The organism is Desulfosporosinus sp. Tol-M2, assembly GCF_059735615.1.
On sequence record NZ_JCAIJG010000103.1, the window covers coordinates 1 to 41,556 of the forward strand.

Consider the following 41,556-nt stretch of genomic DNA (forward strand, 5'->3'; position numbering starts at 1 on the left):
ACTGCATTAAAACTAGCAAAGCAGTTTAATTCTGAAGTGGAACTTTTCCATGTTACATCTCATATTCAAGAAAACACCGGGGATGATTTTGAATGTTTTAATATGGTAATTTTAACGATTCGACCTATACGCTATTCCAAGCAAAGGCTGATTCTGGTATGCCTAAATAACGAACGATCTTCGCTTGGCTGTCGTTGAGTGGTTCAAGTAACCTTCTTACCGTTTTCCCATTATCAATATAGTACTGATACAAGATATTATAAAATATCCGCAGGATCATCAACTGTGTCGGCTGTTTTTTGATCTTTTTTCCAGTGCCAACGACCGTTTCATTTTCTTCCTTTAAACCTTTCCTTACCACTTGTTCCATCACTGAGAGTATCATAATGGTTAATAGAATGAGATAGGCCAGTGCTTCAACCCTTTGCGGCTTGTCAAGGTAAAGTGAATTGACAAAATGCGGATTTTTCAATTGCTGAAATCGTTTTTCCACATTGCTTTGGGTCTTGTATTCCAGAAGCATGGCCTCCGCAGAAAGTTCAAGATCATTACTCGCTAAAATAAACGTACTTTCCTTACGGATATGCTCTTTGATTAAGGTACCGTCTTGTTGACAGGCAATATAAAGCTGGTAATCAGTGGTCATCAGATTTTTTGATGGATCCAGAGACGGACGACCCCGCCGCTTTTTTTCCACAGATTTCGTTGTTACGTTGATGCTGTGAAAGTTAGCCTTTAATAGCTTTTTATCTTGTATGAGCGCTATTTCCCGCTCTGCATCTTCTACACATGCAAAGATTCGTTTTTGATAGTTCCTGATCTCGCGATCGAGACGATCTTTTTCGGTCTGAACCTTTTTCTCAGTGCTCTTGACCTTGGCTGGCTCAAGAGCAGTGGAGTAGACAACCGCATATTTTAAGGCGTGTCCTTGATAGACTCCTGTGCTTTCCTCGACAACGTACCCCACATCCTTGTTGTGAGCATTCCGGTAAACAACCTTCTTGCCGTTTTCACCGAACCCTTTTTCAATAAGTGCCTTTGCTTCTTTGACATTATCCGGCATCCGGGTAATAAACTTCATTTTCGCTGCTTTCATCTTTTGGATGTTATCTTTACTAAACAAGGCACTGTCGGCAATATAATAAAAATCGCTCTTGTCGACATGAAGCCTGTCCAAAAGTTCCGCTGCGTCGGCGATATTCTCCTGGTTAAAAGTCTTGTCGTCGGCATTTCCTGATAACACTTTAGCATCTACAATGGTTCCGTCTCCTGTCCCTATAGCCAGCTTAATTTGCTTTTTATCGGGTCGACGGTCTTTGCTGTGGCCAAAATCAATGGTTATCACTCCGGTCTTACCTTCTACGGTTTCATAGTCTCCCCACATCACAAACGATGTGGTGTCATAGTTGATGTTCTTGATTCGTATTCCATAGCTCAGCAAAGCGTTGGCACAGATCTCCGAAAAGATCTTACGGCACCCTGCCTCATAGAAGACATCCAGAAAATATGCAAAGCGGTCGTCTTTAATTTGTTCCTCTTTCACTGGAAAGTGAAAAATACCTTCCAAATCCTTGGTGCAATAGTAATCATTCAATTGATACAGGGGCTTGTACCCTTCTTCTGCCATTGGTGCCATTAAAATCATGGCTTCAATACCAGGAGGAATATCCATGGGGCGACCTGTTGCCTTTTCCATATGTTTATTAATAATTTGTGGCAAGCCTATCTTTTCACACAATCCAACAAAAAGTTGAAAACGGCCATCCGTATAGGTTCGCACACTCTTCAAATCAATTTTCTCTAGTTGCATGATACATCTCTCCTCACTTTGGCAAGCGGTTTTAAAAATATCATACTACACTGTTTGAAGTTTGTCCAGTGCTACCATATTGTGGACGGTGTGAAGCGTGAAAAGTCTTGCTTTTTAGGCATCTGAGCTATCTCCCTGTCCTGATTTAACTCTTAATTTCCCTCGAAAATCCTTAACCAAAGGGTAAACGAAAATCTTTTTCGGGCTGGAGAGATATTGCGTATTACGGTCCATCCTACCCCGGCCTACCGTTTCGCCGATGAACATCCAGTTCGCTGCCTTGTAACAGGTACCCCTGTATTTCGCTGAATCCACAAAGGTTTCGAGTAAAACCGGTTTATACCCATAGCGTTCCTGCCAGTCGTAGCCAATCTGTTTAACTGCCATAGACAAGACTTTACTGGCAAGATTCTTAATTTTAATCCAAGGAAAAATTAGAAAGCGGGTGTTATTTACTACTAAGTGCAGCCTTTGACTTCGATCGCCCTGGCTCCAGCCAATCCAGTTATCCCGTTCGGCCAATGCCCAAGCAGAGGCGGCAAATAACAGACAACCCACACGGTGGTATTCTGAACCGGTCTGTGACACGATAAAATACCTTTGATGGGCACCAAATGGACGCTTATATCCTAGCACGTGATAACGCATAACATACTCGTTCCAGAGGCGGACGTCCTCTATCTTACGTACAGCTTCTAGGTGAATGGGCTCAAACTGAGAAAGCGTGCCTACAAATGAGTCCCTAGCATCAGTGCGTACACTTGGGATAACTGTGTTCTTACCTGGGAGGGTTTTCCGCAAGTCTGGCAATCTCAGCGCACCTTGTGCTTCTAATTTAATCAAGAGTTGTCGGCAAGCATCAATCTTATACCGACCGTTAGGAGCAATCCAATTTAAATTCTCGCAAATTGTTAAGCCCAATTCCCGCTGACTAAGAAGGGGAAACATACGCACCGTTTCCTGAATATTTTGCAGTTCTAGAACTGTAAATTCCCTACCGCACAATAGCACTGGATCTTCGTCAAATATATTCAACATAGCGGGTCCTCCTGAATCTTACATTTTGCCCACACTATTGTCTCATACCAGGGTAGGTTTGTCCAGTACGACAAAAAAATTACCATTAGTCGCTAAGATCTTGCCGCATCTATTAGTTTATTAGGGTGCCCCATAAATCCTGAATTGGGATTTTCTGTTTTCTTGAATATGAGTTATAAGCTAAAAATTAGCTGTATTTTTCAAGGTGAAGTGTCAAAAAAAATATTATGGGAGAAATCTATATGAAGATAAAGATTATTACTGATTCTAATTTTGATCTACCAAAAGAATATCTTAGGAAAAATGAATTAGTTATTGTGCCTTTTACATTTCATATTAAAGGTAAAAGCTATACTGATGACTTAGGTGAGTCAATGGGCTATAAGGAATTTTATAATGAAATACGTATGGGGGAAATGCCTACAACCTCTCAAATTACACCTTTTACCTTTGAAGAAATTTTTAGAAAATATATAGTAGAAGGATACTCAATTATTTATATTGGTTTTTCTTCCGCCTTGAGCCACACATATATTAACGCTCTAATTGCAAGAAGCATCATTATGAATGAAAATCCAAATGCGGATATTGTGGTGATTGACTCCAGAAGTGCTACGATAGGGCAAGGATTAATTGTTTATTATGCATGCGAAATGCTCAAACAAGGAAAATCAAAGGAAGAGATAATTACTTGGGTTGAGAGCAATAAACTTAAAGTCAATCATTGGTTTACGGTAGATAACTTGAATCACCTAAAAAGGGGAGGGAGAATTTCGAGTACGACTGCCGTTCTTGGAACAATAATAGAAGTTAAACCAATTCTTTTTGTCGATAATCAAGGGGGACTTACCTTTGCAAAAAAGGTTAGGGGCAGAAAAAAATCTCTTAATGTCCTAGCGGAAGAACTGCAAAAAAGAATTATTAATTCTGAGGAGCAAATTATTTTTATCTGTCATGGAGATTGTTTCGAAGATGCAGAGTTTCTTAAAAAGATAATCATTGATAAAGTAAATGCAAAAGACGTTATAATTAATTATACGGGACCCGTAGTAGGATCGCATACCGGTCCGGGTATGCTGGCTGTCATGTTCCTGGGTCAAAACAGGACTGCTTAAGAACTAGTCGTTGTACTGATTCTTAAACAGATAGTCAGTATCAGTCAGCCCCATGCAAACCAGGCTCCGTTTTCCTTTTTATTATTTTTTAAGAGGCAGTTTGGGTGGTCTTTTTGCTTGGCCCGATAAGGGTTGAAACAATTTGTTCTACATTTGTAAAGCCATACCCATCCTGTGGGCGCCACATAGTTACCATATTTTGTTGTACTGGAAGAAGCTACACAGCGTAAGTATTTAACCTCGGCGATAATAGGGCCTTTTGCTCCTTCCGCAAGGATGATCCGCTTCCAGGGGATGGTTTCATCTTTGGCATAGCTCTCTATGTGTATGAAATTGATTTGCCTTGGATTTTGATAACATTGTTAAGTGGAGCAGGTGAGCCAAATGATTCAACCACAGCAAACACTGATCGTAAGTCCATATCTTGAACTTTATAACTTGGTTATTCCCAAGGATAACATGCTGCGATAAATTAACGAATTATTTGACTTTTCCTGTGTGTATGAGGAGCTAAAAGCGAACTACTGTTTGGATAACGGAAGAAATGCGATTGATCCGATTCGGATGTTCAAGTACTTGCTGCTCAAAGCAATATGTGAGTTATCCGATGTTGATATCGTTGAGCGGTCTAAATACGATATGTCTTTCAAGTATTTTCTTGGTATTGCACCGGAAGACCCGGTAATAGACGCCAGTTCGTTAACCAAGTTCCGAAAGCTACGGTTGAAGGACCTGAATCTGCTCGACATGCTGGTCAATAAGACCGTGGAAATTGCAATCGAAAAGGGCATTATCCAAAGTAAAGCGATCATTGTCGATGCGACACATACAAAAGCTCGTTACAATCAGAAGTTCCCCCGAGAAATCTTGCAGGACCGATCCCGAAAACTGAGAAAAGTCGTCTACAAGGTCGATGGGTCCCAGAAAACCTTGTTTCCGGCGAAAAATACAAGCGATATACGCTTTAATAGGACATACCCTATACCACATTCTGTTTCGGTTCCATCGTTTTACGGGCTTATCCGGCAGACGGCGGCTGATCGTCCTCATAGGAATTTCACCTCCCCCCATACTGACAGGCCGCCCCCATTGCCTGCGACGGTTTGTGAACGCTCGGACTGTGGCTGGACGGAAGTATCATTATCCCTCCGTATGTTTCACCTTAAATGCAACCGGCATTTATCATTGCACGGGTATTGATCGCTCGCACCTTACTTTCATCCAATCCATGACAGCAGGGATACATCGGCTGTAATCCGGACTGACGCCGGACAGGTGGTCTTGGCGTACCTGCAATCTGGCTTCCCTTTTCAGGGCATACGGGGAACGTGCCGGAAAGACACCTATTCACTTATCAAAGACCATAAGGGGGAAGCTTTCTTGCCCTCTCGCCCTATACATTAAAATGAGAAAGACGAAATACAGGGTTTTGGAAAAATAATTTTTTAATATTGTCTTCCTTTTAATAACAAAAGCTGTTGTTTTTCCTTCGTATCCAGCAAAAAGCGACAATGAAAAGGCGTAGGCTGCAAGGTTTTCCTTGCAGCCTACGCCTTTTCGACATAGCACTCTATATGCAATTATTCAGTTATCTTGCATAAAAGCTAATTGTAGTCCTGCAAGGACACAGAATTTACCTCCAATAAATTAGTTACTTTATAATTCAACAGTGAGGTTTTTACTCCAGCACGTCCGAGAAACACGTCAAAGCTTAATCCACTTGGCTAAGAAGGTGGATTCATCACAATTTTTTCGACCTCATGCGTACGTTGACGTAGCATCAGATCCATGACCGCTTCTTTGGTGTCTTTTTTATTAAAGAGGACATTGTATGTTTCCTCGCAGATAGGCATAGCGACCTGATAAACATCCTTCATGCGATAAGCTGCCTGGGTAGCCCTCACACCTTCCACAACCATACCCATCCGCTCCAGGACTACATCCAGGGGAACCCCTTGCCCAATCTGGATACCGGCACGATGATTACGGCTGTGCATGCTGGTGCAAGTTACGATTAAGTCACCCACACCCGTCAGTCCTGCAAAGGTCAGCGGGTTCGCTCCGGCCGCCACACCTAAACGGGTGATTTCCGCCAAACCCCTAGTGATCAGTGCCGCTTTTGAATTATCACCATAGCCCAGACCTTCCGTGATTCCAACAGCCAAGGCGATGATATTTTTCAAAGCTGCACCCAATTCGATTCCCACCAGGTCAGGGTTTGTATAGACCCGAAAAAGCGGAGACATAAAGAGATCTTGTACTTTTTCAGCTACTTGGCGAGTTTTAGCGCCCACCACTACAGCTGTGGGGACGCCACGTCCGACTTCTTCGGCATGACTGGGTCCGGATAAGACAGAAATATGAGTGTTTTTACCGCTGAGCTCTTCTTCAATCACCTGAGACAAGCGCAGTAAGGTCTCCGTTTCTATCCCCTTGGCTACGTTGATAACGATACAGCCAGGCTCTAAAAAACCGGCAATTTTATGTGTTACTTCCCGTACGATATGAGAGGGCACAGCCAGTACAACATTTTTTGCTCCGGCAAGGGCTTTCTCCAGATCGTTGGACACTTCTACTTCCTGCGGCAAAATAACGCCGGGAAGGAAACGGGGATTCTGCCTACTTTCTGCTACCTCATTGATCCCATCCTCTACTCTTCCCCAGAGAGTTACTTTTTTTTTGTTGGATGCCAATGAATATGATAAAGCCGTACCCCAACTACCGGCCCCTACAATCGTTGTTTTTGTCACCAGAATCACTCCTCGCCTTACCTAAAATTTTCACCTTTTCTTGATACAGTAGCTGTATATCAATAAACGCCCTATGTTCAGCTTTACTTTTGCTATAGTGCTGAATATTGGGCTGTTTTTCATTCTTGAACTTTTTGGCAGAAGTAATGTTTTATTTTTAATAATATGTTCAATTCCCGAATACAAGGTCATGCCTACAGCAAGCCAAAGCAAATAATCTCCGATAGGTAAATCGGTGAAAATTGAAAAAGGCCAATTGCGCAGCAAAATAACCGATAGAGCCAACATTTGCAATACTGTTTTTATTTTTCCCGATCTTTCTGCAGCAATGATTATACCGTCTCTAGCCGCAATAGATCTTAAGCTGGTAATTACAAATTCTCTCGCCAGAATTACTATGGCAAGCCCTCCCGCAATACTGCCTAGTTGCACTAAACAAATCAAAGCTGATGTAACCAGAAGCTTATCAGCCAGAGGATCGATTATCTTCCCTCTTTGGGCATATAGCCCCTTAAACGCGAATTTCTAATTCCTGCTATCAGAGCCTAACAAAATGCTTTTAAGCTTTTGCCATGCATCATCATAGTTGATGAATCGCAAGCTTGGGAACGCCCTAATAATTCTTATACTCTGAAACCGACTTAGACTGATTAAAGATTTAATACGTTCGTTATAAAATTCACTTTTTTCAAATTTGTTCATAATAGACTCTTTAAGTTCTCCAGCCTGTTGTGCGTACTGTTTCAAAAATTGGTTTATTGCCAACTGCATCTTTTTCAGTCTGCTGTTCAGAACCAGAAGATGACGCACAGTTATATACAAATCCAGCATGAGAAAAATAAAAATAACGATTGATAAAACAATCTGCCACCAAGAAGGCAGTTGGCCAATCAGGCCTCCGGCAAACGGATGAATATACTTGATAAGCAGCACCGCGAGAACACCAAAAACTACGGCCCCTATAAGACAGACACGTCCTTGGATATTGAACCAGTAATTAGAATAATCCCACCATTTTGCATCAAACAGTTTTTCCAGCAAAACTGCGGTGATATATTCAACCGTACAGGCTATAAGCGTTCCGGCAAAAAACAGAATAATAAGATTGTCTGTTCTCATATCCAACATAAATATGGAAGCTAATGCTCCAAAACCATATACCGGACATAAAGGGCCATTCAAAAATCCACGGTTTACAAGGCTTCGTTCACTTATTGAGCAAATTGCGGATTCATAGACCCATCCCAAAAAGCTATATGCAATAAACCATAAAAAGTATTTTGCTAAAATAAACAATTGATTCATCCTCTTTTTCAGGCTATTTTTCACTGCCAAAGAAGCTCAAAACCACCACGTCAGGTCCGGTATGCGCCCCAATAATTGGTCCTATATAGCTTGCAGCTATATTTTTTAGGGCAAATCTTTGCTCAACTATAGATGCAAGGGTACCTGCATCATCAATGCAGTCTCCATGGCCGATGAAAATCGTCTGCTTCTCCGGGCTAACACAGAATTTTTCCATATGGTCGGCAAACTCTACAAGGGATTTGCGGCGGCCTCGCACTTTCTCTTTCAGGATGAGATGGCCCTCCTTATTAACATGAAGAGAGCGAAGCATCTGATAAAACCTGGAATATCCGAGTTCTCTGTCGTCAGGATAATGACGGTAGCTTTTACCGTCTATTTCAAAACACATAGGTAAAACAGAAATTCCATGGGTCTCAATCAATTCTGTCGGAAGGTCCGATGCGGCATCAGTGAAAATAATAAAATCATTTATCATAGTAAACCCCCTGCACCACGGCAGCCGCTTTTATGGCAAGCGTACGCCAGAATGAGTTTTTGAGACTGGAGGAAAGCGCCGGTTTCTTTCAACCGACGGCCTTTTGAGCCTCATCACCGCATTGCGCGCAACAGGCGCAGTTGTGTGATTCACCCCACAGCCTTTCCGCAGTAACAGCCCATTTCTCAGCGGCATTCACACACTTACCGCTCAAGCTATGCACGTCCTCCGGTTTGACGAAATCAGTCGAGGTCGCACCGGATGCTTCCACCATCGCCGTCAGTCTGCCCGGATTGTCCAGGAGAGGGCAGGGCCGCAGGTGGTTGTCGTTAAAGGGCTGGTTCCTGTGGTACTGTGTGAACAGCGGAGACTGCAGCGCCTTAAGAAGCGTTTTTTCATGAATATTGGAGTCCGAATAATGGATGAACGCGCATGGCTCGATATCCCCATTGGCATTAATATGCAGATACCTGCGTCCGCCAGCGATGCAGCCCTGCACATATTCTCCATCGTTCCAGAAATCCATGGTGAACAGCGGCTTTGTTTGGCGGAAATGACGGATCTGGCGATACATGAACTCGCGCTGCTCGGCGGTTGCCATCAGATCGGTCGCCGCATCCGCCCCCACCGGCATATAGGTGAAAAACCACGCAAATTTCACCCCTTTGTCGATCAAGAAATCAAAAAATTCTTCGCTGCCGATCGCCTCGGTGTTATACCGCGTATAGCAGAGGGAAGCGCCGAAGAGGAGTTTTTTTCGTTTGAGGACCTCCATAGCACGGATAACCGCATGATAAGTGCCCCTGCCGCGGCGGAAATCCGTCGCGTCTTCAAAACCCTCAATGCTAATGGCGGGTATGAAATTCCTGACGCGCAGCATTTCGTCAGCAAACGTCTCATCAATCAGCGTGCCGTTCGTGAACGCAAGAAATTGGCAATCACCGTGCTTTTCACAAAGACGTATAATATCCGTTTTGCGGACAAGAGGCTCTCCGCCGGAATAGTTGAAGAAATATACACCCAGTTCTTTACCCTGCTGAATGATGCCATCCAGTGTTTCATAGCTCATGGACATCTTATTGCCATACTCCGCCGCCCAGCAGCCTGTGCATTTGAGGTTGCAGGCCGAGGTGGGGTCCATCAGGATGGCCCATGGTATATTACAGCCGTACTTTTCCCGGTTTCTCTCCTGTATGGACCCTCCGATGAAGGTTTCATTCAATATGAAGTTATTGAAAAACGCCTTACGCACCCCAGGATCAATGTCTGTCCACATACTGGAAATCAGCTTATACCCGTTGTTGTCCTTATCTTCGATGATCTTGCGGACCGCCTTACGCTGCCCTTCCATTGCGTTATTTATAGCAAGGCGGTCTACCCAATCCATGAGTTTGGGCATATTTTTTTCAGGATTTGAATTTAAGTACGCATATGCCAGCTTCATCCCTGTAGAACCGATAATTTTGTTCATGATGCCACACGCCTCCAATCAAATTTATCTATGGGAAAGTGTAGCATAGAGCATATTTTGAGTAATTAGACAAAAAAAGCATGTGTAAAGATTCTTTACACATGCAGATGTCTGTCAATAGAGCGCCTCCCCGCTTTGGGGTATATTAAATAATGTACTTGGTTATGGAAGGGAGTTGTCGGTGTTGGAGTTGCAGCATAGGCTGATAAGGCGGACAATCAATATAGCGGTCAGCAAAGCTATGGAAGATATGAAAAGCAACACAAACCGCAGCATAAGGAATTTGATTGATTTGGGCCTGCTTTTTTCAACAAGCGAAAATCAGAAATGGTTTTTTAATGCCGCCAAAAAGGTCATTGCCAATCCAAATAATCCTTATAATTCGCTGCTTAAAAGAATGATTTCCGATGTTAACAACGATACGATAAAAAAAGTCGGTCTGAATTTGGGATACAGCAGCCTGGTATATGGGGCCAACAAGCTGAAAAAAAAGCAGGATTATTTAGGGGTTCCTATTCCCTGGCTTCTGATTTTTGATATCTACAAATCCAATGCAGATTTTTTTCATCAGATGGAGCATTTCATAGGGGAAGGGCGGGAACTGGGCATTCACAGCTATATCGCTTGTCCGCACGAAAAGAACGATATACCAACCATATGTGAAATCGCCAAACGGTTTGATGAATGCCTGTTCATATTGAAAGTATCTCCCGGCTTAATTTCGGAGCAAACTGCCAAGTCTCTCGGCAAAATCCATAATATGATGATTTCCGTACAGATAATGGGTACGGATTTTAGCTGTGGAAGTGATAAAACTGCATTCCGGCTATTAAAACAGAACCACTGCTTATATGGCTTCCATGTAAATTATAACGAGGATACTATGAAGCAATTGACTACTCTGGAATATATCCGCTCCGCGATCGGCCTCGGCAATCTCTTCTGCGTATATATCGCCGAAAACGGCGTTTCGGATACGTGCAGGGACGCCGTATATACCTTTGCGTGCAATATAAGAGGGGAAAACGGCCAGCCTTTGATTACGCTGGAATGGTTCCGGGATATGCGGGTTATCAGTGAAAAAATTCTCTCCGGCGACGGCTACCTGCGATTAACCTGGCGGAAAGGGTCTATTGTGAATATATCAAGGCAAAAGATGAGCTTACAAAATCGCTTCTTGGAATACTTCAGAGCACACGGCCCTGTACAAGCTTCTGATCATGTTTTATGACAATAAAAGTATGACCATAGAAAAGAAAAAAAGTTTCATTATTAATTTCATCTACTTTGCCTTGATTATCGCTATTGTATTTATTGTAATAAAATATGTACTTGGCTTATTGATGCCATTTATTATTGGTTTTATAGTGGCTTTGCTTTTGAAGCCGGTAATAAATTTTACATCAGAAAAATTGCATGTTCACAAAAAGGCTGTTGCGGTTATCCTGATTATGCTATTCTATAGTGTGTCGGGCTTTTTTGTATCCTGGATCGGTTTAAGGTTTCTTGCCGAGCTAAAAGATGGTATCATCAAGCTCCCAGAAATATATGCGATGGATATTGAGCCTGCAATTAATGAAATCTTTGATAATGCAGAAAGAATAACAGCCCAACTTGATCCTATGATGGTCCAGGCAATTCAAAATATGGCAGATTCTTTATCTCAATCTGTGGGATCGTTCATTTCCAGTATCTCCTCAAAGACGATTGGGTTCATAGCATCCTCGGCATCTTTTGTACCAGGGCTGTTCCTATCTATCATATTTGCGGTCATTTCATCCCTGTTTTTTGCTATGGATTACAATAAAATTACAGGGTATATTGCTAAGTTGTTTCCGTCTCAAAAACAAAACCTTTTGGCTGAGATAAAAGCTTTTGCCACCGGCATCGGTTTAAAGTATGTCAAAGCTTATGCAATTTTGATGGCCGTAACATTTATTGAGCTTGCAGTGGGGCTCTCTATCTTGAAGGTGGACGGGGCAATTACCATTTCCGCTTTGATTGCCGTCATCGACATACTGCCCGTGCTTGGTACGGGTAGCGTTGTCGTTCCATGGTTCATTATTGAACTTATAAAAGGTAATATACCGCTTGCCATTGGGCTTGCGGTATTATACCTCATCATAATTATAGTCCGTAATATATTGGAACCCAAGTTGGTAGGAAAACAAATAGGGCTGCATCCTCTTGTCATGTTAATATGCATATATATCGGATTAAAGGTCTTCGGATTAATCGGAATACTTGCTCTGCCTGTTACCGTAGTCATAATAAAACATCTTTATGATAATGATTTTTTCAAACAATAGCGGATAAAAAAAGAGTGGGTTTTGAATAATGCCCAGAGTAAAAAACGAACACAGATAGCATTCAATTTTGTGAGGTTATAATCATGTATAACGAAATATTTAATATTGGTTTCATATCAATACACGGCTACGGGCTAATGATAGGGATCGGCATCTTATGCGCTTTGATAACAGCGGGTAAACGGGCAAAAAAAAGAGGGTTTGATGGAGATTTCGTGTATAGTTTAGGAGTTGTAACCCTTATATTCGGATTTATTGGAGCAAAACTGCTTTATTGTTTAGTAGAAATAAATGCCTTTTTCAATGAACCTATGCGGATTGTATCCGGGAGCGGTTTCGTAGTATATGGAGGCATAATTGGCGGCATATTAGCGGCTATGATGTATTGTAGATCAAAAAGAGTTAATTTCTTTCAATACTTTGATTTAACAGCGCCATCCGTAGCACTGGCACAAGGATTTGGTCGAATTGGTTGTTTTCTTGCCGGATGCTGCTATGGACGTGAAACAGATTCCCTCATTGGTATAGTTTTTCACAATTCATCTTTTGCACCTAATGGAGTTAAACTTATACCAACCCAATTGTTTTCAAGTGCAGGAGACTTCTTGATCGCGATAGTATTGTTATTTTATGCTCAAAAAGACCGGAGAACGGGGAAGGTAGGGTCTTTATACCTCATTCTTTATAGTGTGGGAAGATTCATAATAGAATTCTTTAGAAACGATTACAGGGGCAGCGTCGGAATTCTGTCAACATCTCAGTTGATATCTGTAATAATTTTGGCAATTGGCATAGTGATGTTTTCTTGGAAAGAACTACCTTGGGCTAACAAAGAGTGAATGTTCAGCGCATTTTTCAGCTTTACGGGTTTCAGGCTTATTAACTATTCTCCGAGCCCATTTCTCGTATATTTTTACCAGCCAAAGCAAACAGCGCCCTTATGGTTTGAAAAACAAACTTCCTTGTCTCATCGTCAATACCTCTGATTGCGCCAAGCACAGCAACAGCCTTTTGGGGCCAATCTCCGGTCAGATCATAAAATGTTTTGGCATTTGTTGCTTGGATAATCTGAAAAAGAGTATTGACAAACAACTCCCGTTTTTGGTCGTCAAAGGAGTTAATCCATTGGTTTAGCGTCCCGTTCATAAAAAGCGCGCTTTTTTTAACCGATTGAACATATTGAAAATCACTGCCGTCAATTAGCCATGAAAAAGAATCATGCTGCATAAACCAGATGCGATTGCTTTTCACCACAGAATAGTGTTCCTGATTCTGCAATAGCATTCCGATTATGGATGACTGAGGCAAGGTTTTATTGATTCGGTCTTCTATAGTTAAATACTCGTGGCATTGAAAAACTTCATCCCTGAATCCGGGTCCATCGTGGCTAAAGACATGCGTGATCCTCTTTTGAACGGGCTGGCGGCATTTTATCGAGGAATAGACCGCAATATTTCCTCCTTTTGAGTGTCCGCCAATTTTTAATTGGCATGAAATTCTATCGGCAACGGCATTCAGGTAGGCGACGCCTTCTTCCTGCGAGGGAATAGGGTTGATGAATGCCATGTTAAAATCCTCTTTCCATCCAATAACGGTTGAATCGGTTCCGCGATAAGCGATATAGGCTGAACAGTCATCCAGCAAAAACGTAATGGCTGAGAAATGCTTCTCAGTCTTGTTGTCTATTTTATTGACATAAAAAACCATTTTCAAGTCACGAAACATTGAACTGTTTGCCAGCGCAAAGAATAGATGCCGGTTGTTTTTACTGTTCCATGTATCACGAAACAGCATATCCAGGTTTTCCTTGCTTGCTATTTCTTTTATGCTTACCGGCGTCGCGGTATCAAATAAACCGGGTACGAACTTATCAAAACGCAGATACGCCAATTGGGATAAAACCAGGCTGTCAGCCGCGTTAAATTTTCTATTTTTAAAAGTATCACTTTCTTCTATTGCGTAATCAATAATATTTTTCATACTACCTGCTCCAATTTCAGTTTGGGAATGCTTTACAGGCAGTGCAGCTTTCACATTGCTAAAATCTGATTACTGACAAATAAAAAATAATGGGCTGCCATATAATCATTCCGGTTTGGTCGGATTTTCCGTGGCGATCCCTTCACTTTGGCTTTCCAGTTCACAAAGAATGCTTCCGTCAAATAAGCTGCGCATTTTCATTACATACTCTGCCGGATCATCTTTCATGCCATTGTCGGCCCACCGCACAATCAGACCGACAAAAGCAGTGGAAATAAATTCGACAATAAATCCCCATTTTTCTTCTTCAAATTCTGTGTTTTTGATGCTCTCTATTACAGATATCGAAATATCGCGGATGTAATCATGCAGATATTCCTGAAAAGAATTTTGCCCGGTTGTGTTAAGAGCGTTGATATAGAACGTCTTATTTTGCCGCATATAATTGCACAAATCTGTCAGGCCATCCATCCAATGCTCCACTTTGTTATAGGAGCTCATAAAACAGGCGGTCTCCGTATAATAAATCCAATTCATAAGATCATACTTATCTTTGAAATGATAATAAAATGCTTGCCTTGTTAGTCCGCAGTTATCCACAATATCGCTGACGCAAATCTTATTAAAAGCTTTCGTTGCCATTAACCCTTTCAATGAATTGGCAAGGGCTAGTTTCGTTATATTCGAATCAGACATTTAAGCCGAGCCCCCCCCAAAGTAATCCGAGAATTCATCTTATGCTGTATCCGTCTGACGTAATTCACTATTGCCGTTTTCGGTTTGCTTTTTGATCCTTTCTAAGGAAGGCGCATTAACAGCACAATAGGCTTTGCAACCTGCGCACATTTTTTCTTTCTCCAAAATTGAAGGTTTCCATAAATGCACAATATTTATCTATCGCGGCCACAATGTATGCTTCCTTATATTTGGGCGGTGTTACTGTCAAAGGCCACATGTGTTTTCGGATTATATCCTGTTCCACTTTGTTTAAATGGAAATATTTATTCGCATTCTGCAAAGCGACGTGAGAATGCGTCAGGCCATGCAGCCCCTTATACGGTTTTTCAAGATGCCAGTCGTACAGAAAGAAATCGTGTAGCAACCCTCCTCTGGCCGCCGAACGATAATCAAGCCCCATCCGCCTGCAAACAAGATAGCTGCTGTACGACACATAAAGGCTATGCTTTAAACAATTGATGTCGCTGTGTTGGATATAATTTCCCATCGACCGGACCATTTCATGGTTGATCAGCCCGCTTATACAGTCCATGTATTCCGCATCAGCGAAGGAATCCGGTTCCAGTCTTAATTTTGAAATGATCCAGCCGTTCATTTAATATTGCTCCTTTTATGCGTTATTTTCAGTTTCTTGACCTGATCATGGAGATCACCAGTACCAAAACAATAATAGCCGCCGATGCCAAACCTACTTTTAAGACGGTAATATTGAAAAAATACATTTCGCTGCTTCTATCCGCACTAAGGCCGGAGCTTATCAGGACTCCGGCGATGATAATGCTTACGGCAAGCAAAATCAGACTGAAGGATATCCTGTTGAAAATTCGTTCCAATCGCCTTTGAAGTTTATCTATCTCTTTCATCTCAAATTGAACGGCAAAGTCCGCATCTGCCGCTTTATGCAGAAGGCTTTGCATTGCGGCCGGGAATTCGCTCAACAGATTCCAGTAATCTAATAAGCTCTTTTTTATTCCGCTTCCCATTCGCTCGACTGAAAGCGACTGATAACGCAGCTCTTTAGCGATAGGTTCCGCGATAACAAGGGCGTTAAGATCCGGGGCTAATTTTTCCAACAGTCCTTGAAGAGTTGTCAATGTTTTGGAAAGCAAAGCAAATTCACGGGGTGTTTTTACATGGTTCAAAAACGCAATATGAAAGATTTCCTGGAGCAGCTGATCAATTTTCATCTCGTTCATAGGCATCGTTAGGTACTTTTCGATCAGCGCATCGATGTCTTTTTCAAAGCTTTTCACATTGCTTCGAGAAGTTGCGGCCTCCATAGCAAAAATGGAGTTGACCACCATTCGACTGTCTTTGAAGGCAACCCCGATAAAAAAATTTGAAATCGCTCTTTTCCGGGATTCGTTGAGGCAACCTACCATCCCCAAATCAAGAAATATGATGGCGCCGTCCGGCATGACCTGAATATTGCCCGGATGCGGGTCCGCATGAAAAAAACCGTCTCTGAGTATTTGATTGCATATGGAGGCGGCAAGCCTCCCGGCGATCTTTCTCCGATTAATGCCCGCCAGATCCAAGGCGGCAGAATCGCTGATCTTGATGCCTTCAAAATACTCCATGGTGAGAACCCGCTTTGTCGTATATATCCACTTCACTTTCGGGACTGTTACGCCTTCGTCCCGGCTGAGATTAAGCCTGAAGGCATCCGCGTTTTCCCCTTCTTTGGTAAAATCCAGTTCATTTTTAAGCGTGTTTTCAAAATCCGCCACCATACCGCTAAAATCATAAATCTCCCCGTATTTTGTGTGATGGTCGAGAAAGTGTGCCATGTCTTTCAAAATGTTTAAGTCCAGATCTATGAGTCTTTCTATTTCCGGCCTCTGAACCTTTACGGCCACCTGCTTTCCCGAAATCAGTCTGGCGCGATGGACTTGGGATATGGATGCCGCGGCTACAGGCACCTCGTCAAATTCTTTAAAGATATTTCCCAGCGCGTCATTAAATTCCGTTTCAATGAGCGTCTTTACCTCAGAAAAAGGAAACGGCTGCACCGAGTCTTGCAGCTTTTTAAGCTCTTCAATAATATCAGCCGGTAAAATATCCCGTCGTATGCTTAAAATTTGTCCCAGTTTAACAAACGTCGGACCCAGTTCTTCCAAGGCCATCTTCAGCCTTCTTCCTGCTGAAGCTCCGGCCGTGTCAGGTGCAGTTCCGACGTCTGAAATTCTATTTTTGGACCTTAAAGGATAAGGAAGCCTAAGTCGCTTTACAAGCAATCCAAAACCATGTTTTGTAAAAACAGCAATGATTTCTTTATATCTTCTGGCACGAATGCGCCTGTAATTCATCATATCAACTCTATCCCGCGATTCCGCAATATTTAAGCAGAGGGGAAAGGAGGCACTTCTATCGTTTCATCACATAGCAAAAGCATATTTAGATTGATTTGCCCTTTTTCCTGAGCCTGCTACTTTTCCGGCATTCTGAACATTTATCCCCTTTACTTGGCGCCCTCGCTTTTGAAAAATCCTTGTTCCCGGAGTACTTGCAGCAGTTGTTCTCTGACAATTTCTCTGATTTCATCTTTTGTAACAAGGTCTTCTTTTCTCGCCACATTTACATGATCCAGAGCCTTGGTGACCTCACCCTGAATCAGCTTTTTCAGTTCTTCTCTCTGTTCCTCGCCTCTTTGCATAAGCTCGCTCGCAAACTGCCGGGCGTCTTTTTTGGCCACCTCGCCTCTGCCGACCAGTTCCTCAACCACTTCCTCCACTTTTTCCCGTGAATACAATAAAAGCCCTAATCCTAAGTTGATTGTCTTTTCAAATGCGTTTGACATAATACACACTCCCTCTTAATTTAATAGGCTCTCTGCCAAATTTAAGGATTCAAAGGCGCTGTCCCGGTCGGAACCGAGTATTATTTGAATAGATGTTCCGATCAAAGCGCCAAGAACTAATTTAGCTACCGTTTGAGGAGAATATCCAGGATATCTTTCATTGATTTTTGTGTAGGTCAATAGGTTTCTTTCAATAATCTTCGTCAGTTCAGTAAATAAGCTGTCCAGTTGTTCTCTAAAAGACGGAATCCATAGAGCCTGCGCTATAAAATCAACAAAAAGTTTCAAAAGCTTTGGTTTATCCCTGATCAGTTCCTTAAAGAACCGCACGAGGGACGCGAGCTTCTCTTGCTCACCCGTGACAGATTCCAAATTTCCTTCTATTTCATGTAAATATTGGAGTGTCATCATATTGATAACTTCAATGAACAATTTTTCTTTATTCTTATAGTAGTATGTTACTTGGCTTAACGCGACTCCGGCTTCCCCGGCAATATTTCGCATGGATACATTGGCATAGCCTCTTGTGGAAAGACATTCAAAGGCCGTTATAAGGATTTTCTCAGATGGGTTTGTTTTATCGGTCTTTTGCTGCATGTGGCACCTCCAAGATATTGGTCGTACGTACGTCCTAATTCTATCATAATTATTTTAACAATGTCAAGTAACCCAGCATTGATAAATAGCTGTACAGGGAGGAAACGTACCTCTTTGACATAACGCTGACGAAAATGATTGATAAAGTTTCTTTAAAAAAAGACCGCTCGGCTATACCGTTTAGGTATTGCCGAGCGGTCTTTTTGGTATCGCACTATATTTAGAGTTCCGCCCTTAGCGGGTATTTTGAAATCTATTTCGCTTTTCTGCTATGGGTATTGCGCCTAATGCAACCGGTTCATAATTTGCTGGATCTTTGCAGTAGTCAGGCATGCTTCCTCTGTCTGCCATAGAAGAATAGTTTCCACCACCCACAATAATGTGATCCAAAACTTTGATCTCTAAAGGATGGAAAATATCCACAATTCTATGGGTCAACGCTTTATCTTCCGGGGAAAAATTCCGGGAGCCTCCGGGATGGTTGTGGGCCAGAATGACCGCATTGCAATCACAGGCCAAGGCGTACTTTAATATTTCTCTTGGATAAACGGCTGTCTGACCAACAGTTCCTTCTGACATGGTTTTTATTTCGATTACGTTATTGCTCCTATCTAAAAAAGCGACCATAAATCGTTCTCTATCCTTCATTCCGCTTAAGAGGGCGTAAAAATATTGGCCTGCAGCGGTTGATGAATTGAAGGTAATTTTTTCATTGTTCTCATAGATTTTTAAAAGGTTGTAGGAGGCAATGAACTCGTTGAGCAGTCCGATCTTTTCGAGCTGCTTTTCATTTGGGTCCATAATGCGGGGATGCTCCAAGATGTTAAAGGGGTTGTTTTGTTTTACATACTGCTGAACCTTTTTGTAGGGCAGACCTGTTAAAGTTGTCAGCCCTTTTAGAAATTTCTCGGTATGCCGTGTGTCTGGCCTCATATTATATCCGCCCCCTTTTGTCGTCCAATATCTCAATCAGGACTTGTATACTTTGCAGCTTCCCGGAAGTCTCAGGGGCTAAGTCCGCCGATTCAAGATGCTGAAAAAAGTTTTTGATTCCCGTGCGTTGAAAGCATTTCAGAATTCTTTCTTTGGTATCCCCGTCCAAGCCAAGCAATTCAGCCAGTACATCCGCGCACTTTCTATATTCCGACTCCCTTAACGCTTCTAAATTCATTCTTTTTCCACCTTTCAAATTTAGCACTAATAAAAAGCATGATGGCATGACAACCAATCAATCGGCTATCACGCCTCCAACCGTGGGCTTGGACATCAGCCCGACGAGTCTTTCTCGCCTTGAAGGACAGTACCGTCTGGTCCAGGATTATGAGATCGTTGCCATTGCGAAAGCCTTGGATATTTCTGTTGAAGAATTGTTAGGGAAAAAGCGGAATAATTGAAAGCGCAGGATATGCCAAAATAATCCGTTTGCATCCTTCCATTTCCTTTCTTGACGCGCGATAATAAGCGTGAGAAAGGAGGGTTTCTTTATGCTGTACGCGTCCATCTTCATATTTTTGCTGATGCTCCTGCTGAATGCCATGTTCAAGATCGCGTCGATTTTCCGGTCTTATTTGTATATTTGCGCTGCGTGATATAATGGAAATATACGGACGATGTGGAAAGGAGTGACCATTATGGCAGCCGCGGCCCTTATTTCTCTTTGCCTTACGGTGGGACTGCTCATTCTTTCTTTCATCTTCAAAGCGGCAGGAAAGCTCCGGCTGACGATTCCCGTCCTTTGCTTCCTGCTTTTCAGCACCGTGCTGAACAAGTGGGCGGTGGAGCATGAGACGTTAGCGTACATCATCCTTTTCTCATTGCTCGGCCTGACCGTGTTAAGCTGGATTGTGTCGCTGATAAAGGCGATACGGCGCAAACGGGACGAGAAATTCTTTGAAGATGATGTCGCGTGGCAGATTCGCCGGGCCAGAGAGATGGGCGTACCCCTTGACAAAGTTCAGTTTAACGAGCAGGGGGATTTGCTTGACCCAAGAACAGGGGACCCTGTTGTTTACGGGGACGGCGTTCCGTTCAAGGATATATGAGAAATTGTGAGGATACCGGATTTTCATTGTCCGGTATCCTTTTTATAATCCCCATGACTTCACACACCGCATCATTCATCATTATCATCGCGCCCCGGTATCCCGCTGCGGAGCTTTCGGCTGCAAGTCCGTCGGCCTCCTGCCGTCAATGGGCTTGACAAAATCGATATAGTTCACGGCATAGATGGCATTGTCGTTTAGCTGCCGCTGCCACGCGCCCTCTCGCGGCGACCAATGAAAGCCCTTGCGCTTCAAAACGGAACATCTTTCTTTGTCCGGCCTCTCGTCGAAAAAAAGCTGCAGGCGATTGATGTCATTGTTTACTACCGCCTCGCCGCCCGCAAACTTCCATCCCACAAAACCGACCTCCTGATGTCGTTCAAGCTCATTGATGCGCTGCTTTATCCGCTTTATCTCAGAATTGTTGTTGGTCAGCTCATAGCTTGCAAACGGTTGCTTATCCCACGAATAAGACGAGCTTTCGATTTTCGCGTCTATTTTAGCAGCCATCTCGTCCGATACACCGGGGCAGCCCTTGCAAGTGCCGAGCTTGCGGTAATAGGCGTTGACCTCTTTCATATGCGCCTGCCGTTTCTCGCAGGCTTCCAGCTTCTCATTCAGCTTTTCCAGAGCATTGGGATCGCTGCTTGAAATCGCTTTACTACTCATTTTGTTTTCCTCCCACATAAAATTATAGTCCCATCATTTCCCGCACCACCCGGTCAGCCATCTTCACCGCGCCGACCAGGATCAGCATGTTGAAAATCAACTCTCCGATATAGCTCCACACCATCGTCACGGCGCTGGCGCTGGCGTCCACCACCGGCGGAGCGGCCGCAAAGACGGAAAAGATGACGCAGGCCAGGACGATGATGACCCCCTCCAGGCAGACGGCGGCATAGCTTTTGAGGAAGGCTTTGCCGATGCTCTGGCTGGGCTCCCCGGCAAAGGAGGCCAGCGGTACGGGGGCGATGGCGGTATATAGGAACAATTTGAAAAAACGACCGTACACCGCCAGGATCATGATAAAGGACAGCACCGTGATGAACAGGCTGCCGATGATCGTCACCGCCCACAGGGGAATGCTCGCCAAGAAGCTGCACTCCTCGACGGCCTGCACGATGGCCTGCGGCAAAACGGCTTGGCTTGTGGTGCCGAAGCCCGCTCTGCCCATAATAGTGGAGACGATCCCCTGGGCAATGTCAAAGAGCGCCATCATCAGCTCCAACCCGTAGGTCACTACGCCTTTGGCCAAAGCAAAGCGGATGAACAGCTTCAAGGCGTGTTCCGGCTTTTTTACCTCGGCAAAGCTGCCGCAGGTTTTGACCACGCCGATCACAAAAAACAATACCAGCAGGGCCAGGCCGATGGCTTGCAACGCGCCGTGGATATCGGCAATGACGTACCAGATGCCGCCGCCTCGAAATTCCGTGGGGGACTGGGTGACAAGCTGCCAGATTTCCGCCAGCTTTTCGTTCCAGGTTCCCAGGGCGTTGTTCAGGTTCTCAATCACCCAGTTGCCGCTTTCCAAATAAACTCACCTCATTTCCAAGGCAGAGCCCGCGCCTGAAACGCGGGCTCTGCTTTCGTGTCGTTACCGGCATGGTTCGTCTCTGACAGGCTTTTTGTCTTTGATGACGCCATACTTGTCATCCACATAGAAATGATTGACAAAGGGGTTGTAGATGGCATGGCACCTGACGCCGTTATATTCGGCAAGATAATCGTTGTCGCCCAAACGTCCCAGGATGGTGGCTCCCCGCAGTTCGCCGTCCAGGGAATGAATGTGCATGTTTTCAGTGATCGGGAATTTGTTGAACATGAGCATCAACCTCCTGTGATGAGATTAAGGATTTCCTTGGCAAAGGTGATGATGACGCCGCCCGCCAGGGTCAGAAAGCCGTTGGCGCGCTGGCTCGGATCGTGGGATTTCAGCGACAGGCCGATCTGCACGATGCCGAAACCCAGCAGGATCATCCCGATGGCGCGGATCAGCCCGAAGATAAATTCGGACAGGTTGTTGATCACCTGAAGCGGGTCGCCGGCCGCGTAAACAGGGGTGGCAAACAGGGCCAGCAACGCCAGCGCGCAGCAAACGGTAAAAACCCTTTTGGCTTTTCCAAACATTTTCATCAATATCATTCCTCCTGTTTTTATGATGGGGACAGGCTTTCGAGTTCTTCCTCGGAAAGCAGCTCGTAATCGCCGTCTTCCTTTAAGGCCACGGTCTGCCAGTCCAAGGCGTGTTCCGTGGTGCCGTGCCGGTAGGGGTGGCCGCCACCGTCAACCGTCAGCTTTAAATTCGGGTGCTTGAGAATATCGTACTTGTCGTCCATAACGGCGTGTTCGCCCCGGATAAACAGCAGGGCGTAGCGGTTGTCCAGCATGCGCACCTCGTCGGGGGTGAGAAGCTCCCGGCCCGACAACTGATAATTGGTGGAATAGCTGCCGTTTCTGCCTGCGCTCTTTCCGTAGGTGTTCAGGTCGATGGTTTCCTTGCCTAAAAGCTCGGACACATACTTGTGGGTGGATTGCTCGTTGCCGCCCAGATAAAGAAATTCGTCGCAGTTGCCGATGATGGACTCCCAGGTGTCTTTGAATAGGGCTTTGAGCTGGGCCAGGTTTTGCTGATTTTTATCAAGGTGGGTGGAAACCACCACTTCAAAGCGGTCGCCCCAAAGCTCTTTTGCCAGCTTCACGCCGATGGCGTGGGCGGTTTCCGGGGTGGCCTCCCCCGGCGCGAAGGCTTGGTAGCCGTGAAAGGCCAGGATGCCGTCCTGTTTCTGATATTGCCGCTTAGTGCGGCCCATCTGCCGGCAGGCGGTGGCCGAGTCGCAGTTGAGGCCGGTCACAAAGAACTGTTTTTCGGTTTTGACATCCTGCTGGGTATAATCCAGCACCTGGCGCAAGCCTTGAAAGTCGGGACTGGCAAAATCGGGGTTTTCGGTTTTTTCGGGGTTGGCGGCGTAGTCAATCACCCGGTCAAGGCGGTCGGTGACGTCCCAAATCGCTGTGGTTGCCATCGGTCATCTCTCCGGCTCCCCGTGCTTTTTCACCAAAGGGTAATCCGCAAGAGCCTCCCGCTTGTCACAACTATTCACTACGACAAGCTCAAGCACGTCGTTCACGCATCGCACTTCATTTTGGTATCGGTCGGTTACAACCTCCAGGGGGTTTTGAAACAGCAGGAGGTAATCCAGTTCCTCCGGTTCATAGTGATGATCCACTGTCAAATACCAGTGAGCCTGGGTATAGGCGGCGATTTCCTCCGCCTTTTCAAAGATTTTTTGGCCGTCCAGTTTAAGCATCTTTGCCCTGTAGTCCATAAAGTTTCGGTTGATGCGGTTTATTAGTTGTGTTTCCTTATCCATCGGTTCTCCTTTCCGGCGCTGTAACCGCCTCCATAATATCCTGCACCGCCTTTCTGAGCCGGTTGGCTTCGTATTGAAACACCGTTTTGTCAATATGCCCGGTGGCATTGGCCTTGGCCGCAATCTGGTTCAGGTTGCCGCCGATGGCGTGCAGCTCCCGCGTCATGGAAAAATAGTCGGGAGGGGGCAGTTCCTTGGGCACATAGCCGTTGATGAGGGAACGGAGATAGCCTTCCTGTGACAATCCTGCTTTTTTAGCGCTGGTGTGAAGCCGTGTATTTTCTTCTTTATTCAACCAGACTTGAACACGGATACCTCGTTTTCTCATCGCTCCGGCTCCTTTCTCGCAGGATGGGTATCCTTGCACTTGATGAGCGCGCGAAATTCCTCCCGCCACTTTGGTTGAAGTTTGCTCATTCATAACACCTCTTTTCTTGATTAATAAGAGTGCAATATGGAGGGGGGTATTAGGGGCGAAGCCCCTAACAAGCGAATTTGGGAGACCAAATTCAGTGCTTGCTGCAACACAAGACAGCGGTCTTGTGTTGGGTGGGGGTTACGATTGTTTTCAAATATCACCAGCCGAAAAGAAAGAGCAGGAGGTCATTGCTCATACTCGCGGTGCTTTTAGCTCCTGCTCCTTGCTTCGATTTTTTTCCCGTGCGGCAAACTCCACACCGGCAAAGTATTCCTCATCGAGGATGTATTCTTCATTGTTATATGCTTCCTGCGGTATCGCTTCCGCTTGTTGCGCGTTTTCTGCTTCAATCTCGACGGTTATGCAAAGGGTTTCTTTGATTTCCACTTGATAGGTTTTCATAAGAGCAAAACCTCTTAATTTTGGGCAAAAGAAAAAGGCACTGATTTCAGCGCCTTTTTCTCAAGAAATATTCTATATGGGTATGCACTCACTTGACTATTGTATATACAATAAATTGTGTGGGTATAGTGTACATATTAAGAATAATGTGCCATAACCTTATTCATGCTTCAAATCTTTTTATAATTCTTAATATCAAAAATGTTAACCATTGCGAGGGTTTCTTCTTCTGACCAAAATCCCACCCCTTCCATGCTTTCCATTCTGATTCAGGTGTAAAACTACCATCCTCATTTGCCTTTGATTTTATAATATCTATCAGTTCTTTCAATCTTGTATCATTCTTTAACCACTCAAATTGGGTGAGTGTATCTGCAACATGAACTATATCGTACCAAATTAAAGGTGCTTTAAGTTTTCTAAAGTCTGTACCCATATAAAACATATAAGGATGAGTTTCTTTGCTCCTTGCCCATAAATTAAGCAAACATTCAGCACCAATATGGGCTTCATGGCTTTCTTTAAAATCATTGATTTGAGATAAAACTTTAAGCATTAAGAGAGTAGCATATGGACATGGGTCATCTTTTCTTCCAGGGCCTCTAAACTTACCTAATTCCGGTGAAACAGAACACGGCCAACCATTTTCTCTTATTAAATCTCTCAAAAAGTTCAAGCCTTGATTAACTGTAGAGTCTCCTCCCAGACCAAGCCTGATTAATGAGTATAAAACAAGAGGTGCATCGCATAATGACCATGCCCATGAGTTCTGTCCAGTTCCTCCAAAGTGTTCAGGAATGTTTAATTGTACTTGAACTACACCCTCTCTTGTCTTATGTTTCATAATCTTATCAACTATTTCTCTTATTTCTGGTTTTTCTATTGTTAAGCCAACTTCAGCAATAAATGCTAACTTATGAAGTAATAGTCCAGCATTTTTATGGTTTGTTACAACTTCTTCTGACCATTGAGTTAATTCTGAAAGGAGTAGTCTAATTTGAGGATGTGAAATCATTTTATCATTTGCATGTATCACTTCTTTATCATACTTTGATTGGTTCAGTAAATCCAATCGGGTACAATACTCAATCCATGGCTCGCTTTGTAAAAGACAGTTAATTATTTCATTCATCATAAAAACCCCTCTATTATATCCATAAATTATTTAGTATATTCAATCAGCGTTTATCCTCGTGTTTTCCATATTGCCATCGGATGATTACGGATACGTTCTAAAATCTGTATGTCCTCAAAAAGTAGCTCGGGATGATACTCATCGTTTTTAAATGCCCTCAAGAACTCTGCTTCGTTATCACTGATTATGGAAAACATGGACAGGTAGTCGCTAACCCGTTGCTTTGCCGCTGTAAGATCAAACCGCTCCTTTTTTCGGATTACTGGATATAAATCTGTCCGTATCTTATACTCCGTCAACTCACCAATCTTTCCCAGATTAATGGTTTCAGAAACAGCCTCGCCGCCGACAGCATAGTAGAATATGGCGCATTTTTTAAGCAGAGAGAGTTCTGTTTCATCAAACAATCCAAAATAGATCATGTTGTTAATGTCATACAAATCACGGGCTGCCGCTCTTGTGAGCAAAGCAACAATCTTGCTTGCAAAGATCTCAATGGAAGCCAAAGAGTTCACCTTAAAAGAATCCAGTATACCAAGTGTTTCAATTGACCTTTGCTCCAAAGGTAGAATATGGGAACGCAGGGAGTAATTGATTTCCACCTTGATATTATCTTTCATGCCCGCAGTATTTGCATAGGAAAACACATAAGAATCCAGACTATGGTAGGATTTTGATTTAGGGCTTACTTCATATCCGCTCATCGCCATATATTTAAGGACGCTGTCCGAGATTTTTTTGCGTTCCTCAAACATTTCTTCCCGCGAATCATTATGTGTATAATCAAGGTCGATGTCTACAGATAACCTCGGCAGGTTGAAAATAGTCATATTGATTGCCGTTCCGCCTTTTAGCGCAAGGCTCTCACGCAGGAGCGGGTCGCTGTTTATATATTTCAGTATTTCCGACAACCGGAATACTTTTTCTAATGTATCGCGGATAAACCCTAATTCCCGCGCCTGTTTTCCAAGCTTACGCTTATCATAATCAAACAAATTCATTGCCTCCTTCCGATATAAGGGCTAAAAGCTGCTCCGGCCCAAACAGCCTCCACTTTTTGTTATATATGGATTTTTCTTTTTCCAAACCGTGATACAGGTATCTCACACTTTTTGAGATTTCGGCTTCGCAGGCTTTAAAAAACGTATCCGTTATTTTCAGGGAATCCTTGAAATGCTCTAGGATATATCCTGTTTTCTGAAACAAGATTTGTTTGCCGTAGCTTTTCAGATAGCAAAGCAGCTTTGTTTCATCTGCATATGGCATCATTTCAAGGCTTCGGAGCAGTTCTTCCAATCCTCCAATTTTCTCAAAATCGTTGATGCTGTCTATGACGGTGCGTTCTAAATCGGTTACACGGGTGCCGTCCGGTTTTTTTACAATACCATCGTTGATACGGGACATTTGGTAACGATAGGTCAAACCGTTAAATTCAAATGTGTTAAACTTTGTATCAGAGGATACATACACATCATAAAACACTTGATTAGTGCATCCGTAATATTCTAAAGCAGTATGGTGAGAGATATATGCGCTTTCCGTCAAATTGCTGGCTATCACATACCGATTGACAACCGGCTCGCTGTCCGCAAGATTTATAGCAACATACAGGTTTCTTTTCACGCTTTGAATATAGCCTTTTTTCAGGTAGTTCTGTATCAGATCGCTTGCACTGTTTCTGTTGCCGACCATCTCAGTAACATCATTCCATGTAAAACAACCTTTTTCCAATAGTTGTTCATAGTATTTCATATTTTTACCACCTCCGTTGTTTTAATTTTAGTATGATGTCGCTGAAAAATCAACCATGCAGAGGATGAAATAAAATATTTTTTATTTTATTCTTGCTATCGTTTTTATTTCAGTGATAACATGCCGTAAATAAAACTTGCAGCTTATTCACGTTCCCGCTGCTGCCGTATTCTTAATACAATTCTTAGATAGTCGTTCACATCCTTTCCACGCTTTGGCGGCTCGTCGGAAACGGTAAGTGAGGAGGAAAGAAGGGTCTTGATAGTCTTTGCTGCCAGCCGTCCAGCCGTGTCATTGTCCAGGTGTAAAGCGATTTCCTTTATTTGTGGGAAGTCTTTTAAGTATTGCATGAGTGCGGCAGGCGGGGTGCTTTCCTCAATAATCTTTTTCGGCATATAGATTCCCGCAAGGGACAGGCAATTTTCCTGCCGCCAGTCCTTCCCGGAAAGCAGTTCCAACGTACCATAGGATAATAAATCAACAGCGCTTTCAAAAAGGTGCAGTTTGCGGCATTCGTTCCTGGCCGGGATAGAGAAGGAGAAGTGCTTGTCGCTTCCGTTCACTTCCCCCATAAACCGTTCGCCAAAAGTTCCACGGAGAGTAGCGTATTTGGGAACGCCATGCCGGTCAAAACCGATAAAGACGGCGTTGTGATAATCACGGCTTTCATATAGCTGTTTGGTCCGGATACAGTAGTCTATAATCTCCCGGTGAATGCCACGCCCCATGAGGTAGGTAATCACGTGGTCGTTGTTTTCATTTTTCTCAGGCAGGAGCAGTTTTTTAGACTCAACAGGTTTCTGCACCTTTGGCGAAACAGGCGGCATGACCGCTGCCTGTCCGTCTATCTGAAGTACCGCTTCCGGGAGCGTCATGCCCCGTACCTTGATGAGATAGTCCAGGGCAGAACGCCCGCCGATGTTGCGCGACCACCAGCACCATTTCCCGTTGCTGATTTTCAGGCTGTCATGGGTACGGGTGGTATAGACGTTGCCGGAAAAGCGCACCAGCTCCTGCGGCTCGTAATATTGCAGGTAAGTCAGCAGATCCATTCGCTTTGCGCGCTCGATCTGCTCCGGTGTTACATAAGGCATGTTTTTTCACCTCATCTTTCATAGCCCACGGCTTTCTTTTCCGGTACATCTATGTCCTCATCCGGCTCGCCGTCGATCACCTCGTTTTCATGTTTATCCATGTTGAGCAAAATATTCAGCTCTGCCAGCCGCGAAGATTTGGTTTGAAGCTCCTGCTCCTTCTCAAAGGGAATGTCGATTTGCTCTTTAGCCGTTTCCATCTGCTGGCGGAGCGTTTTTAACTGTTCTTGGCAATATTCCAGCTTCTTCGGTATTTCGGCAAGAGTGTTATTGAGTCTTGTGATATTGCCGTGGATGTCTGTACCCAAAGTGACCGTATGGCTGAGAGCACCCCGCAGGGTGATTTGATACTGCTTATTAAATCCATCAAAGGAAAACAGCATCGGAAATCCCATGTAGCTGCCCAACTCCTGCGGCTCCGGCGTGGTCATCAGCTTGCAGGCTTCAAGGATGGCCGCGCCCGCCTGTGCCTTTTCGGTGTACGAAACTCCCTTGACCGTCATGCCCGCAAATTTGTTTTCCTCTGTGGTGCCATCGATAGTTTTCAATGTGCTATGCTGCTCATACAGGGAAAGGTCTTTTTCATAACCCTCAATCCGTTCCTCGGTAAATTTAATCTGCTGCGGATAGTGCTTTAATAACCGGTCTTCCAAAGCGTAACGCTGGCTTAAATGATTCGCCTTCAAAAGCTTCAACTTAGACACCTGAATATCCAGATCCATCTTCTCTTTTATATAGGGATTGCCAGTAGCCAGCGCTTTCACCTCAGCATAGGAAAGCGCTGTTTCGTCAATGTCTTCGGCGCTTCTTACAGGGGATTTGCTGGTCATAATCTGACTGATAAACCGCTGCTTGTTCTCAAGTATCTGGTAGAGGTAGGCATCGAAGGTGTTTTCCGTCACATACCGGAAGATATGCACCTCGTCGTTTTTATTGCCTTGCCGCACAATACGTCCGGAGCGCTGCTCCAGATCTCGTGGCCGCCACGGGCAATCCAGGTCATGAAGCGCAATCAATCGGTCCTGAACATTGGTTCCGGCCCCCATCTTAAAGGTGGAGCCTAACAGGGCACGTACCTGTCCTTTGCGGACTTTGGCAAACAGCTCCTTTTTCTTGGTCTCCGTGTTGGCATCGTGAATAAAGGCAACCTCGTCGGCGGGGACTCCACGTGCGATGAGTTTTTGGCGCACATCCTCGTACACATTGAAATTTCCGTCACCTTTAGGTGTGGACAGGTCACAGAACACAAGCTGCGTCAATTTCTTATCGCTGTTTTCCTGCCAGAAGCAGAAGATATTGTCCACGCAAGCGTTTACCTTGCTTTCTTCGTGGTCGGGCAGCATGGGATTGGCCAGTCGCTGGTCAAGGGCCAGCTTGCGGCCATCGTTGGTGATTTTAAGCATATTGTCCTCATAGGGTTCTACCAGCTTGGCGCGTACCCGTTCGGCGCGCTCGGCAAGCTCGACCACCATATCCTGCTGGAATACGCTGGGCTTCACCGCCACATTGTGGTAGTTAGCTTTCGGTACAGGAAGATTCAGCATATCCGCAGTTTTGATATCCGCGATTTCCTTGAACATATTCATGAGCTCCGGGAGGTTATAGAACCGTGCAAACCTCGTTTTGGCCCGGTAGCCAGTTCCTTCCGGCGCAAGCTCTATGGCCGTAACGGTTTCCCCGAATGTACTTGCCCAGCAATCAAAATGTTGGAGTCCGTTTTTACGCAGGGCTTCGTATTGCAGATACCGCTGCATGGTATACATCTCGGTGATGGAGTTACTGATCGGCGTCCCAGTGGCAAAGATAATGCCGCGTCCGTCCGTCAGTTCGTCCAGGTAGCGACATTTGGCAAACAGATCGGAGGACTTCTGCGCCTCGGTCTGGGACAGGCCCGCCACGTTCCTCATTTTGGTGTAGAGAAACAAATTTTTATAAAAATCTGCCTCATCAACAAAGAGTCGGTCAACGCCCAATTCCTCAAACGTTACCACATCGTCTTTTCGGCTGGTATCGTTGAGCTTATCCAGCTTTAATTTCAGAGTCTTTTTGGTTTTTTCAAGCTGTTTGATGGCGTAACGCTCGCCTTTTTCCTCTTTCAGTTCCTGAATCCCGCTGGTAATCTCCGCAATCTGCTCCTGCAGCTGCTGTTTTTGGCGCTCCGCAGAGATGGGGATTTTCTCAAATTGGCTGTGGCCTATAATCACCGCGTCATAGTCGCCAGTGGCGATTCTCGCACAAAACTTCTTGAGGTTTTTAGTTTCAAAGTCCTTTTTCGTCGCCACAAGGATGTTAGCAGACGGGTAGAGCTGCAAAAACTCTCCGGCCCATTGTTCGGTCAGGTGGTTCGGCACTACAAACATGCTCTTGTTGCAAAGCCCCAGATGCTTGCTTTCCATTGCTGCAGCCGTCATTTCGTAGGTCTTGCCCGCACCCACGCAGTGAGCCAGTAAGGTGTTGCCACCGTATAGGATGTGCGCCACCGCATCTACTTGATGTTTGCGCAGGGTGATTTCCGGATTCATTCCTGTAAACCGGATATGACTGCCATCGTATTCGCGGGGACGGATGGAGTTGAAGCGGTCGTTGTAGAGCCTTGTCAGACGTTCCCGGCGTTTAGGGTCTTTCCATATCCAGCTTTGGAATGCCTCCTTGATAGCCTCCTGTTTTTGCTGGGCGATGGCGGTTTCCTTTTTGTTCAATACACGCTTCTCAACACCGTCCTCATATACGGCATCAAAGACGCGCACATCCCGCAGATTGAGGGTTTCTTCGACTATCTTGTAGGCATTAATACGGCTGGTGCCATAGGTCATAACGGCCTTAATGTTTCCGCTGCGGTCGTCGTTTTTGCCCTTGACGTTCCAGTTGGCGGTATAGGTGGAATAAAAAACATCGATGTAGCGCCTGTACATATACGGAGTTTCCAGAAGCTCAAAGATGAAGTCCTTAACCACATCCGGGGGAAGCCAGGTCGCACCGAGGCGTACATCAATTTCAGAGGCGTTCAGGTCCTTTGGCTGCACTGCTTCCAGTGCCGTAACATTCACACCGTAGGTGTCGGGGTGCATTTCGGCAAATTGCCGGGCGGTTTTCAGCTTTTCCCGAACGTTGCCGGAGAGATAAGCATCCGCCGTTTCAAACATCGGCTTTCCTGTATTGTCCAGCTTTTCAGGATTGAGGAACACGACGCCTTCCAGGTCTTTTACAAGCTGTTTCTCGGAAAGCCCTGTCAGGCTCTGCATTAGACCTAAGTCCACACAAGCTTTTTCTGCGATGGAGATCGCCAGTGCTTCAGTGGCGGTATCCACATGGGTAACGTTCGTGCGTTGCCGGATGGTGCGTTTGGTGAACATATCCGCCTTGCGCTCCAGCTCGCCGTTCTCGTCGAGAATCTCCAGAGAACAGAGCAGGCAGCAGGAACTGTCGTCGGAAAAAGCCATGTTGTTGCCGCGGCTGTTCAAAAGTCCGTATTTTGCGACAAAAGTGTCATATAGACAGTTCAGCTTGTACTGCTGTTCCCGGATCACCTCATCGCTGTAATCCTCGGTCTGGTATTCAATGAGTTCGCGGACTGAGTCCCGGATGGCAATCATGCCCTTGATCCGGCCCTCCGCCGTAACGGAAGTTTCCACGCGGTTCATCCGGCTGTTTTCCCGGTAGTAGATCCCGCCGTCCACAACGGTGTAACTGAAATTGCGGACATTTGGATCTGCCGGGATGGAGGCGTCCGCGTCATCGGATAGTTCGTCCAACTCATATTCCGTGATTTCGGCGTGGATGTTTTCCAGCGCCTCGCGCAAAAGCTCTGCGAGGTCGGCACCTTCATAGGGTATACAGGTGGTTTCACTTTTGTTGCCGTACATCCGGTCGTCGTAGGCTATTGTGCCCAGCACCATTTCGGTATTGTCGGCAAAATAGCGATTGACGGGGATGCCGTCCTTGGAGGTGGAGAGATGCACCCAATCCGGTTCAATGTCGATTACCCTGTCACGCTTTTGCAGGAACAGGATGTCGGTGGTGACTTCCGTGCCGGCATTGGCAAAAAACGCATTGTTGGGAAGCCGGACGACCCCCAGAAGCTCGGCCCGCTGCGCAATGTACTTGCGGACTTCGGGATTCTGCTTATCCATCGTGCCCTTAGAGGGGATAAAGGCAACAATGCCTCCGGGACGCACCTTATCCAGTGTTTTGGCGAAAAAGTAGTCATGAATATAAAACTTGTATTTGTCGTACTTTTTGTCTGACACGCCATAGCTGCCAAAGGGCACATTGCCGATAGCCAGGTCGAAAAAGCTGTCGGGCAGGTTGATTTCCTCAAAGCCCTGCACTGCGATGCTGGCGTTTTGATATAGCTGTTTGGCGATCCGGCCTGTGATGCCGTCCAGTTCCACACCATACAGCTTGGAGTTTTTCATGCTCTCCGGCACAAGGCCGAAAAAGTTGCCGATGCCGCAGGCGGGTTCCAGAATATTGCCGGTCTGGAAGCCCATGTTGGCAAGGCAGGCATACATGGCCTTAATGACGGTGGGGGAAGTATAATGAGCATTTAAGGTGGAGGCCCTCGCGGATGTATATTCCTCATCAGTGAGCAGCTCCTTAAGCACGGCGTATTCCTTCGCCCACTGGCTATTCTGTTCATCAAATACCTGCGGCAGGCCGCCCCATCCCACATACCGGGAAAGGATTTCCTGTTCCTCTGGAGTGGCAAAGCGGTTTTGTTCTTCCAGTTGGTTCAAGAGCCGTATGGCGGCGACATTCCAGCCGTATTTGGTCTTTGCACCTCCATGCCCTAATTCATCGTCGGTGATACGGAAATTGACACGGGGCTGCGTAGGGGCTGCTGGCTGGAGGTCAATGATGACTTTAGATACTTCGCCATCCTGTGTTTTTCGCCATACGGGTTCTTTGGCCTGTTCCAAAACGCCGCGCACAAACTCGATGCTTTCGCTGCGGAAAATGGGAAAGCCCGTGTTGCGCTGGAAGGTGATGTCCCGCAGACTGACCGTACCGGCTTCCTCGTCGATGCTATCGATGGCATAGCGCCGGTCCTCAATGGAAAGCTCCACGCCCACGGCAATTTCTTTTTCGGCTGGTTTCTTTTCCGCTTCCCCGGCTTGGCCGTCCGGAAGCTTTCTATCCTCGTGAGCGGTATAAAAGTCTACGATTTCCTGCTTGGTTGCCTTTAAGTGCGGGGTAGAGCGCAGGAGTTCATTGATAAGCGGTGTAGAATGAAAAAACGGAAGACTCTTGTCCTCCGTTTCTCTGCCATACCATGTTAATTGTAAATCAGCCCCGCCAGCACCGATTCCTCCGCTGAGTGCCGTAGGTTGTTCATGTGTCCTGTCCAGCCCATCGGGTCGGTCGCCTTGTCCGGCGCGGGACTGCTCTGTAAGAGCTTCGCTGTGATCTGTTCGATGCGCTCCTTCGCTGTCCGGTCGATCTCCGACAGGTGGCTGTTCAGTTTGCCCGACAGCATCAAGCTTGCGTACATTCCTTTCCGGTAGTTTTTCAGATATGTTTTGCGCAACATCCCATATTTGCCGATGTGCGTTTCTTCCTTCGGCAGCATCAGGTCGGGTATCAGATAATCGCCCTTCTGCGTGTAGGTCAGTTCCATATTCACCATCTCTTTCAGAATTACTGTTTTGCTTTACGTTTTCATTGTGATGTACATCCTGATTTTTTGCAAAGGTACGGTTTTGTTTTTTCTCCGCTTTTTGCAGTTCCTTGACCGTTGCCCCGATTTCCTTTAAAACCATTTCGGAAAGATCACTTGTGGCAGCACCCAAGCGCGAAATGGTATCCAGCGTATTGAAATTCACAATGCCTTGAAAATCCTCAAAGCTCAGGTATTCATCGGCAGGATAGCCGCAGCGGACTAATGCTATGTAAGCCACGGAAATCTTGAGAATCTCCTTGAAGATTACTTCCACATTCAGGTCGTCCAGTTCTTCCAAAAAGCTATTTTCCTTAAAGTACATCAGATCAGAGAGATAGTCGGGGAAATTATCATCCACGGCATTGCGGGCGGCAGAGATTAAGGCGGTCGCAATATCTTGTTTTTCTTCAAGCTCACCAAAGGTGCTTTCCAACGTTTCCTTCACGGACTCCGCATATCTATCCTGCATCGCCCAAAGCGCAATGGGGCGGTTATAGCGGCTATTGGTGTCCGACACATCGAACACATGTCGCAAAGTTAAATGGCTTCCGCTGTCGTCGATGAGGGCGATGCCCTTCGCGCCTCGGTTTACCCATCTGCCAAACTTCTGATTCCATAGCTCAATGGGAGCACAGGCAGTCGCGTCGGGACGCTACGCATAAATCAAAAGCTGATCCTGAAACGGATATTTGTAATTCCATGCTGCTGTTTTCAGAAAGGAAGTCCAGTTGACAGGATTTCTTGTGGCGCTGTGAGCCGTCGTTTCCGAAAGCTCTGTAATCAGTTGCAGCTTCGTTGCCAACGTTTATCCCTCCTTATCGTTCCAGCTCATGGCTCTTCTTTTTTGGGGCAGTCTGTATGTATTTGCCCTCAGTTTTTTCATTCAGCCGTTCCTTTTCATTTTTATAGCAGTAGATGTAAAAGTTATAGTCACCCCGCTGCGGGAAACAGCGGATAAAATAGCGGTATCGGTCGGTATTCACACAAAAGCCGTACGTGTCGGGATGCCATGCGCCCGGTATTTTGGCCTCCCGGTGTCCATAGCAGTAGTTCACCATGGTTCCCAAGTCCTTCAAAGGCCCCCGTGTGCGCAGTTCGTTTATGACAGCGGCAATATCGGACTTGAACTCCGGAGTATTCAGCGCACTTTGATGGTCAAACCATGTATGCCAAAACTCCCGGCCCTTGTGCCCGAAATCCCCTCGCAGGTGCCCGATACAGCTAAGCTCTTTGTTTTTTTCGTCATTGGAATAAAACAGGGCGGCTTCCTCCGGGGAAAAGGGTCTGATTTCAAATGTCATTTTGATCACCTCACCGTTCTATCCCATGCTTTTTCTTTTGGGGCTGCTGTACTGGTTTTTCAGGTGTATCCTTTTCCTGCTGGAGACTTTTTAAATAATGGACTTCATCCAGCGCACGATTGCATAAGTCTTCAAGGGCGGTCAGGCGGTCATTCATGTAATGGCCCCAGAAATATTCCTTTTCGCCCTTTCTGCATTTCCACGTCACAAAGTTTGCAGGTGCTTCATCGCGCTGTCCGATCACAAATTCCGAATTTCCCACGGTCAGCCGGTCGGTGATGACATAACCGGCGTTGACTTCCTTTTCCATGTTCAAACCTCCTAACGTTCCTGCTCATGTTTTTTCTGCTTTGTCTGCCTTTCGGCTTGTATCTGTTTGAGCCGATCTTTTGCCCAATCGGGCAGATGCTCCGGCTTGATGGTGCCAAAAATATCCTCCCGGTTCCAGCGTGATTCTTTGCCGGAATAGAGGTTGACGGTGTAGACAGCGCGGCCTCGGGAATTGGCATGAACGCCAAAGCCGCCTGTGGCCAGTACAAGCTGCTTGTCGGCAGTACGGTATTCAGGGCGCAGGCGCTCCGGACGGATGACCGCCACCTTGTTTCCAATGCTTTTTCCGTAATCATTCGGGATACAATGCTCCAGCTTGAAAGGCTGCAGGGGAACGGTGATTTTGTCCCGTTCCGTTTTGACCGCTTCAAGCTGCGCCTGTACGCGGTCGGTAAATTCTGTCATCATTTCCACGTAGTCCGCACTTGCTGAGGCATTAAAATAGTGATCGATGCCCAACGGGTTATCCCAGGTGCAATTGCATACCATGTACGGATAATCGGCTTTGGTATCATCCAGCGCAAAAAGGATTTCTTTATCTCCAACATGAATGGCGTGTTTTACCTCGTAGGTATCCACCATGCGTTTTTCTTCATCCATCAATATTTCCACTCCAATCTATGACGCAGACGAAAAGGGACGGTGTTTGCCGTCCCTTTTGCCATCCTGCCGTTATTTCTTTTTTCGCTTGATGTGCAAATACACCGCTCCACCGACAATTACAAGACAGAGCACGATGGCCAGTATCGCTTTCAGTTCCACAAAAGCACCTCCTACAACTTAATCAGCAAATGAGTCCATATATAAAAAGAGCCCCGGCATACGTGAAAAAACCAATGCTCAAAAATACGGCCAACGGGACGCTTTTTTGCTTTGTCGCCTTTGCATAGATACAGGCGGGAAGCAAAGCAATAAAGAGAATGACCGCAAGAGAGTACAGGCCAAAGCAAAAGCCCATTGCTGCTGTCAGCTTGATGTCGCTGCCTCCGATGCCGCCAAAATTCACAGCAAGGAAAAACAGGCACAATCCCGGCAGCAGAAATCCGACAATCCGCTCAAGTAAGGCTGGATATGGCAGCAGAAAAGCGGATGCAGCTCCGATCAAGAGAATGGCTATCCATGTCCAATCCGGAATAATCCGCTTTCTATAATCCATTACTGCTGCCCAAAGTATGGGAATGGCGCATAACAGCGTGGCCATTTTCAATTTCCTGTGGTGACGTCATCATCATACATGTTGTCCACCACATAGATTTCAAGTTCCCCTCCGGCAATCCACTTTGACAGCGTTCCTCCAGGCGTATGAACATCGGTGACAAGGAGCTGCACGATGTAGTCCGTGTTATCGGGGAACCAGGTTGGAACATATTGCTTTTTGTACCGGAATGGTGAGCTGGGATTCTCACGGAAAGTAAAATGGTTCGTACTTTCGGACATCAACGGTACGGATGTTTCATAGCGGTACTGCGGCAGATAGACTTCCGCCGTCTGGGCGGCGGTAATCAGCTCCGGCTTGTCGTAATTGGTGTTTACGGTGGCAGTAACGTTGATGGTAAAGCCGTAGCCAGATTTGAGATAGCCCTTTGCCTTGGTGTCGTAGTCCAGTGCGGCAGTGACTTTCAGTTCGGCATAAAACTGCCGCCATGCAAATTGGCCGTTTTCATAGCGTTGCTCCCACCACGTCACTTTTGGCTGGTCGCTTCTTTGCGGCGTTGCGGGGACGGTCCTGCTTTCTTCCGGTTCATCATAGGCTACATTTTTGATGACGGCATTTTGGGTATAGGTGTTGTTGGCGGCAGTGGTTTCATGGTCTAATACTTTATCGGGATTGATGGTAGCGATCAGAGTGAGAGTGATGTTTTTATCAGCTTGGACATTGGGGGTATTCCATTTGAGCGATACGACGTTCCAGGTGTCTTGCTCCATGACCACGGCATCAATACGCTTTTTGATCGAAAGTTCCGGGATTTCAAACAGGACGCAAACCTTTTGCCCCGGCGTAAAGTCCAGGCTTCCTTTGTTGGATACATTGATGGTACTGATGACCGTCTGGTTTTCCTTGTATTGGTCGGGCGTTATCCGCTGTACATCCAGGTCATAGGGACGTTCTACCACCATGATTTCCGCTGCCGCTTGGTTGTTGCTGGTGTTGCTATCTCTGTAATCTGTAGGCGGTGATACCTGTGCCGCCAAATGAATGGTTGTGCCTTTTTCTCCCGCCGTGCTTTTGACGACGTAAGCTTTGGTTTCATAGGCTTTGAAATTTGCAGTGGATGGCACTGTCAAAACCGCCTTGCCGTCAATGGAAGCGTTCAAGCTCACTCCCGACAGCGCTTTGTCCGTGGAATTGGCAAAATACACGGTAAAGCTGTATTCCTTCTGCTCGTAAACTATGGGCGGGCAGGATAGGTTAGCCCATATGTCGCACAGCTTTTCCGAAGGCACATCCGGATTGTCCGGGTTATCGGGATTGTCCGGGTTATCCGGTGGGTTGTCGGGATTATCAGGATTGTCCGGATTGCCGGAAGGCTTTTTCACTACCGTGATTTTTGAAACGGCGGTGTTGTTGGCCGGATTATCGTCCCGGAAGCCGTTCGGCGTTGTAATATTGGCCCACAGGTTATATATCTCGCCCGCGTTTCCCGCCGTGCCTGTAATGGTGAAGGATTTTGTCTCCCTGGGATTGAAACTGTAAGTTTTCGGAATTTGTGCCAAAGCGGTATCGTTGTTTGTCCCCCGCAACAGCACATTTTTCAGTTCCGTACCGGATTGGTTGGTAAAGCTCACGGTATAGCTGTAGTTCTCATATTCATATACAGTGGACGGCGCAAGAATGCTTGCCGACAAGTCGCAAAGCTTCGGTGAGTCAGGTGGCTGATCCGGGGGATTATTCGGGATATCCGGCTGGTCGGGATTATTGCCAGGGTCAGGCGTTTTTTCAGGTTCCGGTGCAGGTTCCTCAATGATTTTGATGATTGCCGTGGCTGTGTTGTTTGCGAGATTGCCGTCGATAAAGCCCTCCGGTACACCGATGTTCGCCCACAGGTTTATCACATCAGCAGAAGTGTCGGCCTTGCGTTTGATGGTGTAGGTTTTGCTCTCATTGGGTGAGAAGTCCTGCACGGCGGGAATCTCTTTGATCAGGTCATCGTCCACCGTGCCTTTGAGTGGTACATCATAAGCCGGACTATTTCCGCTGTTCATAAAAACTACGGTGAAGGAATAGCTGTCCCCCCGGTAAACCGTGGCAGGGGCGTGGATGGCAACCGACAGGTCGTTTCCGTCACAAGCCTTGAACTTGAAATAGAAGTCTGTCATCGGAATTGTGTAATTGATTTTTTGCGTGATGCTGGTCTGGGTTTTGCTTTCTCCATCGGTATATCCGGCGCTCTCCGGTGTGTAGTCCCATTCAAGACCGCAATAAATGAAGTTACGGGATAGTTTGATGTCGTCTTTCGTAAAAGTAACCGCTGTGGTTTGGTAGGGATAGAGAAGCTCCGGCACCCCCTTGTCCTGGGCTGAGAGCTTTCCGTACACCTCTTGTTTGTCTTCACTGCACCAGGTTGCATCAACGTCGATTTTTACCGGAGCCTGATAGGTGATTTCCGTGTTCCGCATGGTATCAAAGGCAATGAGGGCTTTCTCCGTCCAGCCATAGCTGGTAGTCAACGGTTCAAAATCCGTATTCGTATCATAGGTTCCATAGAGCTTGCCGGAAGAAAAACCGTAAATTTCAACCACCAGGCTGCCCTTTAGAGTGTAAGTGCCTCCGTCGTGTTTTCCGATCCAACCGGCAATCCGTTCCTGCTCATGTCCTGCAACGGTGTTGGCGTACACAAGGTCGATGCGCTGCGGTTCCGGGAAAGATTTCAACAGTGTTTCACCCTCATAGATTTCCTTCACGTTCATGCCGATGGTTCGGTAGCGGGTGTCATAAATGGCTTTGACTTGAAATACTACATTGGTCGTGATGGTGAGGACAGCGCCTTGATCTGTTTTAGCTGTGATGGTATAGGGGCCGCAAGCCTCCTTATTTTCAATCATCAGCGTATAGTCCGGGGTTATCTCCCGGCTATGGCCGATATACTCCAGTTGAATATCTGTGAGCGTTCCGGTTTTAGCCGTGATATGGATAGGGATTTCTGCCGGAAAATGCTCTACGGCTACCACGCCGCTTTCGGTTAGCAGGCTGTCGATGGGAGAGGTAACATTGATTTCAATGTCGCTGCCCGATGCGGCAAACGCCTTGACGGAAAAGAGCAGACAGCATATAAATACAAGCGGCATGGCTAAAATATACTTTCGTTTCATTCGGGACCTCCTTTCTCGATTCTGTTGTTGACGCTGGAGATGGTAAAGGGAAGCCGAACTTCACCGGTCAGGAAGCCGAAAATGCTGCGGGTTTTCAGTGTCCCTTTCAGCGTCAGCCGGGGCGGGTCATCGATGGCCTCCAGGCTTTCAATTTCAAGCTCATAAACCCATTGCTCGTCGGCGTATTTGTCCATTTCCGGATTCAGACCCATGCTTTCATGCAAATATTCGTACAACGTTTCCTCGGCAAGGGCGCTATCCATTCGTGAATAGCCGTCTCTGCGGTATTCGTCGAGCATGGCGTATTCTACAGAGTCGTTTACCCCGCGCTGGAGCACGTATTCAACTTGCTGGTAAAGACTTTCCATGCGGAAGTATTCGATCAGGATAGCGGCAAGGGTGAGGATGAAAAAGACGAGGATGAGGATAAACACAAAAGCGTCGCCCTTCCGGTTGTTCATAATGCGTTTGAAATTGCCCACAGGTTTTTCCTCCTTTCCGGCATTTTCATTCCGATAGCTTCCAGTATTTTTCCGACATACCTGTGATGCTTACCTTCATGGGGATATTGATCTGAACAGGCGGCGTAAAGGACGGTTTGAATAGGGTAAAGGCATAGCTGTCTGTCATCGTCACCGTAAAGGTATCCCGCAGTTGGATTTTTTTGCTTCCGTCGCAGTATTGGACATCCTCAATAGTCATTTCCGGCGACAGGTCTGTCTGCTCTTTCAGTCGGTAAAAAACGTCGTATGCGTTGTCCGATACCTGCCCCTCAAGCTCAACCACCCGGACAACACGGCGGCACATATGGTTCAGATTCAAATAGGCGGTGAAGATGCTCAGAAAGGACATCACTGTGGCCATGAGCGTAATCACCGCCAGCGTCTTGATAATCAGTTCGTAATAGGCGCTGCCCTTTCTATCCGAAAGCAGCTTTATGAAAGGTAAAGGGGGGGAATTTCTCCCCCATATGCCCCGGTGCTTCCTGTTCATCTGCTCGCACCTCCCCTGTGAGTATATATGCCCGGCAAGGCTGTCATTAGTTAAGTAAGCCGGTGATCTTGGTGACGATGCTGTTCCAGATAGTGGTGATGGAGCCTTGGTACAACGTCATGAACACCGCGCCTACCACTACAACAATCAGGACAACGATAAGCCAGCCGGTCATCTGGTCGCCGCATTGATTTGCCAGTACGTTCCTTGCTTTCAGTCCCGCCATACGAATTCTGTTTTTTAAAGTTGCCATCATAATAAATACCGCCATATCGTTTTTTTATCTTGGTTTCATGAGAAAAGGGGAGTAATGCTCTCCCCTAGTGCTTTTTCCTTTTCGGTTTTAGGTATTGTTAG

General features: G+C 45.8%; 44 protein-coding genes and 1 pseudogene. 7 read left to right on the top strand and 38 right to left on the bottom strand.

The window, feature by feature from the left end; translation table 11 throughout:
• Positions 1 to 124: 124 nt before the first annotated feature.
• Positions 125 to 1,810: an IS1634 family transposase gene (locus AC6I5A_RS07385; protein WP_034613662.1), complete on the bottom strand. Its 1,686-nt coding sequence runs from the start codon at positions 1,808 to 1,810 to the stop codon at positions 125 to 127.
• 114 nt (positions 1,811 to 1,924) lie between these two features.
• On the bottom strand, positions 1,925 to 2,848 hold the full coding sequence (locus AC6I5A_RS07390) for a Druantia anti-phage system protein DruA (RefSeq protein WP_052167954.1): 924 nt from the start codon (positions 2,846 to 2,848) through the stop codon (positions 1,925 to 1,927).
• A 242-nt stretch (positions 2,849 to 3,090) separates the two neighbouring features.
• Here AC6I5A_RS07390 and AC6I5A_RS07395 point away from each other — a divergent pair, with 242 nt between their 5' ends.
• Both AC6I5A_RS07395 and AC6I5A_RS07400 read left to right on the top strand, forming a co-directional pair.
• Complete coding sequence (locus AC6I5A_RS07395; protein WP_034613665.1) at positions 3,091 to 3,963, top strand: DegV family protein; 873 nt, start codon at positions 3,091 to 3,093, stop codon at positions 3,961 to 3,963.
• Between the two features lie 384 nt (positions 3,964 to 4,347).
• Positions 4,348 to 4,920, top strand: a pseudogene (locus AC6I5A_RS07400) (transposase); the annotation flags it as partial.
• Between the two features lie 767 nt (positions 4,921 to 5,687).
• On the opposite strand, the gene AC6I5A_RS07405 reads toward AC6I5A_RS07400, so the two are convergent.
• The 5 genes from AC6I5A_RS07405 to AC6I5A_RS07425 all read right to left on the bottom strand — a co-directional run bounded on the left by AC6I5A_RS07405 (position 5,688) and on the right by AC6I5A_RS07425 (position 9,967).
• A complete protein-coding gene (locus AC6I5A_RS07405; protein WP_034613667.1) occupies positions 5,688 to 6,713 on the bottom strand; it encodes an NAD(P)H-dependent glycerol-3-phosphate dehydrogenase in 1,026 nt (341 codons plus the stop codon).
• 30 nt (positions 6,714 to 6,743) lie between these two features.
• Positions 6,744 to 7,199 carry a CDP-alcohol phosphatidyltransferase family protein gene (locus AC6I5A_RS07410; RefSeq protein ID WP_497900591.1) on the bottom strand — a complete coding sequence of 152 codons (456 nt, stop codon included), beginning with the start codon at positions 7,197 to 7,199 and terminating at the stop codon, positions 6,744 to 6,746.
• Positions 7,200 to 7,238: 39 nt separating this feature from the next.
• Positions 7,239 to 8,009 (bottom strand): putative ABC transporter permease, encoded by a 771-nt coding sequence (locus AC6I5A_RS07415; RefSeq protein WP_497900580.1) that lies wholly within the window; start codon positions 8,007 to 8,009, stop codon positions 7,239 to 7,241.
• A gap of 22 nt (positions 8,010 to 8,031) precedes the next feature.
• Positions 8,032 to 8,496: a DegV family protein gene (locus AC6I5A_RS07420; protein WP_034613671.1), complete on the bottom strand. Its 465-nt coding sequence runs from the start codon at positions 8,494 to 8,496 to the stop codon at positions 8,032 to 8,034.
• Positions 8,497 to 8,584: 88 nt separating this feature from the next.
• Positions 8,585 to 9,967, bottom strand: coding sequence for a radical SAM protein (locus AC6I5A_RS07425; protein WP_034613674.1), 1,383 nt, complete (start codon positions 9,965 to 9,967; stop codon positions 8,585 to 8,587).
• Positions 9,968 to 10,151: 184 nt separating this feature from the next.
• Here AC6I5A_RS07425 and AC6I5A_RS07430 point away from each other — a divergent pair, with 184 nt between their 5' ends.
• The 3 genes from AC6I5A_RS07430 (at position 10,152) to AC6I5A_RS07440 (ending at position 13,115) form a co-directional block, all read left to right on the top strand.
• Positions 10,152 to 11,198 carry a hypothetical protein gene (locus AC6I5A_RS07430; RefSeq protein WP_497900581.1) on the top strand — a complete coding sequence of 349 codons (1,047 nt, stop codon included), beginning with the start codon at positions 10,152 to 10,154 and terminating at the stop codon, positions 11,196 to 11,198.
• A complete protein-coding gene (ytvI, locus tag AC6I5A_RS07435) occupies positions 11,188 to 12,276 on the top strand; it encodes a sporulation integral membrane protein YtvI (RefSeq protein WP_497900582.1) in 1,089 nt (362 codons plus the stop codon). Before AC6I5A_RS07430 ends, ytvI begins: the two co-directional genes overlap by 11 nt.
• Before the next feature lie 83 nt (positions 12,277 to 12,359).
• Entirely contained in the window at positions 12,360 to 13,115 is a 756-nt protein-coding gene (locus AC6I5A_RS07440; RefSeq protein WP_034613680.1) for a prolipoprotein diacylglyceryl transferase, read from the top strand.
• A 40-nt stretch (positions 13,116 to 13,155) separates the two neighbouring features.
• Here the strand turns inward: AC6I5A_RS07440 and AC6I5A_RS07445 are convergent, their stop codons facing one another.
• The 8 genes from AC6I5A_RS07445 to AC6I5A_RS07480 all read right to left on the bottom strand — a co-directional run bounded on the left by AC6I5A_RS07445 (position 13,156) and on the right by AC6I5A_RS07480 (position 19,562).
• Positions 13,156 to 14,256, bottom strand: a complete 1,101-nt coding sequence (locus tag AC6I5A_RS07445; protein WP_034613684.1) for an Mbeg1-like protein — start codon at positions 14,254 to 14,256, stop codon at positions 13,156 to 13,158.
• A 105-nt stretch (positions 14,257 to 14,361) separates the two neighbouring features.
• On the bottom strand, positions 14,362 to 14,952 hold the full coding sequence (gene dhaS / locus AC6I5A_RS07450; RefSeq protein ID WP_052167955.1) for a dihydroxyacetone kinase transcriptional activator DhaS: 591 nt from the start codon (positions 14,950 to 14,952) through the stop codon (positions 14,362 to 14,364).
• A 115-nt stretch (positions 14,953 to 15,067) separates the two neighbouring features.
• Positions 15,068 to 15,589, bottom strand: coding sequence for an HD domain-containing protein (locus AC6I5A_RS07455; RefSeq protein WP_034613687.1), 522 nt, complete (start codon positions 15,587 to 15,589; stop codon positions 15,068 to 15,070).
• Positions 15,590 to 15,617: 28 nt separating this feature from the next.
• Positions 15,618 to 17,306 (bottom strand): ABC1 kinase family protein, encoded by a 1,689-nt coding sequence (locus AC6I5A_RS07460; protein WP_497900583.1) that lies wholly within the window; start codon positions 17,304 to 17,306, stop codon positions 15,618 to 15,620.
• Between the two features lie 149 nt (positions 17,307 to 17,455).
• Positions 17,456 to 17,794, bottom strand: coding sequence for a phasin-related domain-containing protein (locus tag AC6I5A_RS07465; protein WP_034613692.1), 339 nt, complete (start codon positions 17,792 to 17,794; stop codon positions 17,456 to 17,458).
• Between the two features lie 15 nt (positions 17,795 to 17,809).
• Positions 17,810 to 18,391 (bottom strand): TetR/AcrR family transcriptional regulator, encoded by a 582-nt coding sequence (locus AC6I5A_RS07470; RefSeq protein ID WP_034613695.1) that lies wholly within the window; start codon positions 18,389 to 18,391, stop codon positions 17,810 to 17,812.
• Between the two features lie 234 nt (positions 18,392 to 18,625).
• Positions 18,626 to 19,324 carry a JAB domain-containing protein gene (locus AC6I5A_RS07475; RefSeq protein WP_034613696.1) on the bottom strand — a complete coding sequence of 233 codons (699 nt, stop codon included), beginning with the start codon at positions 19,322 to 19,324 and terminating at the stop codon, positions 18,626 to 18,628.
• Between the two features lies 1 nt (position 19,325).
• Positions 19,326 to 19,562, bottom strand: coding sequence for a hypothetical protein (locus AC6I5A_RS07480; RefSeq protein WP_497900584.1), 237 nt, complete (start codon positions 19,560 to 19,562; stop codon positions 19,326 to 19,328).
• Between the two features lie 46 nt (positions 19,563 to 19,608).
• Here AC6I5A_RS07480 and AC6I5A_RS07485 point away from each other — a divergent pair, with 46 nt between their 5' ends.
• Positions 19,609 to 19,785 (top strand): hypothetical protein, encoded by a 177-nt coding sequence (locus AC6I5A_RS07485; protein ID WP_497900585.1) that lies wholly within the window; start codon positions 19,609 to 19,611, stop codon positions 19,783 to 19,785.
• 237 nt (positions 19,786 to 20,022) lie between these two features.
• Positions 20,023 to 20,433, top strand: a complete 411-nt coding sequence (locus AC6I5A_RS07490; protein ID WP_034613702.1) for a hypothetical protein — start codon at positions 20,023 to 20,025, stop codon at positions 20,431 to 20,433.
• 84 nt (positions 20,434 to 20,517) lie between these two features.
• Here the strand turns inward: AC6I5A_RS07490 and AC6I5A_RS07495 are convergent, their stop codons facing one another.
• From AC6I5A_RS07495 to AC6I5A_RS07605, 23 genes are all read right to left on the bottom strand, one after another.
• Complete coding sequence (locus AC6I5A_RS07495; protein ID WP_052167956.1) at positions 20,518 to 21,102, bottom strand: hypothetical protein; 585 nt, start codon at positions 21,100 to 21,102, stop codon at positions 20,518 to 20,520.
• A gap of 22 nt (positions 21,103 to 21,124) precedes the next feature.
• Positions 21,125 to 21,964: a VirB6/TrbL-like conjugal transfer protein, CD1112 family gene (locus AC6I5A_RS07500; protein WP_034613704.1), complete on the bottom strand. Its 840-nt coding sequence runs from the start codon at positions 21,962 to 21,964 to the stop codon at positions 21,125 to 21,127.
• Positions 21,965 to 22,027: 63 nt separating this feature from the next.
• Complete coding sequence (locus AC6I5A_RS07505) at positions 22,028 to 22,261, bottom strand: hypothetical protein (RefSeq protein WP_497900586.1); 234 nt, start codon at positions 22,259 to 22,261, stop codon at positions 22,028 to 22,030.
• The gene (locus tag AC6I5A_RS07510) at positions 22,261 to 22,566 is read right to left on the bottom strand and encodes a TrbC/VirB2 family protein (RefSeq protein ID WP_052167957.1); all 306 of its coding nucleotides are present in this window, start codon (positions 22,564 to 22,566) and stop codon (positions 22,261 to 22,263) included. Before AC6I5A_RS07510 ends, AC6I5A_RS07505 begins: the two co-directional genes overlap by 1 nt.
• A 20-nt stretch (positions 22,567 to 22,586) precedes the next feature.
• Complete coding sequence (locus AC6I5A_RS07515; RefSeq protein WP_052167958.1) at positions 22,587 to 23,456, bottom strand: relaxase/mobilization nuclease domain-containing protein; 870 nt, start codon at positions 23,454 to 23,456, stop codon at positions 22,587 to 22,589.
• A 3-nt stretch (positions 23,457 to 23,459) separates the two neighbouring features.
• Positions 23,460 to 23,804: a DUF3848 domain-containing protein gene (locus tag AC6I5A_RS07520; RefSeq protein WP_034613711.1), complete on the bottom strand. Its 345-nt coding sequence runs from the start codon at positions 23,802 to 23,804 to the stop codon at positions 23,460 to 23,462.
• A complete protein-coding gene (locus tag AC6I5A_RS07525) occupies positions 23,797 to 24,132 on the bottom strand; it encodes a plasmid mobilization protein (protein WP_034613745.1) in 336 nt (111 codons plus the stop codon). Before AC6I5A_RS07525 ends, AC6I5A_RS07520 begins: the two co-directional genes overlap by 8 nt.
• Positions 24,133 to 24,414: 282 nt before the next feature.
• The gene (locus AC6I5A_RS07530; protein WP_034613714.1) at positions 24,415 to 24,624 is read right to left on the bottom strand and encodes a DpnD/PcfM family protein; all 210 of its coding nucleotides are present in this window, start codon (positions 24,622 to 24,624) and stop codon (positions 24,415 to 24,417) included.
• Between the two features lie 163 nt (positions 24,625 to 24,787).
• Entirely contained in the window at positions 24,788 to 25,759 is a 972-nt protein-coding gene (locus AC6I5A_RS07535) for a hypothetical protein (protein ID WP_052167959.1), read from the bottom strand.
• 50 nt (positions 25,760 to 25,809) lie between these two features.
• A complete protein-coding gene (locus AC6I5A_RS07540) occupies positions 25,810 to 26,754 on the bottom strand; it encodes a nucleotidyl transferase AbiEii/AbiGii toxin family protein (RefSeq protein ID WP_497900587.1) in 945 nt (314 codons plus the stop codon).
• On the bottom strand, positions 26,747 to 27,511 hold the full coding sequence (locus AC6I5A_RS07545) for a type IV toxin-antitoxin system AbiEi family antitoxin domain-containing protein (RefSeq protein ID WP_034613719.1): 765 nt from the start codon (positions 27,509 to 27,511) through the stop codon (positions 26,747 to 26,749). Before AC6I5A_RS07545 ends, AC6I5A_RS07540 begins: the two co-directional genes overlap by 8 nt.
• 143 nt (positions 27,512 to 27,654) lie before the next feature.
• A complete protein-coding gene (locus AC6I5A_RS07550) occupies positions 27,655 to 28,605 on the bottom strand; it encodes a DUF3991 and TOPRIM domain-containing protein (RefSeq protein ID WP_034613721.1) in 951 nt (316 codons plus the stop codon).
• An 11-nt stretch (positions 28,606 to 28,616) separates the two neighbouring features.
• A complete protein-coding gene (locus AC6I5A_RS07555; RefSeq protein ID WP_497900588.1) occupies positions 28,617 to 34,799 on the bottom strand; it encodes a helicase-like domain-containing protein in 6,183 nt (2,060 codons plus the stop codon).
• Between the two features lie 117 nt (positions 34,800 to 34,916).
• Positions 34,917 to 35,066 (bottom strand): hypothetical protein, encoded by a 150-nt coding sequence (locus tag AC6I5A_RS07560; RefSeq protein WP_497900589.1) that lies wholly within the window; start codon positions 35,064 to 35,066, stop codon positions 34,917 to 34,919.
• A gap of 13 nt (positions 35,067 to 35,079) precedes the next feature.
• Positions 35,080 to 35,565, bottom strand: coding sequence for a hypothetical protein (locus AC6I5A_RS07565; RefSeq protein ID WP_052167960.1), 486 nt, complete (start codon positions 35,563 to 35,565; stop codon positions 35,080 to 35,082).
• A 10-nt stretch (positions 35,566 to 35,575) separates the two neighbouring features.
• Positions 35,576 to 35,875 (bottom strand): hypothetical protein, encoded by a 300-nt coding sequence (locus AC6I5A_RS07570; RefSeq protein ID WP_034613724.1) that lies wholly within the window; start codon positions 35,873 to 35,875, stop codon positions 35,576 to 35,578.
• Positions 35,876 to 35,886: 11 nt separating this feature from the next.
• Complete coding sequence (locus AC6I5A_RS07575) at positions 35,887 to 36,495, bottom strand: hypothetical protein (protein ID WP_034613725.1); 609 nt, start codon at positions 36,493 to 36,495, stop codon at positions 35,887 to 35,889.
• Between the two features lie 72 nt (positions 36,496 to 36,567).
• The gene (locus tag AC6I5A_RS07580) at positions 36,568 to 36,657 is read right to left on the bottom strand and encodes an LPXTG cell wall anchor domain-containing protein (RefSeq protein ID WP_156946500.1); all 90 of its coding nucleotides are present in this window, start codon (positions 36,655 to 36,657) and stop codon (positions 36,568 to 36,570) included.
• A gap of 22 nt (positions 36,658 to 36,679) precedes the next feature.
• Positions 36,680 to 37,096, bottom strand: coding sequence for a prepilin peptidase (locus AC6I5A_RS07585; RefSeq protein WP_034613727.1), 417 nt, complete (start codon positions 37,094 to 37,096; stop codon positions 36,680 to 36,682).
• A gap of 2 nt (positions 37,097 to 37,098) precedes the next feature.
• Positions 37,099 to 40,206 (bottom strand): DUF8195 domain-containing protein, encoded by a 3,108-nt coding sequence (locus AC6I5A_RS07590; protein WP_034613729.1) that lies wholly within the window; start codon positions 40,204 to 40,206, stop codon positions 37,099 to 37,101.
• Positions 40,203 to 40,688, bottom strand: coding sequence for a TadE/TadG family type IV pilus assembly protein (locus AC6I5A_RS07595; protein WP_497900590.1), 486 nt, complete (start codon positions 40,686 to 40,688; stop codon positions 40,203 to 40,205). The genes AC6I5A_RS07590 and AC6I5A_RS07595 overlap by 4 nt, the downstream gene beginning before the upstream one ends.
• A 25-nt stretch (positions 40,689 to 40,713) precedes the next feature.
• Positions 40,714 to 41,199 carry a DUF4320 family protein gene (locus tag AC6I5A_RS07600; protein WP_034613731.1) on the bottom strand — a complete coding sequence of 162 codons (486 nt, stop codon included), beginning with the start codon at positions 41,197 to 41,199 and terminating at the stop codon, positions 40,714 to 40,716.
• A 46-nt stretch (positions 41,200 to 41,245) separates the two neighbouring features.
• Positions 41,246 to 41,455 (bottom strand): hypothetical protein, encoded by a 210-nt coding sequence (locus AC6I5A_RS07605; protein ID WP_034613733.1) that lies wholly within the window; start codon positions 41,453 to 41,455, stop codon positions 41,246 to 41,248.
• Positions 41,456 to 41,556 lie beyond the last annotated feature (101 nt).

What these genes read in the sequence shown, in the direction of transcription:
- AC6I5A_RS07525 (WP_034613745.1), bottom strand. Translation starts at nt 24,132, where the DNA reads ATGAGAAAACGAGGTATCCGTGTTCAAGTCTGGTTGAATAAAGAAGAA.
- AC6I5A_RS07445 (WP_034613684.1), bottom strand. Translation starts at nt 14,256, where the DNA reads ATGAAAAATATTATTGATTACGCAATAGAAGAAAGTGATACTTTTAAA.
- AC6I5A_RS07530 (WP_034613714.1), bottom strand. Translation starts at nt 24,624, where the DNA reads ATGAAAACCTATCAAGTGGAAATCAAAGAAACCCTTTGCATAACCGTC.
- AC6I5A_RS07545 (WP_034613719.1), bottom strand. Translation starts at nt 27,511, where the DNA reads ATGAAATACTATGAACAACTATTGGAAAAAGGTTGTTTTACATGGAAT.
- AC6I5A_RS07460 (WP_497900583.1), bottom strand. Translation starts at nt 17,306, where the DNA reads ATGATGAATTACAGGCGCATTCGTGCCAGAAGATATAAAGAAATCATT.
- AC6I5A_RS07420 (WP_034613671.1), bottom strand. Translation starts at nt 8,496, where the DNA reads ATGATAAATGATTTTATTATTTTCACTGATGCCGCATCGGACCTTCCG.
- AC6I5A_RS07600 (WP_034613731.1), bottom strand. Translation starts at nt 41,199, where the DNA reads ATGAACAGGAAGCACCGGGGCATATGGGGGAGAAATTCCCCCCCTTTA.
- AC6I5A_RS07385 (WP_034613662.1), bottom strand. Translation starts at nt 1,810, where the DNA reads ATGCAACTAGAGAAAATTGATTTGAAGAGTGTGCGAACCTATACGGAT.
- AC6I5A_RS07470 (WP_034613695.1), bottom strand. Translation starts at nt 18,391, where the DNA reads ATGCAGCAAAAGACCGATAAAACAAACCCATCTGAGAAAATCCTTATA.
- AC6I5A_RS07590 (WP_034613729.1), bottom strand. Translation starts at nt 40,206, where the DNA reads ATGAAACGAAAGTATATTTTAGCCATGCCGCTTGTATTTATATGCTGT.
- AC6I5A_RS07520 (WP_034613711.1), bottom strand. Translation starts at nt 23,804, where the DNA reads ATGGATAAGGAAACACAACTAATAAACCGCATCAACCGAAACTTTATG.
- AC6I5A_RS07515 (WP_052167958.1), bottom strand. Translation starts at nt 23,456, where the DNA reads ATGGCAACCACAGCGATTTGGGACGTCACCGACCGCCTTGACCGGGTG.
- dhaS (WP_052167955.1), bottom strand. Translation starts at nt 14,952, where the DNA reads ATGTCTGATTCGAATATAACGAAACTAGCCCTTGCCAATTCATTGAAA.
- ytvI (WP_497900582.1), top strand. Translation starts at nt 11,188, where the DNA reads ATGTTTTATGACAATAAAAGTATGACCATAGAAAAGAAAAAAAGTTTC.
- AC6I5A_RS07480 (WP_497900584.1), bottom strand. Translation starts at nt 19,562, where the DNA reads ATGAATTTAGAAGCGTTAAGGGAGTCGGAATATAGAAAGTGCGCGGAT.
- AC6I5A_RS07495 (WP_052167956.1), bottom strand. Translation starts at nt 21,102, where the DNA reads ATGAGTAGTAAAGCGATTTCAAGCAGCGATCCCAATGCTCTGGAAAAG.
- AC6I5A_RS07475 (WP_034613696.1), bottom strand. Translation starts at nt 19,324, where the DNA reads ATGAGGCCAGACACACGGCATACCGAGAAATTTCTAAAAGGGCTGACA.
- AC6I5A_RS07605 (WP_034613733.1), bottom strand. Translation starts at nt 41,455, where the DNA reads ATGATGGCAACTTTAAAAAACAGAATTCGTATGGCGGGACTGAAAGCA.
- AC6I5A_RS07485 (WP_497900585.1), top strand. Translation starts at nt 19,609, where the DNA reads ATGACAACCAATCAATCGGCTATCACGCCTCCAACCGTGGGCTTGGAC.
- AC6I5A_RS07425 (WP_034613674.1), bottom strand. Translation starts at nt 9,967, where the DNA reads ATGAACAAAATTATCGGTTCTACAGGGATGAAGCTGGCATATGCGTAC.
- AC6I5A_RS07395 (WP_034613665.1), top strand. Translation starts at nt 3,091, where the DNA reads ATGAAGATAAAGATTATTACTGATTCTAATTTTGATCTACCAAAAGAA.
- AC6I5A_RS07565 (WP_052167960.1), bottom strand. Translation starts at nt 35,565, where the DNA reads ATGACATTTGAAATCAGACCCTTTTCCCCGGAGGAAGCCGCCCTGTTT.
- AC6I5A_RS07465 (WP_034613692.1), bottom strand. Translation starts at nt 17,794, where the DNA reads ATGTCAAACGCATTTGAAAAGACAATCAACTTAGGATTAGGGCTTTTA.
- AC6I5A_RS07585 (WP_034613727.1), bottom strand. Translation starts at nt 37,096, where the DNA reads ATGGCCACGCTGTTATGCGCCATTCCCATACTTTGGGCAGCAGTAATG.
- AC6I5A_RS07575 (WP_034613725.1), bottom strand. Translation starts at nt 36,495, where the DNA reads ATGGATGAAGAAAAACGCATGGTGGATACCTACGAGGTAAAACACGCC.
- AC6I5A_RS07455 (WP_034613687.1), bottom strand. Translation starts at nt 15,589, where the DNA reads ATGAACGGCTGGATCATTTCAAAATTAAGACTGGAACCGGATTCCTTC.
- AC6I5A_RS07505 (WP_497900586.1), bottom strand. Translation starts at nt 22,261, where the DNA reads ATGCTCATGTTCAACAAATTCCCGATCACTGAAAACATGCACATTCAT.
- AC6I5A_RS07570 (WP_034613724.1), bottom strand. Translation starts at nt 35,875, where the DNA reads ATGGAAAAGGAAGTCAACGCCGGTTATGTCATCACCGACCGGCTGACC.
- AC6I5A_RS07510 (WP_052167957.1), bottom strand. Translation starts at nt 22,566, where the DNA reads ATGAAAATGTTTGGAAAAGCCAAAAGGGTTTTTACCGTTTGCTGCGCG.
- AC6I5A_RS07390 (WP_052167954.1), bottom strand. Translation starts at nt 2,848, where the DNA reads ATGTTGAATATATTTGACGAAGATCCAGTGCTATTGTGCGGTAGGGAA.
- AC6I5A_RS07440 (WP_034613680.1), top strand. Translation starts at nt 12,360, where the DNA reads ATGTATAACGAAATATTTAATATTGGTTTCATATCAATACACGGCTAC.
- AC6I5A_RS07550 (WP_034613721.1), bottom strand. Translation starts at nt 28,605, where the DNA reads ATGCCTTATGTAACACCGGAGCAGATCGAGCGCGCAAAGCGAATGGAT.
- AC6I5A_RS07535 (WP_052167959.1), bottom strand. Translation starts at nt 25,759, where the DNA reads ATGATGAATGAAATAATTAACTGTCTTTTACAAAGCGAGCCATGGATT.
- AC6I5A_RS07490 (WP_034613702.1), top strand. Translation starts at nt 20,023, where the DNA reads ATGGCAGCCGCGGCCCTTATTTCTCTTTGCCTTACGGTGGGACTGCTC.